Source organism: Actinomycetota bacterium (assembly GCA_018333515.1).
Lineage (GTDB): Bacteria > Actinomycetota > Aquicultoria > Aquicultorales > Aquicultoraceae > Aquicultor.
Genome location: JAGXSZ010000005.1, coordinates 1 through 57,671 on the forward strand (window position 1 = coordinate 1; position 57,671 = coordinate 57,671).

Sequence of the window (57,671 nt, forward strand, 5' to 3'; positions counted from 1 at the left end):
CATAAGCTCAATAACCAGCCGACCATAATCGAACTGGGAGACATCAAAATCGACCCGGCCAAACACTCGGTCGCCGTCGACGGCAACGAGATCTCGCTTCGCCTTAAAGAGTTCCAACTACTTCACGTGCTCGCCTCAAAGCCCGGTGTCCTGTTCACACGTCACGATTTGGCGGCGCGCGTGTGGGGCCATGAGTTTTACTCGTCGAGCCGCACCATCGACGTGCACATAAGGCGCATCCGCAACAAAATCGAAGAGCACTCGCGCTTTTCCTTTATACAGACCGTACACGGCCTCGGCTATAAGTTCCAAGCCGAGTAGAAAATTCCATGCGAATTGACCCTGGCCGACCTGCCCATAGGCCGAAATAGCCGGGTTGAGATCATGATTCGACCGGAAAACCTCGAACTCCATCCAAACAAAAAAGGAAAGGCCATAGTTGTGTCGTGTGAATACTTTGGGCACCATCAGCTAGTCGAACTGCGGCTGGAATCCGGAGCGCTTATTTTAAGCAGGTTGAGGTCAGACCAGATATTGAGACCGGGTTGTCGCGTGGAGACGAGGATAAAAGGCGCCCCGATGGTATATTTACCGGGTTAAGGCATATGGTGTCGTTCCCACAGGGCCGAGACCACCCGCTAACGGCCTAACTTTTCGCCCGGTAACGGAATCCCGGGCAAGCTCGAAGACGAGTTCCCGGGTGCGGCAGAGTTCCTCCTCTTGAAGCTCTATCACCCACCAGCCGCAGCCGGTGCTCTGTAGCCTCGCCAGTACCGGGCCGATGACCGACAAATCCTCCGGGGCGACGTGTCCTACCTCGTCGAGTTCGTACTCGTAGATATGGGTATTGACGACCCGGTCCGCTATCAGTTCGAGAAACTCCGTTGGCCCGAAACCGTCCGCGGCGGCCAGGCTCGATGTAGCGTGGCCGATATCGAAGGTAACATATGCGCCCGAATACTCTATAAGTTCCGCGAACAAATAGGGGTTTCCGGTAAAACCGCGCCTAAGGTTTTCAACGCAGAGGTTGACCTCTTTGTTTTGCGCAAATCTCACGAGGTCCGCCAAATTCTCTTTCGCGTCCTCGAAGCTGAGGTCATCGTCGCCGTAGTTGAGGCCTATATGAATCGTCAGGTATGCCCCGCCCCGCCCGGAGATGCCCGTGATGAGGTCTTTATACGCGGCGACGGCGGCCCGCGCTCTAACCTTATCGAAATGCCCTATATCGAGCTGTGAATAAAGGTGGTAGCGGTCCGGAACGGCGGCGGCGCCGTTCCCCGTATCGGCCAGCGCGGACTTTAGCTCGGAGATATAGCCGTCAAAGTCCGACATGCTCTCATCGTCCAAGATAACGTCGTATGCTTCGAACCGACGGAACTCCGGGCTTTGCCCGAAACCGGCTTTTCTAAAGTGCGATAGCCTTATGGGGCGTGCGATTGTGGGTATTATCATACTCTCATCAACCTTCTAGACTTTTGTTAATATATATAATATAGTGAGTTGCATGATAATGCAAGGATATTTTTGCGATAAGTGATACTTATTTACGGCGATAGCGGCTTTCGTGTGACTACTAGTAAGAGCTAGCGAAACGTTCAGCAATATCAGGGCTAAAGCCCTGAGCTACGAGAGTGCGGTGCAGCCGGTATCAGGGCTAAAACCCTCAGCTGTGAGAGCCGGGGCGGAAATCGGTACGACCATCGACCAGGAGCAAAGTATGTTGGACGACAGCGTAATGGCCAAGTACGAGCATGTTAAAGCGACCATAAAGATGCTTGAAAGCGTCGTCGTAGCGTTTTCGAGCGGAATAGACAGCACGCTCGTTCTAAAAGCCGCGCTCGAGGTCTTGCCGCGAGACAAGGTCCTCGCGGTCACGGCGGACTCGCCCATCTTCCCCCGAGAGGAGCTGGAAGCGGCCGCCGTCATCGCTGACGCGCTCGGAGCCGAGCATCTCTTCGTCGAGAGCGGCGAGACCCGGTTGCCGCAATTCGCCGAAAACACGTCGGAACGATGCTATCTCTGTAAGCGAAATTTCTACTCGATCTTCGCGTCCACGGCCGTCGAGCGAGGATTCAATGCGGTCGTCGACGGGACCAATCTCGACGACAAAACGGATGACCGACCATGGCTGAGAATCCTCGATGAACTCGGAATAGTCTCCCCCCTATTCGAAGCGCGACTTAGTAAACGAGAGGTCATCGAATTGAGCGACACATTCGGCCTGGAGATAAATAAGCCGCTCTATCTCTGTCTCGCCTCCCGCTTCTCGACCGGCATCCCCATCGATATAGATAAGATGGAGCAGCTATACGAGGTCGAACGATGGCTGCTGCGGCAGGGGGTCTCAGAGACCTTCATCCACCACCACCACGAGGATGTCGCGCGGGTCATCGTCTTTCCCGAGAACATCGCGCGCGTCGCCGAGCCCGTTGTCCGCGATGAACTGGTCGCCCGCTTGAAGTCATTGGGCTTTAAGCATGTCACACTCGACCTCGAGGGCAAATTTTAAGCGGCACCCCGCGTTAACCCCCTGAAACTCCCCGGCATGCCTTGACTTGGACGACCTTCCGTTATAACATGTTCATATGAGCACTCGTTCATATATAGGTAAGACCGGGGAGTCGACATTAAAAGGGGTGTGCGATTTGGCCGTCGACGAGTTAGGGCACGACATCTGCGGGGTAGTGCGAGCCGATAATGATAGAGTAGAGCGCATTCGCGCCGGGTTGGTCTGTGACGAGACGGCCGAGCGCCTTGCGGAGACCTTCAAGGTGCTCAGCGACCCGACTCGCGTCAAAATAGTCACCGCCCTGCTCCAGGGCGAGTTATGCGTCTGCGAAATCTCCGAGGTCGTCGGGATGAGCCAGTCCGCCGTCTCCCACCAGCTTCGCAAATTAAAAGACCTGCGGCTCGTCAAGCGCCGCAAACACTTTAAGATGGTCTACTATTCTCTCGACGACGGCCATATTTTAAGACTGATAACCGAGGGTATCGACCACGTCCGCGAGGAGTTCCCAGACACGGCCGTCGGCTCGACCATATTCGACATCGCGGGTGGCGCAGATGGCAACGGATAAAAAGGGCGGCGTCCATCTCGCCGAGGAATCGTATCCCCTATCCGGACTCGATTGTCCCGATTGCGCGCTCAAGGTCGAAAAAGCGATTAAAAAGATGCCCGGTGTCGATAGCGTGGTCGTCAATTTCTCGGCATCCAACATCCATCTCGAATACGACCCCGCTGTCAGTTCGCGCGATACCATCTTCTCCCAAATCGAGGCCTTCGGCTATAGTGTCGGCACTAAAGAAGCCCTTAGAACGTCCGCTTTTCGAATACAGGGTTTGGACTGTCCCGACTGCGCGATGAAGCTAGAGCGCAATATATCGGCTCTTAAGGGCGTCACATCGGCGAGCCTCGTCTATGAGACCGCTAAACTAACGGTCGGGCACGATGAGAGCCTCGTCTCGTCGTCTACTATCATCAGGGCCGTCAAAGCGGCCGGCTATGAAGCGACTATCGAGGGCGCCAAAGTCCCTGTCAAGACACGCGGACAGTTCTGGACGACCGACAAAAGGGCCCGCGCGGTCCTTGTGTCGGGGTTTGCGTTTGCGGCGGGCGGTGCCGTTCAACTAATTTCGGGGCTTACCCCTATCGCCGTCGCACTCTATGCCTCGACGATACTCGTCGCCGGCTACCGCCCGGCCAGAAGCTCGCTCGCGTCGCTTCGCTCGCTCGTCTTCGATATGAACGTCTTGATGACCTTTGCGGTTGTCGGCGCCGTCATCCTTGGCGAATGGGTCGAGGGCGCGGCGGTTATGTTTCTCTACGCGATAGGCACGCTTCTCGAAGCCTATACGATGGACAAGACGCGCCACGCCATACACGGACTTCTGGAGTTCGCGCCAAACCATGCCCTGGTGAAGACGGAAACCGCGACGAAACTCGTTCCCGTCGAGGACTTGAGCGTCGGCGATATAATAATCACCAAGCCCGGCGAGCGCATCCCCATAGACGGGCGGGTCGTCTATGGGCGCTCCTCCGTCGACCAGTCGACAATCACGGGTGAATCGGCCCTCGTCTCTAAAGACCCCGGAGACGACGTATACGCCGGCACACTCAACCAAGACGGCTATATCGAAATCGAGACCACGCGGCTCGCGGCGGACAGTACCATCGCCCGGATAATACACCTCGTCGAGGACGCGCAGTCGAAAAAGGCCCCGTCACAGCAGTTTATCGCGAGATTTTCGGCATACTACACCCCAATCGTTATAGGGGCGGCCTTCGGCGTAGCCGTTATCCCCCCGCTATTCGGCGGCTCGTTCGTGGAGTGGTTCTACCGGGCGCTCGTCCTGCTCGTCATATCATGCCCGTGCGCCCTGGTAATATCGACGCCGGTATCGATTGCGGCGGCCATCGGCGCGGCGACGAGAAACGGCGTCCTGATAAAAGGCGGATCGCACCTGGAGAGCATCGGACGGATAAAATCGGTCGTATTCGACAAGACCGGAACCCTTACATCGGGCCGTCTCTCGGTCACCGACGTCGTCCCCCTAAACGGATTTAGCGAGGCCGATATCGTGCGCATCACAGCGGCGCTCGAGGCCAAATCGTCCCATCCGCTCGCCGACGCCGTCGTCGATTTTGTCGACACGCTCGATGTCGAAGTGCCCGAGACCGACGGGTTCGTTTCGTTGCCGGGACGCGGCTTGCGAGCCGATATCGACGGCGTCACCTACTATGTCGGCAACCCCCGTCTCTTCGCGGAGATGAAGGTCCTCGATGCGGAGGTCGAGCCGCTGACCTTCGCCATGCAGCGCGAGGGCAAGACCGTCTTCATTCTTGGGACCGATGAGAAGCTGCTCGGCCTTGTCGCGGTCGCCGACAGCGTCCGCCAAGGCGCGAAAGACACGGTCTCGCGCCTCAGAGACCTCGGTATCTCGAATATAATCATGCTCACCGGCGACAACAAGGAAACCGCGAATGAGATATCGCGAAAGATCGGCATCGACGAATACCGCGCCGACCTTCTCCCCGAGGACAAGGTCGCCGAAGTAGAGAAACTTATACGGAAATACGGCCGAGTCGCTATGATTGGTGATGGGGTCAATGACGCTCCGGCGATATCCAGGGCCGACGTCGGTATCGCGATGGGCGCGGCCGGTTCCGACATTGCGCTCGAGACCTCCGATATCGCGCTTATGGGAGACGACTTGCGGAGCATACCGTATACGGTGGACTTGAGCCGCCGCACGCTCAAGATAATCAAACAGAATGTGGCCGTCTCGATTGTCACGAAAATCGCTTTTATAGCGCTGGCGGTCGGCGGGGTAGCTACCTTGTGGATGGCGGTCTTCGCCGACACGGGAATATCGATACTGGTCATCCTAAACGGGATGAGACTTTTTTCAAGAAATGTGGAGGACTAACTAAGATTTATGAAGCAGACGATCGTCGACTACGGCAGATGTAAACATTGCGCCAAATGCGTCGCCAGAAACGCATGTAAGACCAAAGCCTTGTTCCAAATCGACCCCGAAGAACCTCCCGCGGTCGACACCAAACTCTGCTACGGTTGCGGCAAATGCGTCCTCGAATGCCCGAGCGAAGCCCTGACCGTCAAAGACCTCTAGCCGGACTTGCCCTTAGTCACGATGTGTTTGGCGATATCGCCGTACATCTTCATACGAGCTTTCAATCCCCGGCGCATACCGAGCTTTTCTTCTTTTGTGACCTGGGTCGCTTCGGGTATGAGTACCTCCCGCACCTTAAACTTGTTCTGCTTGGCGTGTTGCGTGATGACGATTTCAACGCCATAGCCGGTCGCTTTCAAATCGGGCAAACCCTTCAAAAACTCGCGCCTAACGGCGCGCTGACCCGAGATAAACGGCACCATAGCTTGCGCCAGGTCCGTCGTTATGCGACCGCTCGTAAACCTTCCAACGGTCATATATAGTTCGTCTTCGTGAATGAGCGGCATTATCATGTTTTCGATATGCTCGCGCGTGATTCCGATAAGGTCGGCGTCGATGAATGCTATGATATCCGCATCGGTAGTCTCGATACCCTCCTGCATCGCCGCGCCCTTGCCTCCGTTGACGGCTCTTTCTATTACCCGGACGTCGAAGCCGCGCGCGACATCCGCCGTTCTGTCTTTAGAGCCGTCGCTGACGACGATTATCTCGTCGACTACATCGACGCTCTTTAAAATACTGAGCACATTGCCTATGTGGCGTTCCTCATTGAACGCGGGCACTATAACGGCAACCGATTTCCCATTGGTCGGCATCAGTTCCTCCGCGGTACTAGCCCGCTGTCAATTCCATTACCACATCCGCGATCGATTCAACCGCTTCTTCGAGCGGCACATCGCGCCGCTCTCCGGTCTCCCTGACCTTTACTTCGACATTTCCGCTCTTAAGAGTTCGCGCGCCGATGACCACTTGTACGGGTATCCCTATCAGGTCGGCATCGGCGAATTTTTTGCCGGCGGACTCCATCCTGTCATCGAGAAGTACCTCTGCGTTGCGCGCGACGAGGCCGTTATATAAGTTGTCGGCGCGCTCTCGCTGCTCTTCGCGGTCGTAATTGAGGACGACTATCTCCACATGATACGGGGCTATCGCCATCGGCCAGATAATCCCGCCGGCATCGTTGTGCTGCTCGATCGCCGCCGCCATCAAACGGCTTACGCCTATCCCGTAACATCCCATCACATACGGCTTAAGTTCGCCGTTTTCATCTACGTAGGTCGCGCCCATCGCCTCGCTGTACTCAAGGCCGAGCTGAAAGATTTGGCCCACCTCGATGCCCTTTGCCGACTTGAGCAACCCGTCGCACTCCGGACAGAGGTCGCCGTCGCCGACAGCGCGCGCGTCTGCGTGTTCGGCATCGACCGCCGGGGCATCCCCGGTACGCGCCTTTGCCACCTCCAGGTTGGCGGCGTATTCGCAGGTGTCGCAGTAGATAACCGTGTCTTCTCCGGCGTCGGCAAGTACCATGAACTCCTTGGAGACGCTTCCGCCGATGAGCCCGGTGTCGGCATCGACCGCCCTGAACTCCAGGCCGCACCGCGAAAAAACGCGGTTATACGCGTGGTACATGGTTTTGTACGATTTCTCAAGGTCGTCCTGGTCCAGGTTGAAACTGTACGCGTCCTTCATGATAAACTCGCGTCCGCGCAGTAAGCCGAATCTCGGCCTTATCTCATCCCTGAACTTGACCTGAATCTGGTATAGGGTCAACGGCAGCTGCCGGTACGACCTCGCCTCTTTCATGGCCAGGTCGGTGACGAGTTCTTCATGGGTCGGCCCGAGCGCGAAATCCCTGCCATGCCTGTCTTTCAGGCGCATCATCTCCGGCCCGTACCGGTCCCACCGCCCGCTCTTAATCCAAAGGTCGGAGGGCTGCAACGCCGACATCAATATCTCCTGGGCGCCAACCGCGTCCATCTCCTCGCGGACTATCCTCTCTATCTTCTTCAACGTCCGGTTGCCGAGCGGTAGAAATGTATATATGCCCGCCGCTACCTTGCGTATCATGGCGGCGCGCAGCAACAGCTTGTGACTTATAACCTCGGCCTCGGCCGGGCTCTCTTTGAGTGTCGGCGCGAACAGTCTCGAAAATCTCATCAAATTCCTCCTGCGCGGGCTTGTCTTCGGTGTGCGATGTTCGATGCGGGCGCGGTTAAACCCTACCGCGGTCAAACCCTACTATATATTTTACACGATAAGCGGCGATGGATATACAAGCGCGATGATTCTATTTGACGGCTCAAGCCCGCCGCTAGCTATGCTTTTGAGCGATAAGCCCTTCTATCTCGGACATCAGCTCTTCGACCATATCGCCGGCGGCGACCTTGCGTATCGCCTTACCGCCCCTGAAGAGGACGCCCTCGCGCTTGCCCCCGGCGACCCCGACGTCGGCCTCGCGCGCCTCACCGGGTCCGTTGACCGCGCAACCCATAATCGCGACCTTGAGCGGAGCGCGGACCTTCATCAACCGCCTCTCTATCTCCTCGACGACGGGTATGACGTCGATATCACACCGTCCGCAGGTGGGACAGGATATAATCTCCGGCCCGAACGAGCGCAACCCAAGCGACCGCAAAATCAGGAAACCGACCCTTATCTCGTGGACAGGGTCGGCCGAGAGTGAGACTCGCAGCGTATCGCCTATCCCCTCGGCGAGAAGGATGCCCAGCCCCACCGAAGACTTGACCGTGCCCGACAGCAGGCTGCCCGATTCGGTAATGCCCAGATGGAGCGGATAGTCGGTCTCGGCCGCCAGCGCTCGGTACGCCTTGATGGAATCGAGGACCGAAGACGATTTAACCGCGAGCACCAAGTTGTCGAAGCGCTTCTCTTCGAAAAATCTTACGTACTCCAGCGCGCTTTTGACCAGCGCGACCGCCCTGTCCTCTTCTTTCCGGTATTTGGGATGGAGCGAGCCCGAGTTGACTCCGATGCGAATCGCCGCGCCCTTTTCCTTCGCTTTTTCGATGATGGTCGCGACGTGCTCCGGCTTGCCGATGTTGCCGGGGTTGATGCGAATTTTGTCCGCGCCCGCGTCGAGCGCGCCTATCGCGTACTCCCAGTGGAAATGAATATCGGCGACGAGCGGGATATTGATGGCCTTCTTTATCCGCGACAACGCCTCGACGGCTTCGCGGCTCGGTACCGCCACGCGGATAATATCGCAGCCGACCTCCTCGAGTTCTTTAATTTGTTCGATGGTCTCGGCGATATTTTCGGTCTTGGTGTTCGTCATCGACTGGACGGCTATAGGGTTGCCGCCGCCGATTTTAACGTCGCCGACTGTCGCGACCCGGGTTTTATGCGACACGCTAGCCACCACCGTTGCCCACGGTTCGTGTGAATATCCTGCCGACATCCATGACGATGAGGTAGAACATCAGCGTCAGCAAGAGCGCCATACCCGCCGCGTTGATTCCAAAGACCAGCTTCTTGTTGATCGGCCTCCTTATGATGCCCTCGACCCCCAATATCGCGAGCCGCCCGCCGTCGAGCGGCGGAATGGGCAACAGGTTTAGAACGCCGAGATTTATGCTGAGAAACGCGAGCACCCCGACAAATTGCCAGAAATCCTGCTTTGCGATGCGCGCCGTCTCGTCTATGATGCCGACCGGACCCCGGCTCGACTCGGTGAGCTGTCCCGAGTCCTGCGTTATGACGTGGTAGACCGTCACCACCAGGAACTTCGTCATGTCGTAAGTGAGCAACGTCCCTTTGTAGAGCGCCAGATGGACGGGCTCGCGCTTGACGATAGGCTCTTCGTCTTCAGACGGCGAGACCCCGAGAAAACCCCGGCCGTCTTTTACGCCCAGCTTCGGCGTGAGCGTCAGCGTCTCATCCCCGCGCTCGATGGTCAGGCGCACTTGCTCGCCCGGACTCTCGCGCAGATGGTCCGTCAAATCGGTCCACGTCTCGATATCGTCCCCGTTGGCGGAGACAATCCTGTCACCAATTTTTATTCCGACCTCTTGCGCCGCGCTGCCTTTTACGACTTCGCCGATTACCGGTTGGAAAAACTGCTGTCCTTGAACGGCCAGGAGCAGCGCCACCAGCAATATCGGGAACAGCAGGTTCATAGCGGGTCCGGCAACCATTACCAGGGATTTCTTCCACTTCGGCAACGAGTCGTATTTGCGCTCCGGCGGGGTGTTTCGATCCTCTTCGTCTTCTTCCATCTGCAGCTCCGACTCGGTCCCCGCGAACCGGACATAGCCGCCAAACGGTATGTAGGTCGCCCCGTACTCGGTCTCGCCCCACTTAATCGAAAAGATACGCGGACCGGGAAGGCCGAACATGAACTCCCTGATTTTCAGTCCCATGAGCTTGCCCGCTACAAAATGGCCCAACTCATGGACGAATATGATGAGACCCAGACCTATAAACGCTACCAATATAAAAATTACTACTCACTCTCCTTCGATCAACTATATTAAGGATACCCGATAACGCCCGCGATTTCAGCTATTAGCGATGGCTTGTACTCGAAGCGGGCGCTAATAGCTGAATGTGCCTTGCCCTCTATCTCGCAAGGCTTTTAACGACCTCGCCCGCCGCGCGCCTCGCCCACTCCTCGACCTCTAGAATTATACCCAAATCGGCGTCATCGCCGCCTTCGTGACGGTCGAGGACGCCCCTTATAACGCGGGGGATGTCCAGATAGCCGATACGCTTGTCGAGAAACGCCTCGACGGCCTCTTCGTTTGCGGCGTTGAGCGCCGCCGGATAAGTCCCGCCGGCCTCGGCCGCCTCGAACGCGTACCGCAGGCACGGGAAGTTCTCGTAATCGGGCGCCTCGAAAGTGAGAGTCGCCACGTCGGTAAAGCTCAACGGCGGTACCGGTGACGGTAATCGCTCGGGATACGATAGGGTGTACTGGATGGGGATGCGCATATCGGTCCGCCCCAAGTGCGCCTTTATCGAGCCGTCTTTGAACTCGACCATCGAATGGATGATGCTCTGCGGGTGGACGACGACCTCGATTCTTTCATACGGGACACGAAAGAGCCAGTGCGCCTCGATGACCTCGAGCCCCTTGTTCATCAAAGTCGCCGAGTCGATGGTAATCTTCGGACCCATTACCCAACGCGGATGGGCGAGCGCCTCTTCGACCGTGACTTTGCCGAGCGCTTCGCGCGTTCTCCCGCGAAACGGCCCTCCCGAAGCGGTCAGCATGAGCTTCTCTATTTCATCTTCGCTCTCCCCGACGATACATTGGAAGAGCGCGTTGTGTTCGCTGTCGACCGGCAGTATGACCGCGTCCGTCTCCTCGCGGGTCCGGTTTACGATCGCGCCGCCTGCGACCATCGATTCCTTGTTCGCGAGCGCCAAGACTTTCCGGGCTTTGAGCGCCGCTATCGTGGGGCGCAAGCCGACCGAACCCACCAGCGCGTTAAGGACAATGTCCGCGCCCGGATAAGCGGCCAATTCCTCGAGGCCCGCGATGCCGGCCATGACTTCGATTCCACCCAGGTCTTTGTCCTTTAGCTTTTTGGCGCTCGCTTCGTCACCGACAACGACTACTTTCGGCTTAAGTTCGGCTATCTGTCGCTCTAAAATGTCGATGTTTCGATCGACGCTAAGGCCGACGATGTTGAATCTTTCGGGATAGCGCTTGACGATGTCTATTGTCTGCAGCCCAATCGAGCCGCTCGAACCCAAAATGACTATGTTTTTCAATCAATACCTCTCGGTTTAACGCCGATCGTTTTCGACACGGCGCGTGACTCTTTCCGATTCTCTAAACGATGAACAGCCAATAGTAATATGCGATGACGCCGGCGACGATGACGCTGTCGAACCTGTCCAGAAAGCCCCCATGGCCCGGTATCGTCGCGCCGCTGTCCTTGACGCGCAACTCCCGTTTGATTCGCGACTCTATAAGGTCTCCCACCGGCGCCACGACACCGACTATCAAACCGAGACCCAAACCCTTCAAAATCGCGACTACCGCGCCCTGCTCGACGACGAAGGGCATCCACGGCGTCATGAACGCCAAACCTATGAATACCGTCGGAGCTATTATGCCGGCTATCGTACCTTCGATAGTCTTCTTGGCGCTTATCGTCGGGGCCAGTTTGCGCTTTCCTATCGCCCCGCCAAAGGCATAGGCCGCGATATCGCTTACCCAAGTCGCAACTAAAACCAGGACGACCCCGATTACACCCCGCGGGAGACCGTATAGTAATATCAGGTGGCTTAACGGAAGCGTGATATAGACCAGGCCGGTTATGGTCAACCCGGCGTTTACGATACTGCCCTCGGTAAAGGTCTGCCATACCAAGACGACCATCGTCACGAAGACGAGGGCCAACAACAAGCCGCTGACTCCACCGGCAAGCGTCCCCAGGAATACGGCGATGCTTCCGCCTACGCCGGCGACGATATTGGGTTTGAACTCACGTAAAATAAGCATCGAATAGAACTCATCGGTCGCTATCACCGCGATGATGACAATCAATAAGGCGAAGACATACTTCCCCAGAAGTAAAGAGGCGATAATAAGCGGGGCCCCGACAAGCGCGCTGATCACTCGTTCTTTTAGCATTCTCGGCTCCTGTTTGCTCCGACTAGACTTCGACTAACCCACCGAATCTTCTTTTCCGCTGCTTATACTCGGCAACCGCTTGCGAAAAATCGTCTTTAGTAAAATCAGGCCATAATTTCTCGGTTATCCACAACTCTGAATACGCGATTTGCCAAAGGAGAAAGTTACTCACCCGTAATTCGCCGCTGGTGCGGATTAACAATTCGGGGTCGGGCATACCTGAAGTATACACGTAACGCGCGAACATTTCCTCAGTTATATCGGGCTTCTCTTTTCCCGTGCGGATTGCCTCGCAGAGGGCGTTTGCGGCATCTACTATCTCCGCTCTGCCGCTGTAGTTGAGCGCCAGGTTCAGGTTGAGCCGCGAGTTGCCTTTGGTCTTCTCAATCGCATCGGCAAACGCCTTTCTCGTGCTGTCGGGCAATTCCGCCATCCGTCCCAGCACCCTGATGCGCACGCCTTGTCGGTCCAACTCATCGGTCTCTTTGGCCATCTGTTCTTCGAACAACGACATCAAACCGGTTACTTCATCTTTTGGCCTCTTCCAGTTTTCCGTCGAAAACGTATAGAGCGTCAGGTATTCGACGCCTATCTCCGTCGCTATCTCGATGACGCGCCTGATAGCATTAGAGCCGGCTTTGTGCCCCGCCAACCTGGGCAGCTTCCGTTTTGACGCCCAGCGCCCGTTACCGTCCATAATCACGGCGACATGGCGCGGGACGTAATCTTTTTTAACCTCGTCCGCGGAAAGGTCTCCGCCCGGCGCCGTAGACCCCTTGCGAAGACCCGTTTTATGCCTCTTCAATCCCGGACTACCCTATCACTTTCCAGCACCTCTTGCGCGGGCTTTTCTTAAGCCCGGATTCCATATAATATATGAGAACCTAGACCTCCATTATCTCCTGCTCTTTTCGCTGGAACATGGCGTCTATCTCCTTGGTGTACTTCTCGGTCAACTCATCGATTTTCTTCTCGGCCCTCTTGCGGTCGTCCTCGGATATCTCCTTCTCTTCTTCGAGCACTTGCAAGTCGTCTCGACCGCTGTGGCGGACACCGCGAATCGATACTTTGCCCTCTTCGGCGACCTTTTTGGTCAGCTTTACAAAATCTCTCCGTCGCTCTTCGCTCAGCGGGGGGAAGGGCAAGCGGATGACCGTCCCGTCGTTAGAGGGGGTCACCCCGATATCCGAGGTCATAATCGCTTTTTCAATCGCGGTTATAGCCGATTTATCCCACGGTTGGATAACAGCCAACTGCGCTTCGGGAGTACTGATGCTCGCAACCTGTTTCAGGGGCGTGCGCGTGCCGTAATAGTCGACGACAATTCGGTCGAACAAAGCGGCTGTTACCCGCCCGGTCCTGATTCCCGCCATCTCATTGCGTATCGCTTCAACAGCCTTTTTCATCTTCGATTCCGACTCGTTTATGACTTCCTGGAACACGTTATCGCCCTCCTCGCACCGTCGTGCCTATATCTTCGCCCAACAACACCCTGCGAAGGTTGTCGGGCTGGGTCATGTCGAAGACGATTATGGGAATGTCGTTGTCCATACAGAGAGATATCGCCGTCGCATCCATCACGCGCAGCCCTTTATTTAGAACGTCGATATAGGTCAGTTCCGAATAACGCCGCGCATCCGGATTCTTCTCCGGGTCCGAATCGTAGACGCCGTCGACGCGCGTGGCTTTAAGAATCGCTTCCGCGCCGATTTCGAGCGCCCTGAGCGCCGCCGCCGTGTCCGTGCTGAAATACGGGTTGCCGGTGCCCGCCGCGAATATCACCGCCCGGCCTTTTTCAAGATGGCGTATCGCGCGCCGGCGAATATACGGCTCGGCGACCTCTTGCATCGTGATGGCCGATTGGACTCTGGTGTAAACGTCCTCTTTTTCCATGGCTTCCTGGAGCGCGAGCGCGTTCATCACCGTGGCAAGCATGCCGACATAGTCCGCGGTCGCCCTGTCCATACCCTTAGCGCTCGCCTCGAAGCCGCGGAAGATATTACCGCCGCCGACGACTACCGCGATTTCGATGTTGTCCTCGTAAAGCCGCTTCAGTTCTTGCGCTATCCCGAGCATCACAGCGGGGTCTATCCCGTAACCGCCGGTTCCGGCGAGAGACTGTCCGCTCAGTTTCAGAAGTACTCTCTTGTATTTATAGGTCGCCATATCACACTCTCTTTTTGGCAATTATTACGATTCCGTTGCCCGCAATATTCCTTTAGGTTAAGTGCGGTCTCCGACTAAACGCTCTCGCCCAGCTCGTAGCGGACAAACCTTCTGACTCCGATATTCTCTCCGAGCTTCGCGACGAGGCCGCCGAGATAATCCTTCATCGTCATATCCGGATTCTTGACGAATTCCTGCTCCATCAAAACGACCTGCTGATAATACTTTTCGATGCGACCCTGGGCTATCTTGTCGAGTACGTTTTCCGGCTTGCCCTCTTCGAGGCCTTGCGCGCGGTATATCTCCATCTCTTTGATGACGATCGATTCCGGCACTTCCTCACGGGTCACATAGGTCGGATTGCCCGCCGCTATCTGGAGCGCAACGTCGTGCGCGAACTGCTTGAAGTCATCGCTGCGCGCGACAAAATCAGTCTCGCTGTTTACTTCAACAAGGACACCGATTTTTCCTCCACTATGAATATAGGATTCTACGAGTCCCTCGTTCGCCTCGCGTCCCGCCCTTTTGGCCAGCGATGCCAGGCCTTTTTTACGAAGAATATCGGTGGCTGCGGCGACATCGCCGCCCGCCTCCGAAAGCGCCTTCTTGCAATCCATCATGCCGGCGCCGCTCAATTTCCGCAGTTCATTTACTGCAGCTGCCGTGATTTCCATTGGAACCCCCTGTATTTACCCTGTATTTACCCGATATTACCCCTGTATTACCCCTATGTTTATGTCCTTTACTCGTTTCAAGCCACGCCCCCGCGCGCTAAGTGCCGCTGCGGGGTCTCGATCGAGGTCGTCGACGTTAGCACGCTTCAAGCCATGGCCGCAACGCGAAGCGCTACACGGATTCGTAGCTCGGCCCTTTAGGGCTGACCGTCCCCGCCTCCGGCCTCCGTCCACGCGCCTCCGGCCTTACGTCCACGCGCCCCCGGCGCGAAGGGCGCGCGCGTAGCTGTAGTTAACCGTAGTAGCCGTAACAACGTCCCCTACGTTCAGTTACCCGTTTCCTTAAGTGTGAAAACGGGTAACTGTATTGGTTATAACGGCGTATCGCCGCTGTTCTTCCGCATTTAACGCAAACTACGCTTTCGAAGAAGCTTCCGCGCTTTCAGCTTTCTTCTCAGCAGTCTCTTCAACCGCCTTCACTTCAACTTTAGCTTCGACGTCCTCCTTAGCTTCAGCCGCTTTCTCCACGTCCTCAGCTTTGGCTTCTACTTTAACTTCGACCTTCGCTTCGGCTTTAGCTTCGCCCGCCTTGGCTTCTTCAGCCTTCGGTATTACAACGTCGGGCTTTCCGAGCGACGCCATCCAGGCCTCACGACCTTCGAGTGCCGCGTCGGCGATAACGCGCGTGATAAGCGTCACCGCGCGAATAGCATCATCGTTGCCGGGTATCACATAATCGATCTCGTCGGGGTCACAGTTCGTATCGACAATCGCTATAATAGGGATTTCGAGACGACGCGCCTCCTGCACCGCTATTCTCTCTTTTCTGGGGTCGATGATGAACACAGCCCCCGGAAGTTTCTTCATATCGGTGATTCCGCCGAGATTCCTCTGCAACTTGGTCTTTTCGGTGTTCAGCTTCAACAGCTCTTTCTTGGTGAGCATGCCCGGGTTCTCGGTATTTACTATCTCGAGATATTCAAGCCTTTTTACGCGACTGTAAATCGTCTTGAAGTTCGTGAGCATGCCTCCCAGCCAACGATAGTTGACATAAGGCATCTCGCACTTAGCCGATTCCTCTTGAATGGCCTCTTGAGCCTGTTTTTTAGTACCCACGAAGAGGATTTGCTCGCCATTTGCCGCGATGTCGCGCGCGAACGCATAAGCTCGTTCGATAAGGCCCAGGGTTTGCTGAAGGTCGATGATGTAGATACCGTTGCGCTCGGTAAATATGTAGGACTTCATCTTCGGGTTCCACCGGCGCGTCTGATGCCCGAAGTGGACTCCGGCCTCTAATAGGTGCTTCATGGAAACAACCGCCATTACCGCACCTCCTTTCTTGGTTTTTTCCTCCGCCGCTTTCAACTCCCGACCGACCTTTTCAGGCACCCGGCCGAAATCCAACGGCGTGTGTAATGGAGAATACTCTATCATAAGAGGTGTTATAGGGCAAGCTTTTTGCGGACCGCGTCTGCCCGGCTTAGTATCCGCACGGTTGCATGGATAGGCCTCCCATGCAACCGTGCGGCAAGACTCTTTACCCCGATGGTTTTTCCGCGCTAGCGCGTCTCGTCACCGCCGAGCTTCTCTCCCGTTGCGGCATCGATCCAAATCGAGCCGTGGCCTTCTTCGGTCTTCTTAAAATCGATTACCCAGGCAAGCCTCGCCTCGACCGTGTCCAGAACAAAGTTCTCTGCTGTCCAGCGATAGTTTGGGTTGACGATCATCAGCACGGCATTCTCCGGCCTTACATCGAAGCCGTTCTTCGCACTGATAGTCGAAGCGAGTTGTAACGCACGTTCCTTACTCACATTTATGGCAAACGTCGAAGGTTCGACCGATTCGTATCTTTTGTTGCTGCCTATTATCTCACCCTTGTATCCGTCTGCGATGATTAGGAACCAGTCGTTGTAATATTTATAGCCGCGGCTCTCCCTTGCCCACTTAAACATCCATTGAACTGTGCCCTCCTCCTCGCTGTCTATTTGTCTATACGATGTCGCCTCGGTCGGCTTGGAATCCGGAACAGCTATTCCGAAGCTTTTTCCTCGGGCTGTGGCGCGCTTTAGCACTTCTTCTTCGGGCAGCAGCGGGTGTTTGGCTTGTAAGGATGCCAATGCATTGTCCATAGCGGTCCCGCTTAATAAACCTATCAGCTTGCCGGTGGCTCCGTCTATCTCGACCTCATCTTTGTCGTAATCTTTCTTCCCAGAGCGCGCCACCCAGATAGGTGCTACGAGCGAACCCTTCTGCGTGAGTTCAATCTCTTCAACAACGGCGCCGGGGCGCATCTTTTGAAATACCTGCTTTGCGATGTTGGTCGCCGCTTCCTTATCGACTTTCGGCGTCTTCGTCGTCGGCTTGAAAAGAAAGTACGGCTCGTCGGCCTCTGCGATAAGTACGGATAGCGATACCGACGCTAAAACAAGAACTACCGCTAAAACCAGCAGCCGCTTTTTACCAAAAACTCTCTTAACGTTCATTTAGCTCTCTTCCTTTCGCTTACGCTTATTAGTAGCGCCAATTGAGGCTGCCGAACCCGCGCGCGTTCGTTACGCCGGATAATCTACTAGCTTCAGACATGGAGTAGCTTATCGTATTCTTGTTTGCGACCGAACTCCAAAACGTCATGGTGTAATCGCAGTACTGCTGATTATCAGACGAACAACCATTCCATCCCACATACGCATGGATAGAGCCGTCGCCGGTAAATATGCCCCAAGCCCGCGACATTTTGTCGTCATTGCTTGAGAAGCATGCGTCTATGAAGACCAGCTTCTTCCAATCACTTGCTCTTGCGGTATTGATATCCGCGGTCGTGATTTCCTTACCATTAGTAACTAACGTACCCGTACCATCAAATATCGACCGCGTGCTAAGGCTACCGTGCGCTAGAGCATACACGCCGTTGCCGTATTTCGCGTTGGCCAAGAATGTGCTTTTGGTAAAATTGTCGCCATAATAGCTGGAATACGTAAGTCCCAGTTTAGCCCACGCGTCATTTGCAGCCTTTAGAGTGTAAGGCGCAATAAAAAACTTAGCAGCGTAATCATACCCATACGATGCAAACGCGGTACTCGGCAAGAGCATTGATATGATTACAACCATGCAAACAAAAGCCGTTTTTCTCATTTTACCTCCTTTTGCGCTCAGTGAAACGATCTGATGTCAAGCAGTTTCTTCGACTTTATGCGTATGGTTACACAAGCAGTTGCCGGCACAGCAAAATAGCCGGACACTCCCAAGAATAGCATTCATGCGTAAGGGCGGTTAGGCATAATAGCACGCAGGATTTGCGATTTACACGATGAACGATAGCTTCAGGGATTTTGCAACTCAAAATAGCAACCTTGCAACCGGGGATTTTAATTGACGTAGCTCAGCCCTTTAGGGCTGATAACGGCCATGCATATGCGATTATCAGGGCTAAAGCCCTGAGCTACGGGATATAAAATATGAGTTGCAAAATCTCTGAGCTTAATATTGTACCATTATGTGCGCGAAGAAATGCTAATCCTTCTGGACAATCTGCGCGCTGCGCATCTTGGATTTGAGGCGAATGACCGCTTTGGTGTGGAGCTGCGAGATGCGCGACTCGGTGACCCCGAGGATCTCGCCTATCTCGCGCAAGGTGAGGTTGTCGTAGTAGTAAAGCGCTATTACGGTCCGTTCCCGGTCGGGAAGCTTCTTTATGGCGTCCGCTAAAATCGTCTTCATCTCTTCGAACTCGAAGCTGTCCGCCGGGTCTGGGCTGGAGGTATCTTCGATGCTGTCGATGAGGCTGACCTTGTCATCTTTTTCGCCGACATTCCAGAGTTCCTCAAGCGCGAGCATCGACGTATAGCTGAGCTGGCTTAGTAATTCGCCGTGCTCCTCTACCGTGATGCCCATCGCGTTGGCGACCTCGGCGTCACTTGGCGGCCGGCGAAGCTCGTTTTCAAGCTCATAGTAGACGCGCTCGAGAACACGCGCCCGGTGTCTGACCGAACGAGGAACCCAATCGAGCGCTCTGAGTTCGTCGATTATCGCTCCCTTTATCCTGGTTATCGCGTAAGTCTCAAACTTGATCTCACGCGCCATATCGTACTTTTCAATAGCGTCGATAAGACCGAAGAGGCCATAACTTACCAGGTCGGCCTGGTCGACATTTTGGGGAAGATTCGCGGCTACGCGGCCCGCGATATACTTTACGAGCGGCGCATAGTTGATTATGAGTTTATCGCGACAATCCTGGCATGCTTCGCCCTTGTATGTCTTCCATACCTCGATTATGTCGCCTTGGCTTCGGGTTTCCAAATTCGTCTCCGGTTATTGCGTCTAGTTGTAACTCTAAGCCCTCGGATGCGCCTTCAAGTATACTTCTTTAAGCCGTGCTTTATCTAAATGAGTATAAACCTGTGTCGATGATAAATCAACGTGCCCGAGCAGCTCTTGTATATACCTTAAATCCGCGCCGCGCTCCAAGAGATGCGTCGCGAAAGTATGCCTTACGGCATGCGGCGTTATCCCCCCGCTTAGGCCCACTTGCCTTACATACTTGCCGACAATACAGCGGACGCCGTGGGGGGTCAGCCGCGCGCCGCGAAAGTTCAAAAACAGCGCTGTGGTGGCGCCTTCTTCGGGTCTTCGGCCCTGGGCCAATGTTTTTCTGCCCGACCCTACATATGCTCGGACGGCGTCCGCGGCGGTTTTATGTATCGGCACAATTCGCTCTTTGCGCCCCTTTCCGACGACGCGCACTTCGAACTTCGCGTAATCTATGCTGTCGAGGTCGAGCGCGGTCAACTCGCTCACCCGCACACCGGTCGCATAGAAAAATTCGAGCATCGCTTTGTCGCGTAATCCCAGCGTGGTCGAGATGTCGGGCGCCGCCAGCAATTCTTCGAGCGCGTGCTCTTTTAAATACTTGGGTAGTTTCTTCTCTAATTTCGGGGCGGATACGATATCGGCGGGGTTCTTCTCGATACCGGCGCGCTCCCGAGCGAACCGATAGAAGGCGCGTATCGCGGAAAGTTTACGCGCTACGCTCTTTCGGTCATATCCTTTTCGCTGCAATAGCCCCAGGTAGTTCCGCAAGACGCGAAAATCGACATCTTCCATGTCCAACGCCTCTCGCTCGATAAAAGCGAAAAACTGGAGGATATCGGTATCGTATGCGCTAATGGTGTTGGCCGAGAGATTTCTTTCCGCCCCCAGGTGGGTTAAGAACCGCTCTCGGACCTCCGCCGCTGTTAGTCCCATACTTGCCGCCTCGATTGCGCTCTCTTGACCCCTGCTACTTCGCCACCGCAGCTTTCCCGGCCTCGTCCTTAGCCGTCCTTGCGCCTATCGCATCCTTGTCGACTTTGACGCGCACGTTCTCGTCTATTTGCAGGATGACGATATCTTCGCGGATATCCTTTATCTTTCCGTGAAGCCCGCCAAAGGTTATGACCTCGTCATTGACCTTGAGTTCGCTAAGGAGCACCCTGCGCTCTTTGGCCCGTTTTTGCTGCGGCCTAATCAAAAACATATAGTAGATCACGAAAAACGCGGCTATGTAGATTATCAGTAATGTCGATCCGTCCAAATCCTCTACCCCCCCCCTAAACTGCTTGCCGTCGTTACGCTGTCGCTCGCTATCTAATAATACAGGTCTTTCATAAAATACTATACCCCATTGACCCTATATTGTTCCGAATTCCATGTCGTGCCCGGCCAGATATTCATCCCGGAAGCGCGCGTAACGGTCCTCGAGAATCGCTTGGCGCGCGCCCCGCATAAGATCGAAGAGATAAGCGAGATTATGCCAAGTCAGCAGGCGCGCCCCGAGTATCTCGTCCGATTGGACCAAATGCCTCAAGTATGCCCGGCTGTAGTTGTCGCAGACATAACAGTCGTGGGTCGGGTCGAGCGGGGTAAAATCTTTCGCGAATCTCGCGTTGCGCAGGTTTAGCTTGCCCTCGCTCGTCAGCGCGGTGCCGTTGCGCGCAATCCGCGTAGGCAGCACACAATCGAACATATCGATACCTTGCGAGACCGCCTCGACGAGGCTTGTGGGATTGCCCAGACCCATCACATAGCGCGGCTTATTGCGCGGGAGCACCGGGACCGTGTAGTCGAGAATCTCGAACATCTTCGAATGCGGCTCCCCGACGCTCAGGCCCCCGATAGCGTAGCCCGGAAAATCGAGCCCGACCGTCAGCTCGGCGCTGCGCTTCCTTAAATCCTCGTAGGTCGCGCCCTGCACGATTCCAAAGAGCGCCTGGTCGGATGTGAGCGCCGCTCTGGAGCGCTTCGCCCATTCGTAGGTGCGCATAACGGCGCGCTCGGCGTCCGCTTTATCGGCGGGGTAGGCAACGCATTCATCGAGCACCATAATGATATCGGCGCCGATCGCCTCTTCTATCTCGATTACTTTTTCGGGAGTGAAGAAGTGGGATGAGCCGTCTATTACCGAGCGGAACTCGACGCCCTCGTCGGTTATCTTACGCATATCGCTCAAGCTGAACACCTGGAACCCGCCGCTGTCGGTAAGGATGGGCTTGTCCCAGCTCATGAACTTGTGCAGGCCCCCCGCTTGCTCGATGAGGTCGTGGCCGGGGCGCAGGTAAAGGTGGTAGGTATTGCCGAGGACGATTTGCGCTCCGATATCGGTCAGCTCGCCGGGCGTCATCGTCTTGACCGTCGCCTTGGTGCCGACCGGCATAAAGACCGGCGTCTCGATATCGCCGTGCGGGGTCTTTATCAAGCCCGCGCGCGCGCTCGTCCGCTTATCCTCGTGTATCAGCTCGAATTCTATCATCGCTGTCCTTAAAATATTAACATGGCGTCGCCGAAGCTGTAGAACCTGTAGCGCTCCGCGACCGCCTCCCGGTATGCCTCCGCCATCAAATCCTTGCCCGCGAACGCGGATACCAGCATCAGCAGTGTCGACTTCGGCAGGTGAAAGTTGGTTATCATCGCGTCTACCATATTGAAATTGTAGCCCGGATATATGAAGAGCCGGGTATCGCCCGAGCCCGCAACGAGCGCTCCGGTCGCCCCGGCGCTCTCCAAGACCCGAACGGAGGTCGTGCCTACGGCTATTACCCGCTTGCCCGCGGCTTTAGTCTCATTTACGACCTCGGCCGCCTCGGCCATCACACTGTAGAACTCGCTGTGCATCTCGTGCGCTTCGACCTCGTCCTCGCGAACCGGTCGGAAAGTATCGAGGCCTACCCTAAGGGTCACCGCCGCGACTTTGACGCCCTTCTCCGCGAGCGCCCCGAGCAGCTCCGGCGTAAAATGAAGTCCGGCTGTCGGCGCCGCCACCGAGCCCGGCCGGTTCGCGTATACCGTCTGGTAGCGCTCTATCGTCTCGATTGGTTTCTCTATATAGGGCGGCAGCGGAACCTCGCCCGCTTGCGCTAGAACGTCTTCGAAGTCGCCCTCGTATTCGAGTGACACGAGTCGCTCGCCTCCGGGCAAACGCTTGACTACGGTTGCTTCTATCAGCCCGCCGGCAACGGAGACCTTCGCGCCCGGCGCCAACCGCCGCCCCGGCTTGACCAGGGCTTCCCACAGACCGTCGCCGGTATCGTGGAGCAGAAATATCTCCGCTTTTCCGCCCGTGCCGGCCTTCTCTCCTTTGAGGCGCGCCGGTATCACTTTGGTGTCGTTGACGACGAGACAGTCGCCCGCCTCGACATAGTCGGCTATATCCCTGAAGGTCTTGTGCTCTAAGCGGCCGCCGACGCGGTCGATGACCAATAGCCGCGATGAGTCTCGGGGCTCTGCCGGTTCCTGGGCGATAAGCTCCGGCGGCAGGCCGTAATCGAAGTCAGATGTCCTCATCGCTTACTCCCGCGCCTCGCGCTCCGCTTTTGCCAACTTCTTCTCGTATCTCTCAATCTCGCTGTAGACGCAACCGCAGTAAGGCTGCCGGTACATCCCGAGCGCACGCGCCGTCCCTTGCCCTTCTCGATAGAGCGCCCGGAAATCCCGGTAAATAAACTCCGCCCCGTGTTCCTCGCCCGCCTGTTTGCCTATCGCCTCGATAAGGTCGTGCTTCTGGTAGGGGCTGACCGTAAGCGTCGTCGAAAAGGCAACGTAACCGTTTTGCGCCGCATATCTCGCCGCCTCCGCCAGGCGCAATCGATAACACGCCGCGCATCGCGCCTCCGCCAGGCCCGCGACTTCAATGAGGTGGTGTTGGGGTTCGTAATCTCCGACGACGAGCCTGTAACCCGTGTCGCGACAGTAAGCCGCCAACGTCTCCAGGCGCCCGATATACTCGGTGGTCGGATGGATGTTCGGATTATAGTAATAGCTCGTTACCTCATATTCGGCCTTCAATATCTCACCCGGACCGATAAGGCACGGGCCGCAGCATGTGTGGAGCAACAGTCTCTTCAAAATCTCACCTCGAAGCCTACATACTCTCTCTCAAACCGAACAATGTAGAGTGCTGTAGTAGGCTCTTCGAATCCTCATCCCCGCGCCTACTCCGCGAGCCATCTAAGAAGCGCCGCGACCTCCCCGACGCCGGCCAGCGAAAAATCGGCTTCTTCCGCTACCTCCGCGGCCGCCTCATCCGATGCCACCACTACCGAGACCGCCTTAACATTCTCCGTCTCTTCGAGCTTGCGCAGCGCCCTAAAAGCATCGATATCGGTGACATCGTCGCCGATGTAGAGCACGTTCGCCAGCCCTTCTCGCATGCATACCGCGATAATGGTGTCGCCTTTGTCGAGCGCGACATCGGGGTTGAGGTCGACTACAAAACGCCCTCGCACCACCTTCATCGGATACTTCACGAGCATCTTTTCGACGACCGGTTCGATTAACGCGAGGGCCGCGTCCTTGTCAGCGGCCAGCCGATAGTGGAGCGCCGCGCCTAAGTTTTTCTTCTCGACCCGGATATCGGTCTTGGCAAAGTAGTCGCTTAACTCATTGTAGAGGCTGGGCGCCATGCCGAAATACTTCTTAACCTGGGGCGCATAGTGACGCCGGCCCCCTTCTATCCATTCGAGCCCGTGGCTGCCGATATATAGTAAGTCGTCGAGCCCGACCATGCGCTTGGCGTCGTCCGAGGAGCGCCCGCTGACGATGCCGACGACTTTGTATTTCTCGTTGAGTATTGTAAGCGTCTCGCGTACATTCGGGGTAATCGACGCGCTCTCCGGCGTCCGGGCGATAGCGCTCAGCGTCCCATCTAGGTCGCTGAAGATGCCGGTCACGCCGGGGTGTGCTTTAAATTCTACGAGTGCGCTGTGTATATCCATACCTATTTCTTCAAGCCCTATTCGTTCAAGATAAATCTGTAGTTCGCCTCATACCCGTCGGTCATCTTTGCCGGGCTGAAATTCTTCTCGACATGCTCGCGGCACGCCCTCGGGTCTATCTCGCCGACGCGTTTGACCGCGCCGTTCATCTCGGCGACCGTGTCGACAACAAACCCGGTCTTGCCGTCCGCTACCACCTCGGGCGAGGAGCCGTTTCTGATAACGACGACCGGTGTGCCGCAGGCCATAGCCTCGGCCATGACCAACCCAAACGGCTCCGGCCACTGGAGAGGCAAGACAAAGCACGCGGCTTTCTTTAAGAACTCGCGCTTCTCGGCGTCGCCGACCTCCCCGGTGAAGATAATCTGCTCACCGTCGACTTCGGGCTCGACCTGCGTGGCGAAATACTCCATATCTATCGGGTCGATTTTGCCGACCAGAATCAATTTCTTATCCAGCTCTTTGGCGACCTTTATCGCCAGGTGGGTACCCTTGGCAAGGCAGACCCTGCTGACCAGGATAAGATAGTCGTCCTTTTCTTCGCAATACTCGAATTTCTCGACATCTACCGCGTTATAGACGGTGTTGACATAATTCAAGCCGTCGAGGCAGCTCTTCTGGTACTCACTGATGGCGTTGTAATAGGCCGCGTCTTTGAAGTGCTCGTAAAATCTCGAAGTATCCGCGGTAAACGGGCCATGGAGGGTGTGGAGCATCGGCGATTTCAGTCTGTGCGAAAACGCCACTCCCAGAAAACCGCTGTGGTCATGGACGATATCGAACTCATCCGCTATTTTGTACGCCTCGCTCACCTGCATCGCATCGTAGAGCGTCATGCCGAGTTTCGAGGTCTGACCCTCGTCAAAAAGGTACTCGAGGTGGGCTTTGGTGTCGGAATCTCCGGTCGCCATAAGCGTCACGTCGTGACCGCGGTCTGTAAGCTCGTCGGCGAGGAGCCCTACGACCAGCTCGATACCGCCATAGCCGAGAGGTGGAACCCGAATCCATGGCGGTGAGATTTGCAGAATTTTCATCGTTTTACTCCCTTTTGTTAGATTTTAGCCGCGCTATGAGGCTTGTCCCGCCACGCACGGCATCCTTAAATAGCTGGTGAGCCTTGGGCTCGCTAATCCGCTTCCCATTCGACGCCTTGCATCTCCTCGACCGCTCCGCGCGACATCAACTCGGAGACGCATTCGAGCGCGTTCTTGTCGAGATATAAAACGTTGCGCACGTTCTCCGTTATGGGCATGTCGATTTGGTATTCCTCGGCGAGCGCGGCCACCGCCGAAGCCGTCCGTATGCCCTCGGCGACCATGTTCATCTCATCGTATATCCGCGTAAGATTCATGCCCTTGCCGAGCATCTCGCCGACCCGCCTATTCCGGCTGTGTTGACTCATACAGGTAACGACCAGGTCGCCGATGCCCGCCAAGCCCGCGAAGGTCCGCGCTTCGGCTCCCATCGCGGTGCCGAGGCGTATCATCTCGGCTAGACCGCGCGTCAAGAGCGACGCTTTCGTATTGTCCCCAAAACCCAGCCCGTCCGAGATGCCGGCGGCAATCGCGATAACGTTCTTGACCGCCCCGCCCATCTCGACGCCGATCAAATCCGGGTTGGTGTATACCCGAAAGTACGGCGTCATAAAGATATCTTGAAGTTTGATAGCGACGCTCCGGCTGGGGCTGGAGATTACCGTCGCCGACGGAATGCTCCGGCTCACCTCTTCGGCGTGGTTCGGCCCGGACAGGACAGCAACGCGATTTCTCATCTCCGGACGGAGTGTTTCGCGCATGACTTGCGACATCCGCTTCAGGCTGTGCTCCTCGATTCCCTTGGCCAGGCTGACTACAGCCGTCTCGCCCCGGATGCCGTCGCTCAATTGTGAGAGCGTCTCTCGCGTCACATGGGACGGGGTCGCCATGACGACGACTTCGGCTCCAGCCGCCGCGTCCTCTAAATCATAGGTAGCCTTAACCGCCGGGTTTATCGCCACATCGGTGAGGTACTTCGGATGGCGCTTTGTGATATTGATCGCGTCGGCGACCGAGGCGTCGCGCGTCCAAAGCCTTACCGCGTATCCCTTATTGGCTAGCAAGTTCGCGATAGCCGTTCCCCAGCTACCCGCTCCTATTACCGCTATCTTTTTCAGTTTAACCTTCCTCCGCTTCGGTTTTTGTCCCAAACTTCAGCTCTTGGCCCGCGAGAAGCCTGGCGATGTTCGAGCGGTGCCGAAAGATTATTACCACCCCCGCCAAGAGCGCGAATATTATATACTCGGCCTTCGGGTACATCAAATAGACCAAGACCGGCAAGAGCATCGCCACAATTATCGAGCCGACGGAGACATATCGCGTCACCGCTATGACCACTATCCAAATACCGACCAGAATCGGCGCGACCAGCGGCCATAGAGCCAGTATGAGGCCGCCCGCGGTCGCCATCCCTTTGCCGCCGCCGAACCTTAGGAATATCGAATAGCTATGGCCGATGATGGCGGCCAAACCGACAGCGACGCCGGCAAGCGGCACCGCGTCCGGTGTACCCGCCAAGAAATATCTTACCGCGAAGACCGGTATCATCGCTTTAAGGATATCTGCCGTGAGCACGACCACTCCCGCGACCGGGCCGAGCGTTCGATACGCATTCGTCGCCCCTATATTCCCGCTCCCATGCTCCCTTATGTCTACATGAAAGAGGAGCTTACTTACGAGCAACCCGAACGGCACCGACCCCAGTAAGTATGCGAATACGACCAATGCTGCTGTCGGGTATGGCAATTAAGGCTCCTATGGCTAGCTCTCCAGGATTGCGGTCTCTTAAGGGTTTCGGCTATAAGCGACGACCGCACCCTACGTATATTTACTTCTAAACCGGATGTTCAAAGGGGTGCCGATAAAGGCGAAGACGTCTCTAATCTGGTTCTCAATATACCGCTTATAGGAGTCGGTAACAAGTTCCGGGTGGTTGACGAAGAATACGAATACCGGGGGCTTTATTCGTATCTGCGCGGCATAAGATATCTTGAGCGTCCTCCCGCCCTTCGCCGGCTGAAAGCCTTCCGCTTTTATCTTCATGACCAGACCGTTTAGCGCCGAGGTCGAAACTCTCTTTTCGTATTCGCCCATTACTATTTTGAGCTGGTCGAATACATTATGAATTCCCATCCCGGTCTCGGCCGACACTTTGAGGCGCGGCGCGTAATCGAGAAACCGCATCTTGTTTTCGAGAACGTCCTGAACCTTTGCCGCCCATTCCGGGTCGTCCATCAAATCCCACTTGTTCAGGACAAGAATACTCGCGCACCCCCGCTCTTCGGCCAGGTTCGCTATCTTCTGGTCCTGGGTCGATGGGCCTTCGACGGCGTCTATGACGATGACCGCGATATCGGCCCTATCGAGCGCCCGCAGCGACCTGACGAAGCTGTAATATTCGACATCCTCTTTGGCGCTCGACTGCCGCCTCAACCCCGCCGTGTCGATAAACCGGTAGATGATGCCGTCTTTTTCGAGGACGGTGTCGATAGTGTCACGCGTCGTGCCCGGGATATCGCTTACTATCGCCCGCTCTTCCCCTAAAATCTTATTTATTATCGAAGACTTGCCGACATTCGGCCTCCCGACTATTGCGACTTTTACCTCATTGATATCTTCTATCCGCTCGACCGAGGGGATAAGCGCCGCTATTACGTCGAGCAGGTCGCCGACGCCGCGGCCGTGGCTGCTCGAAACGGGATGAGGGTCGCCCAGGCCGAGGTTGTAGAAATCGTAAATCGCCGCTTCGTGCGCCATATCGTCGATCTTGTTTACCGCCAGCACAATCGGCTTCTTCGACGCCCGCAAAACTTTGGCGACCATCTCGTCCTCGCGCATTTGGCCGACGATACCATCGACGACGAGCACAATCACATCGGCTTCCTCTATGGCCAGCATCGCCTGGTCGGTGATGAGCCGGCCCATCGAGATGTCTTCCCCGAAATCTATGCCGCCGGTATCTATTATGGTGAAGGTCTTTCCGTTCCACTCGGCATCGACGTAGTTGCGGTCGCGGGTGACGCCCGCCGTCTCGTGGACGATGGCGAGCTGCTGTGAGACTATTCTATTTACGAGCGTCGACTTACCGACGTTTGGCCGGCCGACAATGGCGACTAATGGATATGTCATCTTTCGTGTTCTACCTCCAAGTTCCGCAAAAACAAATCAAGCATTAAAGCAATCGACTATTCGACTCTCTGAAAAACAACCGGTTCCTATCGACCGGTCTACTCTCCGGAAAACAACGTGCCTCTGGTTCAGCTCAACCAATCGACTGCTCCGCCAGACTGCCGACAAAGCCCGTGCCTGAGCTTTCAATGACCTTAACGCTCAGGCCGAGTTCTTCGGCGACCGTCTCCGGCGTCGAGTCATCGAGCATGAGGCCGTCGGCATTGAGCAGCACATCCGGCAAGTATAACATGTCGGGGCGCTCGTGTTCTTTGAGCCGTGCGCCGACCGCCGCGACTATATCGCTCCCGGCTAAAAGGCCGGTCACGTTGACATATCCCCCAAAGAAGAGATTGTCGACCGCTATGACTTCCATATTAAGCTTATGAGTTCGCCTTAACTCCTCGATAACCCTTCTTAAGACCGGCGCGAAGAGCGTCCCCGTCACGACGGCGAGCGCTTGCGTGGTTAATGTTTGGTCGAGCGCATCCATCGCGGAGCGCGCCTCGTCGATGAACAAACGCGACAAGCCTACGCCGTTCTCTATTTGCGGGAAATCATCGTAATGCCCGAGCGGCGGCAGGTCATCGCCGGCCGATATATAGAACTCATCCGCGAGATAGACCCAAGCGCGGCCCTTTTCGGATTCGAATTTACGCTGCCACGCCGATACCTCTTCGATGAGCGCGATAGCGTCTTGCTTAGAAAAGGCGCTCAACTCGTAGAGGCCCTCCCGGTGCCCCGTCAGCCCCACCGGCACAATCCCGACCGACTCGATGTTATCGTACCCGTAAGCCAGGTCGTCGACGGTCTTGGCGAGCACCTCACCGTCGTTCAAGCCGGGGCAGAGGACGATTTGGATATGGACCTCGATTCCCGCCTCGGTCATACGTTTGAGGTGCCCGAGCGAGTCATCGCCCTTCTTTCGCCCGAGCATATGCGTCCTGAGCGCGGGCTCCGTCGCATGGAGCGAGACATAGAGCGGGCTGATACGGTCGCCTATGATTCGCTCGACATCCTCGCTTCCCATATTGGTCAAGGTCACAAAATTACCATAAAGAAAAGAAAGACGATAATCGTCGTCTTTTACATAGACGTCGCGGCGCATACCCGGCGGCAGCTGGTCTATAAAACAGAAGACACACTTGTTCGCGCAGGTCTTTATGCCGTCGAAAAGCGAGGTATCGAAGAGTATTCCGAGGCTCTCATACGAGGGATTCTCGATTATTATCTTTAAAATACAGCAGCTCCGCAGCACCATGAGCGTTACCTCGCGCTCGGACGCCGCCATCTCGAAGTCGAGAATATCGCGGAGCGGCTTTCCGTTCATGGAGAGTATCGCGTCGCCTGCTCGCAAATCGTGCTTCTCGGCGAGGCTCCCCTTTTTTATCTTATAAATCTCAGGAGGGGCCATATTAACCCGATTCCAGGTAGTCGATGACTTCTTTCAAAATCCAGTCGGGGGTCGACGCGCCCGCCGTGATGCCTACGTTGCCGACACCCTCCAGCCAGGCGGCCTCTATCTCATCGGCGGTCTCGATATGGTGCGTCCGCCGGTTCCTTTCTTTACATATAATATTGAGCCTCGTAGTGTTCGCGCTGTTCTTGCCGCCCACCACCAGCATCATATCGACACTCCCGGCAAGCTCGGCCGCCGCGCTCTGGCGCTGGCTCGTCGCGCTGCATATCGTATTATAGACTATCAGCTCTTTTGTCTTATCAAGCAGGCCGTCGACGACGCTTCGCAGGTTTTCAATCGATTGCGTCGTCTGGACTACCACCCCGACCGCTTCCATGTCGCTGAGACCTTCGAGTTCCTCGGCGTTTTCGACGACGACCGCCCGGTTCGCCGCGCAAGCCAGCAGGCCCGCCACCTCGGGATGATTTCGCTCACCCACGATTATCACGTCGCGACCGTCGGCTATGAGCTTCGCCGCTTTGTCCTGCGCCTTGGCCACAAACGGGCAGGTAGCATCGACGACTTCAAGTCCTCGGTCCTTGGCGATGTCCATGATTTTGGGGTCGACGCCGTGCGTCCGAATGATTATCGTGCCTTCGGTGACTTCGTCGACCGAGCCGACCGCGTTGACGCCTTGTTGTTCGAGCGCTTCGACGACCTGGGGGTTGTGTATAATAGGCCCGAGTGTATGTATCGGTTTAGACGAGCGCTCGGTAGCCTCGCGCGCCATCTTCAGCGCGCGCTGCACCCCGTAACAATATCCCGCGTGTTTTGCCATCGTTATCTTCAAAGTTTAATCACCAGCGACTAGTCTACCAATTGCCGCCATCATTTTACCAGTCAATTCCGCCTCTTTCGCTTTTCGCTCCGTCGCAACGAGGCTCTCGACCCGAATCGGCTCCCCGACCCGCGCCTTGAGCGCACGCAAGCGCGGAAACTTCGCGCCAACGGGCAGCACATCTCCGGTCCCTATAATACCTAGCGGCACTATCGGCGCACCGGTCTTTACCGCCAGCATCGCCACGCCGGGCAACGCCTCGCCTAGCCGCCCGCCCTTTATCCTTGTCCCCTCGGGATACATCACTACCGGTTTGCCTTCGCCTAGAAGCCTTATTGTCGTGACTATCGCCGCCCGGTCTATTATTTCCCGATTTACCGGAAACGAATTCATCATCCGCAAAAACGTTCCGAATATAGGGAATCTGAAGAGGCTCGCTTTGGCCATAAAGTTTACCTCGCGCGGCGCTGCCGCGAGCGCGCTCAAAGCGGGGTCGAGGTAGCTCGCATGATTGGAGGCCAGAATGAAAGCTCCCGCTTTTGGGATATTTTCGCCGCCCTCTATCTTATAACGGAAGAGCACTTTGAATAACGGTACGAGAATTAGGTAAGCGATTCTATAGTACATCGCACTATCGACTCTTTTTGGCGAGGCAGATTATTTCCTGCACTACCTGGCCTATCGTCTTCTCGGTGGTGTCGACGACGCAAGCGTCGGCCGCTTTTGCCAAGGGTCCGGTCGCTCGCGTGCTGTCGGTCTTGTCCCTCTTGAGGATATCTCGCTCTACGGAGATTACTTCTATCTGGTAGCCTTTTTCTTTGAGTTCGCGCTGGCGGCGCTTAGCCCGTTCACCCGGCAAGGCCTGGAGGTAAATCTTGATATCCGCGTCGGGAAAGACCGCCGTGCCGATGTCGCGCCCCTCGACTACCATGTCGGGAAAGAGACCCGCATAACTCTGCTGTTTCTTAACGAGCGTCGCGCGCACGCCCGGCAGTTTCGCGACCGACGAGACCGCCGCGCTCACCTTCGGCTCCCTGATGGCCTCGGTGACGTCTTCGCCGTCGATGATGACCGCGTACCGCGTATCCTCGAGTTCGCTAATGGTAATCCGCGCATGTCTTGCCAAGGCCGTCAGCGCGTCCTCGCTCGATATGTCGACTTTGTCGCGGAGTGCTTTCCAGGTAACCGCCCTGTACATCGCTCCCGTATCGATATATTTAAAACCGAGGCGTTTCGCCACTTCCCGCGCTACTGTGCTTTTTCCAGAGGCCGCCGGCCCATCAATCGCTATAATCATGCTTAATATCATAGCAAATCGGGATTTCTATGGCTATGCGAGATATGGCGAGCGGGGCAAGCCGTTTCTAGATTTCTTTCTCATAAACGTCTTTCCTGTGCCCTATTCGAAGTACGAGGACGTCATCCCCGAGAATAGCATAGATAACTCCGTAGTCACCGACGCGATATTTTCGAAGACCCGCAAATTGGCCTTTGAGAAGCGGATATGTGTCACCGTCCTCTGAAAGGTCTTCCTCAATCTGATTTAGAATGCGCTGAGCTTCCGCTTTGCTGAGCTTTTTCAAATCACGCCGGACTGACTTCTTGTAAACGACATTATAAGCCAAGGGATTTTCTCAACTCTTTGCCCGAAACAACCGGTTCTGTTTTATCATGGAGTCGGTCCAAGGCTACCTGGAGATCCGCGTAGTCTTCTATGTAGGACTCCAGGGCTTTCTGGATGATATAAGAGCGAGGTCTCTCCGTTTCTTTGGCTATGCTGTCCAATTGGTCGGCAAGGGCCTTGGGAAGCCTGACTGATATTGCTGTACTCATAACACACCTCCTGATGCTTGTGTCTTACATTGTATGGCGTGTAATACGATTAGTCAAGGGATGCTCAGGGGCATACTCGGGAGCGGGGCGTCCGCCGTTACTTGGCTCGTTTAAGGATAAGGATCGCGACATCATCACTGAGATTGCCGCCCGTAAAGCGAAGCGCTTCGTCTCGAAGATGTTCCGCTATAGCGCCGGCCTGTGCATCCCGCACCTCTTTAGCCGCCGCGGTAACGCGCGCCTCGCCGAAGAAGTCATGCTCGTTGCGCGCCTCGGTCAGGCCATCCGTATACATAACGAGAAAGTCATCTGACTTTAGTTCGACCTCGATCGTCCTGTAGGCCGCATCTTTATCTACCGCTAGAGCCAGGTCGTATGATTCTAACGCCCGGCATATATCGCCACAAAGCAGGGCGGATGGATGTCCGGCGCATACCAGTTCCAACCGGCCGGCTTTGTCATAGATGCCGGCAATCGCTGTGGCAAACCGATCGGCCGGCAACTCGGCGGCAAGCACGCGGTTGAGCCTCGCGACAGCATCGCCCAAATCGGGATTATCTCGGATAAACCCCCTGAACAGAGCGCGGATCATAGTCGCACTCGTAGCCGCCTCTAGGCCGTGTCCTGAAAAGTCCCCGACTATAAACGCAACCCGGTAGCTACTGAGTTCGAATAGATCGATGAAATCACCCCCAACCTTGGCTCGCTCTCCCGCGGGAAGATATATTTGAGCTACTTCAAGCCCCAGGGCTTTTTTCGGTATATTTGGAAGCAATCCCTCCTGGACTATACGACCCACCTCAGCCTCTTCCAAAAGTTCTTTACGCTGCGCCTGGAAGTATGACGTGGCAATGGCCGCCAGCGCGGCATGAAGAAACTCATCCATCCCCAGCAGCCATGCCAGGGTTCTATCCGATGGAGGGTCAAAGAGAAACTCGGTGTAGCTCTCTTCAAGAAAGTGCAGACTAAATATGAGCGCCTCGTAAGGGAAGTTGCCGCGCGCCAATTCCGCGCCCGCTAATTCGAGGTTGCCGATGCAGCGTTCAAGCTTACTGTCCCTCATGCATACCAGCATATCATGAAAAATCTCGCCAAATACCTTTTTGAGGTTTTCGCGGCTAAAACCGGGCGGCTGCCATACGCTAAACTGGTGATTTATCCAAGCCTCAACTATCGTGTCCTCATGTGAAACCAGGCGTTCCGCGACTTCCCTTAGGGCTTCTCTGTGGGCATACGAGAATTCTACAAGCCGGTAGCCGACAAAACTGCCCGCTTCACCTAAATCTTCGTTATTATCTCTCGCTTCGCCCAAGAATGCCATCAACACACCCGCATTTACGTAGCCTTAATTTGTATGTCGTGCTTTACAGCGTCACTAACGACCCCGCGCGTTTTCGCTAGTTTTTCGAATTCCGCACGCGTGTATGGGAGCGCTTCGAGGAGATAAGCGAGTCCACTGCTCGCTTACTCACAAAATACCTCAATCGCTTCGCCTTTAAGACATTATAGCGCTTAAGACATCATGGCACGACCTAAATTATCAACACAGAAGATAGAAGAGCGGTTTTCACAAGTGCGCACATTTAGTCGTTTCATGTCTTGTGTTTGCAGGCAGCACGAGCGAGCGGTGTCCGGCACCATTTCCAGACTCTATGCGAGGTGAGGCCGGACGCTAAAATCGGCTAAATCCGATGACCGTCCCCTCATATGGCGTCCCGTTATACGAGAGCAGATGAAAGGCCCGCCGTTCGCCGGATTTAAAACCGTACGATAAGCGGGCCTCTCGTTAGTGTTCAAACGCGGAACGCGACGTACCTATGCGACCTTGTCGCCGGATTCTTCGATTAAGAATGCGGCCATCTCCTTGTCGACTTTCATGATGTGATTGACAAGCCACTTCACAACCGACTGCTGGAAGTTGATGGCCAGGAACGAGGAGCTGCCGGTCGTGTTATACTCGCTTACCAGCCCGGTGAAGTCGTTAAGAAATGCTTCATGTTGGCGTACATGGTCGGTGCGCGCGGGATAGCCGTACTTGGCCATCAATTCTTCCTCGCCTTTGAAATGCTCAATGACATAGCTTGAAAGAAATCCGATGGCTTTTTCAACATACTCACGTCCTTTTCCCTGGGACAGAGCCTCATGGGACTCGTTTATCATCCTTATGATCTCTTTGTGCTGCGTGTCCACCGTATTAACGCCGGTTGCCAAACTGTCGTTCCATTGTGCGATTGCCATATCTGTTCCTCCTGTATATCGTGGCCTTAGCCCTTGACTTCGACTAAACAAGACGAGCAAGGGAGGTTCCTTCGATTTAATATCGGCTAATTCCGGCTTGCCTAAAGATTTTGTCTTTGAAGGCAAATTGCCCGACATTGTCGAGTGAGCCGGCGCCTCTTGGCAAAATACGCTCAGTGGTTACCCCTATTTCATCTAGCCATCATACCGGGGTACCCGGATTGACGCGCGTGGCGAAATACTGCTACAATTTAACTCGAAACAATCTGCGAAAAGGGAGAAATAGATGGGGAAAAAAGCGAACAACGGCCAAGCCGGCGGTAAATCGAGCGGAGGACAAAATCGTAAGTCAAATAGCAGCAGCCCCATGTCCGCCGGAAAGATTGGCGTCATCGTCATCGCCATATTGGCCGTAGTGGCTATCGCCGTTGGTTTGAGCGAGATTGACACCGAAGGTACAAGAGTGCCCTCGGGCAGTGTCTGCGCGGACAACGTCGCATATCTGCAGGGCGGTGTCGACAGTTACCGAGAAGCTTTTGGCGAATTCCCAACCACCCTTGAACAGCTGCTGGAAACAAAGGACGGCAAAGGGCCCTTTGTGGAAAGAATCGATCTACGTTGTCCATCCACCGGAAAGCCGTATAGAATCCAAGACGGTGTTGTGAGCGACTAGTAAGCGCTCACGAAAGCGGCGAATATTGTTCTCAAACGCAATGACTTCGGTATCGAGTCGTTAAGGGAGAATTTCTTCGATTATCTCCGATTCTTTACATAACGCGTGTTTTGCGACTCGCCCATCTCGATGTGACCACATTAGACGCGGCTACAGACCGGACGGGTCAAATCCTATACCGGCGCATAAAGAAGCGCGCCTAGGCGTAGGCTACCATAGCGTTATGGACGATTGGGGGTAGATTCCTATGCGGCATAGCGATACGGCCGATTATTTGGCATTGATGGCGCGCGTCATCGAAATCTCCGGTTTGGAGGGGCGTGGCGATGAGTACATCGACCTTGTGAACTTGCTGCTGTCGAACAGGGCATTCGAGAATGGCGAGACCGAACGGCTCGCCCATGTCGTCGCATTCGCCTGCCTCGGCGAGAACCACCTGTGGCAAGATATGTGCCTGCAAAGCAGGCTGCAACTATCCGACCTGCTCCATACGCACTTCACACCCCTGGCCCGCAAGAACACCTATGACATGAAATGGAAGAAATTCTTCTATAAACAACTCTGCGAACTCGAAGGTCTCAATCTCTGCACAGCGCCGAGCTGCGGTGTCTGCGTCGATTACGGCAACTGCTTCGGACCGGAGGATTAAAGAGAAGCACGCTCGCAAATATCGAGCGACGCAAATGAAACCACGTATGCTTGCTCGCCTTCCTTGCGCGTCCCAATTAGTAGTGATACTCTTCTATTAAGCTTTGCGCTCCCGCTTTGAGGTCTGTCCTTTGACTCGGGCGCGAAGCGCGATCTCCCTGTTGTCGGATATTTCTATGCGGTCGCGGTCTTTCTGACATCGCCTGTGATTGAACGGACGGCGGCTCGGCTTCATACTTACCGGAAACACTCGACATCACTTAGAACTTGATGCCAACAACCATAATATTTAATCTTACTATTTATGAAGAGGTGGTATTTGTGGAAAAACCCTGGTCTGTCAAGCTATGTGGATTGTTTATGAGACGCGCTGTGGCGATGGCACTGATTGCGCTGCTCGCAAGTTCGAGCTTGCTTGTCGGCAGCTGCGGGCTCCTTGGCAAAAAGCCGCAAGGCCCGTTTACCACCGAGTTTGAAATTAGCGAGGGCAACATCGACTTTTTCCTCGCCAACGACACATTAGAGACAGCGATAACCGGCGGGCCGTTCTACAATGGGGCGCAACCGCTACCGTCCCAGAATACGACCGGGTTCGACACGGCGCGCGCGGCCAAGGTCGAGGAGATAAAAGCCGAAGCGGCGGCGCTCGTCAAAGCGTGCGATGCGGCAAAACCTGCGCTCGCCGCTCTAAGGAGTGAGTACACCACGTTCTTAGATAGCGTTTACAAAGATGAAGAAGGCCTCGAAGACATCGCTCTTGAGACGCTCAACACCGTCGTACTCCACGGCACCATGGAGGTCATCCTCGAAGAGGAATTCCACTCGCTCGTCGCCGAAGAGACTACCCAGACCTACGCAATCGCTATTCGAGACTACTTAGCCGTCTCAAAGGCTGTTGAACTCGCCGGCCTCTATCTTAAGGATGCCGATACGCTGGCAAGCTACTCCGCGCTCATGGTCAACAACCTGTCCGCTTCCAAGAACGATAAGGTCAAGCAGGCAGTTGCCGCTTACGACGGCAAGATGGAAACTCTCATGGGCGAGGCGATAAAAGCGCTCGAACCGGTGGCGCAGCACGTAGCCAATGTCGACCTCGGGCTCAAGCAGCTCGCGAGCGCCGACTACTACTTCTCACTAGAGGCCATCGCGTGGATGAAGGCCGAGCAGGCTAAGCTCGACCCCGTGGTCGCCGGCCTAACCCCACGCGAAGGCCTCACCCAGAAGGACGTCGACGACATCAAAGTATTCTACGGGGCGTTCAAAGAACTCAACTCGTCCATGGAGCAGCATGCCGCCTCTATAGACACCGGTAAACTAATCGAGGTGGCCGAAGCACCGTTCCCCACGTTAGGCATTGCAACGGCTTACGCGGCGCAAGACTACGAAGCCGGTAAGAACTACGCGGCCGGAACCCAAGTCATGCAGCGACAAGCTCAGGCCGAGACGCCCAAGCAAGGCTGGTTATCCTCCGGTTGGAGCGCTGTTAAAACCGGCTTTGGTAAGGTTAAGACCGGGGTCGGCGTCGGCGTGGACGCGCTTGGGCTCGGCGTGCGCAACATCACTTCGGTGGGTGCGGGCATCTACTACGGCAACAGCGGCAAGGATATTATCGAAAACATCATGGATAACACCAAAGAGGCCATAGACAACTACAATAAAGGCGTCTCCGGGGCAAGCACCTTCACGACGGCGGATAAGTACATCAAGGGGGTCGAGACCGGAGCCGGCGACGCGGCGGGCGGCGCGACGGAGTGGACGCTGGCTAAGATATTCGGAAAGGGCAAAATCTCCGGAGGCGCAGGTTGGGCGGTCAACGGTATCACTAAAATCTCGGTCGGCATGTTCACCGGCATGGCCAAGGGCATCTATAAGGTCGCAAATAAAGAGTCGTCCACCGCGGACGTCGCTGTCGGCTTCATCGAAATCGGTCTCGGCGCTATCGGCGGCAGCAAGGTGCTCATCAAGGCAAGCCAGCTCCCGGGGCTTCTTAAAGGCGGCACCGAGGGCGTCAAAGCGTTCTCTAAAATCGTAACCGGGATGGTAGGCAACGCCGCCAACGCTTCGGAGCGCGCCAATATCGCCAAATCCCTCGCCGAGCTGCTCATTAAGAAAGGGATGACCCCCGACAAAGCAAAACTCCTTATCTCGAACACCATCAAGCTCGAAATCAACCAGGCGGTGGGCCGGCTAATCAAAAACAGCCGCGAAGCGATGATAAAGAAGATACGGGACCTTATCGCCAAGGGTGGGACCGGATTCCTTACTAATTTCCAGGATACGGCAAAAGGCGCCTTGACCAACCTAGTCAGCAAGAGTTTCCCGAAAACTTTGCGGGGGCTCTTAGATGCCTTGACCACAAAGATGGGCTCGACCCCGACGAAATATATCGATAATCTGGTCGCCGGCGGGCTCACGAACAAGTTGCTAAAAGACCTCATCAAGGCGGCACTCGCTATCCCGCCCGACCCAGCCCAGGTCAACGGCACCTGGAAGGGCTCTATCATTATCGTAAAGGTCGATATCCCCGAAAGCGAGGCGAAGAGGGCCGAAGAAGCGGGCTGCGAACGGCGGTTCAAGGAACTCGAAGGCAAGAAGAACGCCATGACACTCGTTCTGAACCTGAACGAGTCGGGATCGGGGACGGCCGAACTCTCCGGCGGAACAGGCGACGGCTCCGGCTCCGCCACATACTCGGACGGAGCGATTTCTATGAGCATCACCAGCGCGGGCAGCGTCTTCGCGCTCAAAGGCGCCGTTGCCTTCAAAAAAGAGGGCGGCATGACGATGGCCGGCTCGTGGAGAGCGCCGTTCCGAGGCTCGAAGATAATCATGTCCGGTACCTTCTCGGCGGCTAAGTAGGCGCGGGGTGCACCCGATACTCTTTGAGCTATCGCTGCCCGACGGCACCTCGCTCGAAGTAACGTCATATCGGGTCGCTTATATGAGCGCGGTCTTCGTCGCGCTGGCGATTGCCTGGCTGTTGGCGCGACGAGACGGCTTGCCGGCACGGCGCTCGCTTGCCGTATTGCTAGTGAGCGCTGTCACGCTGCCGGTTGGAGCGCGGCTGTGGCACGCGATAACAAACCCCGAGGTTTATGCGAGCGAACCATGGCGCCTCTGGACCCTTCAGGCGAGCGGGCACGCGCTCTTTGGCGGAGTGTTCTTGGCCTCTGTGGCGGGGGTGCTCGCGGCGCGGTTGATGCGAGTCGATCTCTGGCGGCTGGCCGATGCCGCCGCGCCGGCGCTCGGCGCGGGTATAGTCATAATGCGTCTCGGGTGCTTCGCGAACGGCTGCTGTTTCGGCAGGCTCACCGACGGGCCTACCGGCGTCACCTTCCCTCCCGGCAGCTACGCCCACTTCTGGCAGCTCGCCCACGGATACATCAAGCTCTTCGAGGCACCCCTACCCGTTCATCCCACGCAGTTATATGAGGCCGCGGGGGCGCTGGCGTGCGTGGCGGTGTGGGCGGTTGTGCGGAGATTTAGTGTGCCACATGACGTAGTTAGTGACATGCCAAGCTACACATCCAACATCACGCCACTTCGTGTTCCAAGCGGCGTGCCGTTTCTCTCGTTTGTCGCCGCGTTTGCGGTCGTGCGCTCGCTCAACTGGACGTTTCGTGTCCCACCGGACACGCTCACCGAACCCGGCATCTATTGGCCGATTTACGCCGCAACCGTGGCAGTGTGCGGGGCGCTGGTGTTTGCGCGCTTTGTCGTCACGCGCCGCGACCCTCGCTCAGCCCCTTCCGACTCAACCTCTGCCAACGTTGAACCTTTGGAACCGCGGTCACGTAAATCCGCCAAATTTGCGGAATAATCACCGTTTGTTTTTTCCCCGCTCATAAGAACAGTATGCGATGTCCCCGTCTCTTCAGGCCCGTTCCATCGGGTCTGCTCGATCGCTATAGGGGCTTAATCTGTCGTTCGGCCATCATGTAAATGGGTACAAAATAGACATGGACACGTCTACTCACGACATGCGCAAACTTAATAGCGGTCGGGTGGTCTTAATAACCGGCTCGACGCGCGGCATTGGCCTCGCCTCCGCAGCAGCGTTCTTGCGAAACGACGACAAAGTGGCTATCTTCTGCCGCCATCTGAATCATGTCGATGAGGCGGTGAATAAGCTCGCAGCCGACCAAGGCGCAGACTATCTTGTCGAACGCATCCTGGGGCTTGTCGGGGATGTTCGCGAGCCCGATTCGGTTGAGAACATCGTCGCAACCGTGCTGGAGAAGTTCGGGAGCATCGATGTAATGATTAACAACGCCGGGATTGCGGCTTGGAAGCCGATTGAAGAAACCAAGGAGGAAGAGTGGGACGAGGTCATAGAGACGAATCTCAAAGGAAGCTTTCTCTTCATGCGCGCCGTTGTCCCTATAATGAGGCGACAAGGCCACGGCGTGATCATAAACATCTCCTCCGGTCTTGGCGTGCAAGGTCAGGCCAACTACTCGGCGTACAGCGCGTCAAAATTCGGCCTGGTCGGTCTGGTGCAAGTCGTAGCGGATGAGACGAGCGGGACCGGAATCAAGGTCTACGCCATCCTCCCCGGCGGCGTGTCCACGAAACTCCACCTCGATATCCACCCCTGGGAAGACCCGTCGAAGATGATGACGCCCGAGCACGTCGCAAAAACAATCTTTGAGGTCGCCGAGGGAGTTGGGCATTCGGGGTCGTCGGTTGAGGTTTATTTTTAGAGGTGGTGGATGCAGGGAGTCTAGGTATCCTGATTGCGCTTGCCGCACCTGGCGATGAGAACAATGCCAAACCACTCCATCATGCTGTCGTAGTCAACATGTTTCACATCTATAATAACCTCTAACAATTCCGCATAGCCGCCCACCCCGCCGCAGTCTTCGGGAGGACCCGCTCTCTCCCCACCGGTACAAACCGGATATTCGACACCTTTCTCTCTCGGTAAAATCCGCTCCAGCACCACCTCGTGCTCCCAGCCATCGCCAAAGTCATAAAGATAGCGCGCCTCGTTGTTTTGCGGCGAGAACCAATCGGCGATTTTACACTCGTTCTCGGAAAGTACTTCCCTGTCGTCTAGCAATTCTATATCGTCATCAAGCATCCCGATTCTTGTTTTCTTGCCGCTGAGGGGGTCATTTAGCTCAAACTCATGTAGATGGTAGTCCCACCAGCCTAGCGCATCCTCAATCGCCACATGCAAGTCCCAGAAACCGTATGTTCCTGGAACGTGGATACGACGCCAGATAGGCGGCGCTATCTCTTTGAGTGTTATTTTGAATTGGAAAACGCTATCGAATTCGCTTTTCATGGGCCTACCTTCTACAGGTTCATGCGTGATCATCAGATGTTGCCTGCGATTATCTGAGGCTCTGGGATAGATTTTGAATAAGCGAGGCTAACTGGTCTTTAGTATACCTTTAATGTGCTCTATATCCTTGCGGCTTTGCTCTACCTTTGTCTCAATCTTCTCAACCTCTCCCTCAACTCTTTTTACGTACTCAAATGTAAATAAGCGTTCCTGGTCAAACCGCATTACCATCGTAATGATTTTATCGAGGCGCGAGAGCACCTCGCTATGAGACTGTCTAAATTCATCCCTTAGCACTATCCCTAATTCCTCTAAATCATGCTTCGTCGCAATGTATTTCAGGATATCTTCGTTCACGGGTTTCTCCTATGGTTGTTGCCAAAAACAATATACCCGATTCGGCGACACGATAATAGATGGCAACTCAGCACAATAATAACTAAGTTAGCAGTTGAGTATGGGGCTGTCAACTGCTTGTGCTATAGCACATTTGCATCATTCCATAGAAGAGTAACCTTTCCTGCATGCGGCATGCCAATGATGATGAGGGGTGGTGCTATATGTGATATAGATTCGCCACACTCCCTGGTTGTTTAAGTGCTTTTTGCGAGGATTTATAGAATTGCCAGCTAAGTCCTACTGGCCCTCATGGAGAATGACGTGGACAACCTCTTTCTCCATAATGATGTCCTTACTATTTCGCGGCATCGGCGTCTCGCCGACCCCCCACCGCTGTAGCCATCGTTCGCCGATGCTTGAAGCGGCATCATGAATAGAAGCAGGGCAATCGCTGTGATAAGATTTCGCTTCATGTCCTCGTCCTTTGGTCCTCTAAACAGCAAGGTATTTAGCGAAGGAATGTGGTTCTGGTACCGGCAAATCATTTTCTTTTAGCCTTGTGCATAAAGCTTGATGGCAACGTGCGTTACTGAGCAATTTTGGCCCTCTAGGAATCGTTGGATCGAGCGTGGACTCCTGCATCAAGCAAGAATTTATTCATGACGTTTTCTTTAGGGGTATTACTTTTTCATCTGCCGCAAGCTCGGCCGCATAGCGCAATGCGGCCCGGATATCTTCGTCGGTAACGTCGTATTCCTTTTTAATCTCATCAAACGTCATCCCGCCGGCGAGCGCACCCAGGATAACAGCTACCGGAATTCTTGTGCCTTCTATAACCGGCTGACCATGCTGTATGTTTTGATCAATAATCACGTTTTTCATGAAGATACCTCTTGAATGCAGAATATCATACTAACCCCTAAAGTTTGAAGTTAGCGCCTTAATCTATAATGATTGGGGGCAGGGTCGTTCTAGCACTCATTCCGCAAAAACCTTACCCTCCAAACAGCTCGCTCAACGTTCATTGGGATCGTCAAACGCTACCTCAGCCGGATTGAAGCGCTCAGGGTCAAATTTGCCGCCAAGCCACTCCATCAGCCGGTCGTGTTCTTCATGTTTCACATTGCGAATAGCCTCTGATAATTCCATATTACTATGGCGGTGTCTGGCACTTGCCCATTATCCAAACCAATGGATTTTCTTCTCACGAAGGGCTTTATTGAGGCGTGGATAGCGAATAAGGTTCGCCACCATATCAACTTGCTCCTTGTCCAAATGTGTGCGACGCAAACGCTTTAAGTATTTGACAAGTTCTGCAGGCTTGGCGCACACGTGCATCGAGCAATCGGTCGTTTTGACCCATGGTGACTGGGTAAAAACGATGACTGGGATTATCCACTCGCTAGTCGGACTTGGCATTCTATTTAGCCCTGTATCGCTAAGCCACTTGATGATGAGTTCGGTGTGATATGCGTTCTGCTTCGTCGGGTTGTTATCACATTTGACCCAATCTTTGCCTTGTTGCCTCTTCCACTTGTCCTTGTAACCCGAACATGGCGCTTTCCATGCTTTTGTCTCGATAACGAAGAGCCCGGGCGGACCAATCGCAATGTGGTCGATTTGTGTGAGCATGTCGGGCTTTGGCTCTATAATCACATCGTTGAACAGCACCCATGAATCCGCTAAGTCCCGCTCAAGCAATCCCGCGACCTCAGTCTCGCCTTGTGCGCCTTTATCTACGCAAGCTTGCTGCGTTTTGTCACATTGATATACAGCGAAATCTCCAGCAAGTTTCGGATATAGAAATGCCATATCCGCATCGACAGAAGCCCTGGCTTCGTCCCGTGCTCTCTGTTTCTTTCGCTCAAGCCATTCTTCAAACTGCTCGCGCAAAGCATTGTCCTGCGTTAAAACCCGCGCCATGGTTCACCCTTTCGCCTGCTGTTGACATACCAAATAATCGTGGGGTTTGGTGTGTTGATTATCGGTATTCTTATTGTCATACGTTAGGCAATATTCGAAGAGTGATTCATCTGAGGTTGGCGACATCGATGCTTAGTGGATTCTGGCGAGTATTTTGTAAAAACCTCTATTTCTGTGTTGTCCTGAAAACGGGGCACGGTCAAGGTGGATAAAAGACACCCGCCGTAAACACGAAGCTTATGGTGTATAGTCGCAAGGGTCAAGGCGTCTGTCGGTGCATTCAACAACCACGCCGACTGTGGGTTTATGCAGAACCATAATGCGCAAGGCTGTCGCCAGGCAGTTCCCTCTCCTGGCCTTCAGAACAGTTTGACTTTACGTCATGTAATGTACGGATGCTCGAGGCCTCCCGCACCAAGCACCGGATGTCATAGCTCTACGGTTTACGCCATCCTTTCTAAACCCCCTTTAGCTTGCCACTAAAAGGGTATGCCTTGATCGGGGTGCCGCCAATCTTTTTTCCAGCTAACCGCTAGAATTATTAAGTTCCGTTTGCACTATTTTTATTGTTCCAAAAACACTCAAGCGTGCAATACACGTTCATCGCATTCAGCCGATTTTCGTTTTCCAACTCATAACTTAAATTCGAAATCTCTGATGCACTTCCCCCCTCAGTCCTAAAGATTGTTGCCATTCATCGACTCGTCTATACTTAAAGCATGAACCAGCGCGAAGCAGTTATAAAGACAATGGAAACGAACGGTGGTTTTGCAACCCTTGGATATCTCAACCAGAATGTGCTTAAGGTTGAAGATTGTAAGTGGATGACAAAAACTCCTTTTGCCAGCATTCGCCGAATTGTTCAGAACGACAAATACTTTTTCAAGATCAAGCCTGGTCTTTGGGCTCTCAAATCTTACAGAGATAAGCTTCCACGAGAAATTCTCGAGAGCTTAGAGTCGCCACAGGACCAGATACTGCAGCAGGAATTCAATCATAGCTACTATCAGGGATTACTCGTTGAGGTGGGTAATTTAAAGAAATATGAAACATTCATACCGAGCCAAGACAAGAACAAATCATTTCTTAATGGAAAATTAGGCGACATAGCAGCAATTGACACCATTTATAGATTTAGCTTTGACGAAACTATCAACAGGGCTCGAACGATAGACGTTATATGGTTCAACATACGAAAAATGCCGGCCAAACTATTCGAAGTCGAACATTCAACCGATATCTATAATTCTCTCTTGAAATTCGTCGAGCTTCAAGATTTCTATTCGGACTACTATATAGTCGCCGATATACACAGGCATCAGGAATACAATAAGAAACTAACCCTGGATGCTTTCCGCCCTATAGAAAAGAGGGTTAAATTCTTAAGCTATGATGATTTATCAGCGCTGCACACGAAAACTTTTGAAGCAATCGCTATTGAAGAGAGGGTTTTCTAAAATATGAGGCAGTTTATTTTTATGACTCTTGAAGGACACACATATCAACCCAATAGCGAAAGTATCGAGCCAGATATCGAAAACTTACAGATTGTCGCTTTTGGCCAAGGTCGCACCGCTCAGGAAGCACTGGAAAACACGCTTAAGGAGCGTCCTTATTTACTAAGTACGAGTTTTAATGAACTCATAGCTGCCGAGGTAGCAGATAGCAATCGCGAATACTTCTGCCTTGATGAATTTAGACAGTAGCCAACCCTTACTTTGTTACTCAACCCTTCGTCTTGCTAACCATCATATTGAGCGAGCTGCTTAACTTGCTGTACCGTTGCGAGTATTCACCCTCTTCAGCTTCACGTATTGTAATCGTATACATCACGAGGCTATCTCGCCGGTAATTCTAGAAACTGACCATCTGTAAAGCCTGCTTTCTTTATCACTACCCTGCACATCCCGTCTTTAGCGTCTTCAATCTGGCATGGCAATGAACGGCCCGTTTAATGTTCGTGTGATCACTTTTCACCGTCGTTGCGTCCCGCCTGCTCGCACAAATGCCGCACTTGCATGGTACCTTTTACGTTTCTTAGTTCAGGCATTGGTTTAAACAGATAAGATGTCTAAGCGATCGTTCCTTATATGTTATATTAAGCAAGTAACGTCTGATGCGAATTAAAACACCAGGTCACTCTAACTGGGCATTTTCGAGAGAGAAAATGTGCGCCTTGAAGATGCTCACAACTTTGACCTATATATTCGAAAACTAATTCGCATCAGACGTAAGTAGGGTTTTCTAGTGCTAAACCGGGAGAGACGATGTCGCTAAACGTCATAATCGGCCCCGCGCAGAGCGGCAAGAAAGAGGCGCTGCTCGGGCTATTCATCGATAATATCGGGCGCAACCCGCTGCTGGTCGTGCCGAGCACCCCCGAGGCCCACTATATCCGGCGCGAGTTACTCCGGCTTTCGGGTGCGATTATCGGCGCGGAGGTCGTGACTTATTCAAGGTTCATAGATGACCTGGCTGCGCGCGCTGCCTTAACACAGAGGCGCATCGATAGCACCCAGCAGAAATACATCGTCCAGCGCGTGACGGCCGCGACAGAGCTGACGGCGCTGGCTAAATCCTCCCGGTATCCGGGCTTCTATGAAACGATGGCGGGCTTCTTCAATGAGCTGACCGAGGGCATGAATAGCCCCGAAGCCACGACTAGGGCTTTTGCCGAGTGGGGTAAAACGCGCTCACGAGGCGCGCATTATCTCGATGATATCGGCAACCTCTACCGCGCGTATATGGACAAGCTAGAGCAGCTCGATCTCCTGACCGAGCAGCTTCTTAGGTGGGAGATTGCGCGCGCCCTGGAAAGCGGCGAGATATCGGAAACACACCCCATCTTTATGTATGGTTTCGACGATTTTACGACAAGCCAGCGGAGAATTATAGAGCTTCTAAGCGTCGACACAGATATCACCTTCACCTTGACCTACGAGGATACGGCGGCGTTCGAGTCGCGCAAGGACGCGGTCGAGACACTCCTTGAGAGCGCGAGTTCGGTTATGGACGCGCAATCATCGAGTGCAAACAATATGCAACAGCCTGAGCAACCCCCAAGACCCACGCAACCGGTATCCCGGCAAGAGATAACATATCTCGCGGCGGCGGGAGAGCGCGGCGAGGTCGAGCTGGCCGGTGTTAAAATACTCGAACTTCTGGAAAGCGGCCGGTACAGGCCCGATGAGATAGTGGTCATCTTGCGCGACCCCGTCTTCTACTCAAGGGCGCTCGTCCGGGTATTCGAGAATTTCGATATCCCCTACTCCTTGAACGAGCCGATCCCGTTGAGATATAGCGCGCTCGGGCGCGCCGTCCACGCCTTGGTGCGATTCGCCTACGAGGACGGGGCCGACGCGGATTTGGTCACCTACCTTCGCATCCGCTATCCCGATATGCGGGAGGCCGTCGACGACTTCGAGCGCTCCATTCGTCTGGTAAAAACCGCCGACCCACAGGCAATGCTTGCCGAATGGTCGAGAATATCGAATACCCCGGATAGTAAGGTCGAAGCGCTACTCTCGGCGACCGGTTTGTCCGCGGCAATACCGCTCATTCTCGATATCTCAACCGAAGCGCTGAGCGTCATACTAGAGCGGGGGGCGCAACTCGGCCTTAGTCGTGGCGAGAGACGCGGCAACCTTTTCACCTTCGAAGAACGCGCTTCGATCGAGGCGCTCACAATAATCAAACGCCTGCTGACCAGCCTCAAGCAGCTTAAAGACATAGACGGTTCCTTCGAACCGCAACTGCCGGAGTTACCGCTTAAGCTCGCGCAAACAAATATTCGTTTAGGCCGCGAAGCCGAAGCCGGAAAGGTACACGTCTTTAGGGTTCACCGTTCGCGGGGTCGCCTCTATAAGGCGGCGTTTGTGCTCGGCCTCAACGAAGGCAGATTCCCCAGAGCGGTGCGCGAAGACCCCTTCTTCAACCGCGAAGAGCGCCGGGGGCTTGCCGCTCTTGGGTTAGAGATTATGACGCGCGACGACAACGTGGCCGAAGAGCGCTACCTCTTCTATGTGGCGACGACGCGCGCCACAGAGAAGCTCTACCTCAGCTACCAGCGGGTCGACAACGACGGCAATAAGCTCCTCAAGTCATCGTTTATCGGCGATTTTGAAGCGGCCCTTAGCGATACGGGCCGCGCGGGCGTAACCGTCAAGCGTTCTCTCTCAAGCATACTCTTCGACGGGGTATCTCTGCCGATACCCAACGCTAAAGAGGCGTTGAGATATGCCGCCAGTCAATACCGCGCCCGGCCCGAGTTCGCCCGAGAGATATCGAATAGCGTCGAACGACGCGCCGACCTGGAGGACGCCGCATCGCGCGCGCCGACTCGCGCGGCGGCGTTTCACGGCTCTGAGGCTCTGGATGAGCTGGCGGGCAAAGATACTTTTAGCGCCTCAGAGCTGGAATCGTTCTTGCGCTGCCCTTTCAAATGGTTTGTGGAGAAAAAACTCAAACCCCAGGACTTCGAAGCGGAACTCGACGCGCTCAACAAAGGCTCGATGTACCATGAGACCCTGGAGCGATTCTACCGCGCGCTGCCCGCGAAATTCGGTGAGAGCAAGCCGGTTAAAGCGAAGCTCCCGGAGATGGAGGCGTCCATAGTCGGGCTTTTCGAAGATATTTTTACCGCCGAATCACCCGACACGACGAGCGTCAACGCGCGTTTCGCCAAACATGAAATGTCCGAGAACCTCAAGCGGTTGATACGGGCGGAAGCCGCGCGGCCCTCCCCGTTCACGCCCCGCTATTTCGAGGCGAAGTTCGGCACACCAAATGAGACCGGCAACCCCGGTCACCGCGAAGACCGGCTCTCGCTCGGCGACGGCGTCTACATGCGAGGCGTCATCGACCGCATCGACACCGACGACCGCGACCGGGCGGCCGTCATCGATTATAAAAGCAACACCATATCGGGCGCGAACGACATGGCCAAGTGTAAGAGCCTGCAGTTGCAGGTCTACGCGATGGCCGCGAGCGAGCTTTTCGGGTTGACACCGGTAATGTGCGCCTTCGTCTCCATCGCGAAAACAAGGATGGACGGCATCTACAACAGCGACATTCTCGAGCGGGCGCCGCTACCGAAAAAAGCGGCCCGCAATAGTGAAGATTTCGAGACGATTCTCGGCGACGCCCGCGAAACACTCATCGCGCTCGCCGCCGAGCTGAAGAAGGGTGAGTTCGAGCCGAACAAAGACGCCGACTGCCGCAACTGCCCCCTCCCCCATATCTGCGGAAAGGGGCGTGTGTAAAATGACCGAGAAAGCCACGTTCAAGCCGACAAACGAGCAAGCGCGGGCCATTGCGATGCGAAAAGGCAATATCTTCGTGAGCGCCGCGGCCGGCAGCGGGAAGACCAGGGCGATGACCGAGCGTTTCGCGGAGGCGATTATAAAGGATCACACCCCGATAGACCGCATCTTAACGATAACCTTTACCAACGAGGCGGCGTCGCAACTCCAGCAGAAGATACGAAACCGCCTCGCCGAAGCAGGCATGGTCGAAGAGAGCCGCATGGTGCCCGACGCCTACATAAGCACGATTCACAGTTTCTGCGCGCGGATTCTGCGGGCCTATCCCTTCGCGGCCGGACTCGACCCCCGCTTCACCGTTTTGGAAGAAGTGGCGGCAAAGACCTTGGGGCGGGAAGCGATTGACGAGGCTATTGATGAGTTCGCCAACGCCGACGAGGAGCGCCTGGGGTTTGTCTATCAAGCCGGTAAAACCGCCCTTGCCGAGCAGGTGATTAAGCTTCACGAAACGCTCCGCTCCGCCGGATACTTAAACCCGGCGGAGGGAATGCCCGCCAACACCACCCACCCCCATGGCAAGACGGGTATAAATGCCCTTATAGACGAGTTCAAGGGTGAAATCGCGCATATACTCGCGAACGCGAGCAGGGATTCGAATCTGACGACCTATCCGGCCAACTTCGATATTGTCGAGGATTTGCTCGACTACCTCGATGTACACGGATATGACCCGCGGCCGGGTCTCGGGGTGAGTTTCAAGCTAAACCTCAGAGCGGGCATCTCGAAAAAGGTCTTCGGGTCCATTAAACAGCTTATCGACACAATCGACGAGCAACTCGCCGAAGACCTCGCCTACCATTACCAGCTCTACTACACCGAACTCCTAAGCCTCTACGCCCAAGGGTTCAAAGATAAGAAGGAGCGGCTATCCGGGCTCGATTTCGAAGACCTCCAACTCCACGTCAAGAACCTCTTCGAGCGCCACCCCGATATCAAGGAGAACTACCGGTCGAGATTCGACCTGATTATGGTCGACGAGTTCCAAGACACCAACCGCCTGCAATGCGCGATAGTCGACCTTATCGCAAATGACAACCGTTTTACCGTCGGCGACGAATTCCAATCTATCTACCTCTTCAGAAACGCCGATGTCTCGGTATTTCGCGGCCTCCGCGATAACACGATTGGTGAAAACGCCGAAGTAATCAGCTTCCCTACCAATTTTCGAAGCCGCGAGAACATATTGCGCTTCATCAATCGCATAGGAACGAGCGAGCGCTTTTTCGGCCCAGACCATCTGGCGCTCAAGCCGGGCAGGGAGACCGCAAGCTTCAACCGCGACCAGGAGAATATAGTCGAACTCGCGATAGTCGACGAGACCTGGAAGAATGATGGAGCGAAAAACGCGATTTCGCCCGCACAAGCCGAAGCCCGTTTCATAGCCCGGCGCATCGAGGAGATTTTAGCGGAGGGTGTGTACAAGCACAACGATATCGCCATCCTTATCCTTAAGCGCACGAACCTGCGGCATATCGAGGACGCGCTCAAGCTCTATGGAGTCGATTACTACACCGTCGGCGGCGTCGGCTATTACGAGGCCGACGAGACCTCCGAAATCAAAGATATCCTCTCGGTCTTAGTCAACCCATACGGCGATCTCTCCCTCATCGGCGCGTTGCGCGGGCCGTGCGTGCGGCTCAGTGACGACGCGCTCTACGTACTGCGCAAAGCGGCGGGCCAAATCAACGGCTGCGACGCACCCTTGTGGCACGGAGTCAGGAACGGCGTTGCGTTGCCGGCGCCCGATATGACGAAGCTCGATGCTTTCAGGGAGACCTTGCGCGAACTTCGCCGGCGCGCCACACACATGAGGCTCTCCTCCCTGATTGAGCTGACCGTGGAATCACTCGGCTATGACCTCTGCGCGCTCATGCGCGACCACAATGCCGGTCGCCGGTATTCGAACATCAGAAAATTCATGCGCCTCGCCGATTCTTACGAGGATGTCCACGGCCCCGACCTGGCCGGCTTCGTCGATTACCTGAAGCTTCAAAAAACGCTTTCAGGCAAAGAGGGCGAAGCCGCTTTCGCCGATGAGGATATCGGCGCGGTCCGCATAATGACGGTGCACGCCGCCAAAGGCCTCCAATTCCCGGTGGTCTTTCTCGCCTTATCCAAAAGCGGAACGTCGAGCGCCGGCGGATCGATTCTCTTTCAGGGCGAAAGAGGTTCGCACGGTTATTCCGGGGCAAGCGCAAGCGCTATCGCGTTCAAGGTGGCGGGTATATCCGAGGACTTTCTTGGACCGGGATATGACGGATTGAAAGAGCTGAAAAAGCATGATTCGGACGAAGAGAGCCGGCGCCTGCTCCATGTCGGGATGACGAGGGCCGAAGAAATGCTGGTAATCACAGGCATCTGCCATATTGATAAAAAGAGGTCCGAGACGAGTTCAAACAGCTTGTATATCGAATGGCTTATGAATGTGCTCGGCCATGAGCACGTAGCGCTTAAGACCGCTAGGGACCGGGGTGAGTACGCTCTCGCTGACGAAAGCGGCTTGTTTCAATGTAGAATCGTTACCCCTAACGCAAACCCAGAGCTGAGAGATGATGTCACACCTAAAGATTTCGCTGAGCGCAAGCAGGCTGCCGCGGACGCCGGGGGAATTCGTTTCATCAATATGGACGCGCTCGGCACAGCCATGCATAGAAATGTGGACAGCCTGAGCTATAGCGCCATAAAAAATTTCATCGAATGCCCTTATCGCTTCTACCTTCAGCGCATCGTCGGAGTCGAGCGCGATGAACGAACCGATGACGCGACCTTTGGGGCAATCGCGGCAACCGAATTCGGAACCCTCGTTCACAAGGCACTCGAAACGCTCGATTTTAAGGGATTGTCAGAGAATACGTCGGCTACAATCGAGCAGGCCCTCGAGGCATGCGCGCTGCGATACCCAAGCCTATCGCCGGAGGATACCGCGCGCGTCAAGGCCATCCTCAACGCGTACGCCGCTTCGCCCATCGCGCAACGATTGGCAAATGCTCAAGTTCTCCAGCGAGAAGCGCCGTTTTCGTTCCTTTTAGGCGATACCGTCATCTCCGGAAAACTCGATGTACTTGCTGAGGTTAACGGCCGGGCTCTTATCGTCGACTACAAGACCGGCGGCAAGGGGATGAGCGGCGCTGAACTCGCCGGCAAATACGGCCTACAGATGGAGCTGTACGCGTTAGCGCTCTTAAGAAGCGGTGCGCCTGAGGTCGAAGTCATCGTAGCCGCGCTCGAAAATGACGGCGTGGCGGGGACTAAAACATACGCGACACAAGATATAGCGACCCTTGAGGACAAGCTGCTGGAGATAATTACAGCCCTAAACGACCCCGCTCAGACATGGCCTAAGACCGATGTCGAGAAAGACTGCGACTTCTGTGATGTTAGTGGATTTTGCGGTAACTGATAAGCTTGCGCTCTGCGGATGGGGTGGTTGGGGATATTCATCCGGGTCAGCCGATTTTACTTTTTCAGCTCATAACTCGAGTCCCAGATATCCTGTGAGCGTCCACCAAGTCTTCCACATCAACCAAGAATTTGAGCCACCTCAAGTGTATGCTAAAATATTGCTAATTGAAAGCGGGGTAAAACCATGAAATTTAAGGTAATCATCGAGAAAACCGAGGGTGAAGGCTACTCCGTCTATTGCCCTACGCTAAAGGGCTGCTGGTCCCAGGGTAAGACAGAAGCAGAAGCGCTTGAAAACATCAAAGACGCAATCAAAACATACTTAGAAACGCTTGAAGAAGTGACCAAGACAAAGCATACTCACGACGTCGAAGTAGCTGTTTAGTGGGCATAATTCCGCAAATATCGCACAAGCGTGCGATTCGGGCTTTTGAAAAGCTCGGCTTTAAGGTCATCCGTCAAGGCAAGCATGTTTCGATGTATGACGGGCGAAACATTATCATCATTCCCCGCGCCAATCCAATTAATACTTATACCCTTAAAGGAATTATCGATGATGCGGGTGTTGGGCTCGAAGATTTCTTAAGCGCCCTTTGAGTAATTGCAGGCACCAGAATGACATTATTACCCTTCCACCAGCTCGCTCAGCGTCCGCTCAAACCCCGGATAAGAAATCGCAATCGCCTCGCTATCCTCGACTATCGTCTCGCCGTCGGCTACCAGGCCGGCTACCGCGAGAGACATGGCTATGCGGTGGTCGCCGTGGCTGTTGACTCGGGCTCCCTTGAGTGGGGTGGGGCCGTTTATTACCATGCCGTCTTCGTATTCTTCGATATCGGCGCCCATCTTGCGCAGCTCCTGCGTTAAGGCCGCTATCCGGTCGCTCTCTTTGACGCGCAGCTCACCCGCATCCCTGATGGTGGTCGTGCCGTGTGCTTGGGTCGCGGCGACGGCGATGATCGGTATCTCGTCGATGAGGCGCGGGATGAGGTCGCCTTCGATGGTGGTGGCCTTAAGTTGCCGTCCAGAGACTAGCAAGTTTCCTCGGGGTTCGTTGCTCAGGTTCGACCCGTTGGCAAGCTCTATCCCGGCACCCATGGCGTTGAGCGCGTCCAATATCCCGGTGCGCGTCTCGTTTACGCCAACGTTCTCTATCGTTACCGTCGAATCGCCCGCAATCAACGCCGCAACGATGAAAAACGCCGCGCTCGATATATCGCCGGGTATGTCAACCGTAGCCGCCTTAAGCTGCTGGCCTCCGGTTATTGTGTAGCGGTTTCCATCTATAGACAAGCGCGCGCCGAAGAGTTCGAGCATACGCTCGGTGTGGTCTCTCGATTTGGACGGCTCGGTCAGGATCGTCTCGCCGTCCGCGAGCAAACCCGCCATCAGCAAACAGGTCTTGACCTGGGCGCTCGCGACCGGCACATCGTATGCGATGCCCTTGAGTGCGGCGCCGTTTATGGCGAGCGGCACGTAGGTGCCTCCGCCCCTGCCCCAAATCTCGGCGCCCATGAGGCGAAGCGGCTCCACGACCCGCGCCATGGGGCGCTTGCGTATCGAGGCGTCTCCGGTCATGACCGCGAACAAATTCTGGCCCGCGAGAATCCCGGTCAGGATTCGGGCCGTCGTCCCGGAGTTGCCAGTATCTAGTATAACGCTCGGCTCCGTCAATCCCTTCAGACCTACGCCGTGTATCTTAAGCTCCGTCTCGGAGAGCCGCTCTATCTCGACTCCGAGCGCCTCAAAGCAGTCCATGGTGCTTATGCAATCATCGGCCGCGAGGAACCCGGTCACGTGCGTTACGCCCTCGGCGAGCGCGCCGAACATTATCGACCGGTGCGATATCGATTTATCACCCGGCACCCGGATGGTGCCTTTTAAGTTGTTCGCCGCTCTTACTTTGAGTTCCATCTTAGCCGCCTGTCGTGCGCATATCGACCTCATAGCCGCGTTCGATTAAGGCTTTCGCTACTTTATCGGCGTTATCCTTCTCGGGAATCATCAATCTAAGCGTGCCGGAGTGCTCGGTCGCGTGGAGGATTTCGATATCTTCGATGTTGACGCCGAGTTCGCCTACGGTGAGCGTAATATCGCTGATGACGCCGGGTTTGTCGCTGACGGGTATGTATATCTCATAAAGTTGCCCGATTTCTTTTCCGAGCGCCGCCGGCAGGTTCAACCTGCCCTTTTGCGCCCGCTCCAGCATGTCCGCTATAGCGTCCCGGTCGGCCGAGTCTATCTCGCTTCTCAAAGTACTGAGCATCTCGCCCATCTTGTCTATCGAATATAGAATGGCGTCGCGGTTGTCGAGGCAGATATCTATCCACATCCGGGGGCTGCCCGCCGCGATTCTCGTCGTATCCTTAAACCCGCCCGCGGCCAACATCAACACGTTCTCCGTGTTGTTCGTCTCGCTGCTCGCGAGGTTCATAAGGACTGCGGCGAGCATGTGCGGGAGATGGCTGATAATGGCTACCGCCCGGTCGTGCTTTTGCGGCTCTATCGCCAGAACATTGGCGCCAATCGACGTCAACATGGAGTGCAATTTTTTATAGGCCACCATGTCGGTCTTGAGCGTGGGCGTCAGAAGGTAGTGGGCGTTTTTGAAGAGCGCCGGGTTCGAGGCCGCGACGCCCGTCTTCTCCGAACCGGCCATCGGGTGCCCGCCTATAAAGTGGACTCCGTCCGGCACCCGCGGCTCGACCTCGGCCACGATAGTAGTCTTGGTGCTCCCGACATCGGTGATTATCGTCCCCGGTTTCGCTGCTTTCGCCGCGCGAATCGAAAACTCCGGTATATAGCCGACCGGCACACAGATGAATACCACGTCGGCGTCGGCGGCCGCTTCTTCTATACTTGCGGCGGCCGTATCGATTATCCCTCGCGCTATGCCTTCGGCGACCGCGCCGGGGTTGTGATTGTACCCGATTACCTCATAGTCATCGGATTGCCGCTTGAATGCCGCCGCCAGCGACCCTCCCAGCAAGCCGACACCGACTATCGCAATCGTCGTCTTCATTAGCCGACCCGACCCATCTTTTTATCAAACGCCGACGTGGCCTTGGTCACTTTGCCCATCAACGACGCAAAATGCTCGAAGGTGAGCGATTGCGGCCCGTCGCACATCGCGTTCTCGGGGTCGGGGTGGACCTCGACGATGGCGCCGTCGGCACCGGCCGCCAGCCCGGCCAGAGTAAGCGGCTCGACGAGGCTTCGCTTGCCCGCGGCATGGCTCGGGTCGAGGATGACCGGAAGGTGGCTAAGTTGCTTTATCAGCGGTATCGCGCTGATGTCGAGCGTATTTCGCGTGTAGGTCTCAAAGGTCCTGATACCTCGCTCGCAGATGATTATCTGGGTGTTCCCGCCTTTTACAATATACTCGGCGGCCATGAGCGTCTCTTCGATGGTGTTCCCAAGACCCCTCTTTAAGAGGACCGGCTTGTCTATCATGCCGACCTCTTTTAAAAGGTGAAAATTCTGCGCGTTTCGGGCGCCTATCTGGACTATGTCCGCGTACTCGACGACTACATCCAGGTCGCGCACGTCCATAAGCTCGGTGATGATGGGCAACCCGTATTCTTTGCGCGCTTCGGCGAGTATCCGCAAGCCCTCGACACCCATCCCCTGAAAGCTGTATGGCGAGGTCCTCGGCTTAAAGGCTCCGCCGCGCAGGACGGTCCCGCCCGCGGCTTTGACCGCTTTGGCCGTCGCCATCATCTGCTCGGCCGATTCCACCGAGCACGGCCCGGCCATCACGTTGAAGAAGCCTTCGCCGATAGTAACGCCCCCGACCTTTATCATCGTCGGCTCATGGCGGAACTCTTTGCTGACGAACTTGTACGGCTTGAGGATGCGGATGACATCTTCGACGCCGTCGAATGCCCCGAGTTGGAGTTCGGCAATTTCTTCTTCATCACCGATAATCCCTACGACCGTGCGATATTGGCCCCTCGAGACATGGACATCCGACCCGGCCTCTTCTATCCGCTTTATAACATGTTCTATCTGCGCATCGGTCGCGCCTTCACGCATTACGACCATCATAATAACATCACTCCTCTATAGGACATTCTCCAGCTCGCTGATGAACCTGGCGTTCTCGCCGGGTGTGCCGACGCTGACGCGTATATGCCGCGGGTAGCCAAAAATCTCTCCCGACCTTATTATTACGCCCCTCTTCATAAGTTCGTTCGAGAGCGCGCGCCCGTCAACACCGACATCCACAAGGACGAAATTGGCGTGCGACGAAACATAGCCGAGGCTTAGCCTTTCGAATTCTTTATAGAGATAACGGAGTCCTTCATCGTTCAGGAGGCTGCGCTCCTCGACCTCGGCGGCGCAATCGAGGCTCACAAATGCCCCGACCTGAGCGATGGTGCCGACATTAAAAGGCTCGCGCACCTTGTTTATCGCCTGGATTATGAATTCGGGGGCGATACCGTACCCGACCCGGCAACCGGCCAAGCCGTAGACCTTCGAAAACGTGCGAAATACGACCACCGGACGCTCGCCCGCTATATAATCCATGCCGTTCGGATAATCATTATCCCGGACCAGCTCGAAGTATGCCTCATCGAGGACGACTACGACATCCGTCGGTATCTTTTCCATGAACGCTTCGACTTCGCCCCGCGTCATCATCGTGCCGGTCGGGTTGTTCGGATTGCAGATAAAAACCATCTTAGTGCGCTCGTTTATCGCGTCCGCCATCGCATCCAGGTCGTGGTGGTAACCCTTGAGCGGAACTTCGACCGCCTTTGCGTTCATCAACTTGACGACGGTCGGGTAGACGATAAACGACGGGTTGGCCATGACCGCTTCGTCTTCGGGGTTGAGCAGCACGTTCGCGAGCAACCTGAGCAATTCGTTCGAACCGTTGCCGACCATTATCATCGACGGGGTGACGCCCAGCCTCTCGGCCAGCTTCTCTCTGAGAAAGGTGCAGCCGCCATCGGGGTACCTGTTGACATCGAAGACCGCTTGCCGCATCGCCTCTATGACCTTGGGAAACGGTCGATATGGGCTTTCGTTCGAGGCGAGTTTGATGGCTTCCTCGATACCCAGCTCCCTCTCGACCACACCGATAGGCCGGCCCGGCTCATACGGTATCAGACCTTCAAGCCCTCTGCGCAATAAATCCTTCACTCGCCCCTCCACTAACACAATTAACTAACACAATTAAATTTACTTCATCGATTACCAAACGATAATCCTGGATTTAAGGGATTTTACCATAGTTTAGCAGGTGTTCTCAACTGCGCGGAGATTGTGCGCCGATTCTGTAGTCCGCGGTTAACGCCCTTCATGGCTTACTTTATACCGCTCAACTCGATTACATTAACCGTTTTGTCGTCGATTTCGACTATGTTCACGCCGCCCGGCTGCGGCCAGAACGATTTGA

The 57,671-nt window shown here is 55.1% G+C and carries 59 protein-coding genes (1 of these 59 running past the window's edge); 17 read left to right on the forward strand and 42 right to left on the reverse strand.

Features of this window, described 5'->3' with window-relative positions; translation table 11 throughout:
- A partial coding sequence (locus tag KGZ93_00795; protein MBS3908162.1) for a winged helix-turn-helix transcriptional regulator occupies positions 1–321 on the forward strand: 321 nt, incomplete at its 5' end.
- Between the two features lie 63 nt (positions 322–384).
- A complete protein-coding gene (locus tag KGZ93_00800; protein ID MBS3908163.1) occupies positions 385–600 on the forward strand; it encodes a TOBE domain-containing protein in 216 nt (71 codons plus the stop codon).
- On the opposite strand, the gene KGZ93_00805 is transcribed toward KGZ93_00800, so the two are convergent.
- A complete protein-coding gene (locus KGZ93_00805; GenBank protein MBS3908164.1) occupies positions 589–1,452 on the reverse strand; it encodes a sugar phosphate isomerase/epimerase in 864 nt (287 codons plus the stop codon). The genes KGZ93_00800 and KGZ93_00805 overlap by 12 nt on opposite strands.
- A 184-nt stretch (positions 1,453–1,636) precedes the next feature.
- Between KGZ93_00805 and larE the strand changes: the two genes are divergently transcribed.
- The 4 genes from larE to KGZ93_00825 all read left to right on the forward strand — a co-directional run bounded on the left by larE (position 1,637) and on the right by KGZ93_00825 (position 5,631).
- Positions 1,637–2,509, forward strand: coding sequence for an ATP-dependent sacrificial sulfur transferase LarE (larE, locus tag KGZ93_00810; GenBank protein MBS3908165.1), 873 nt, complete (start codon positions 1,637–1,639; stop codon positions 2,507–2,509).
- Positions 2,510–2,585: 76 nt separating this feature from the next.
- Positions 2,586–3,077: a winged helix-turn-helix transcriptional regulator gene (locus KGZ93_00815; GenBank protein ID MBS3908166.1), complete on the forward strand. Its 492-nt coding sequence runs from the start codon at positions 2,586–2,588 to the stop codon at positions 3,075–3,077.
- Entirely contained in the window at positions 3,064–5,427 is a 2,364-nt protein-coding gene (cadA, locus tag KGZ93_00820) for a cadmium-translocating P-type ATPase (protein ID MBS3908167.1), read from the forward strand. The genes KGZ93_00815 and cadA overlap by 14 nt, the downstream gene beginning before the upstream one ends.
- Positions 5,428–5,436: 9 nt before the next feature.
- Positions 5,437–5,631: a 4Fe-4S binding protein gene (locus tag KGZ93_00825; protein MBS3908168.1), complete on the forward strand. Its 195-nt coding sequence runs from the start codon at positions 5,437–5,439 to the stop codon at positions 5,629–5,631.
- On the opposite strand, the gene KGZ93_00830 is transcribed toward KGZ93_00825, so the two are convergent.
- The 32 genes from KGZ93_00830 to KGZ93_00985 form a co-directional block, all read right to left on the reverse strand.
- Complete coding sequence (locus KGZ93_00830; GenBank protein ID MBS3908169.1) at positions 5,628–6,287, reverse strand: glycosyltransferase; 660 nt, start codon at positions 6,285–6,287, stop codon at positions 5,628–5,630. The genes KGZ93_00825 and KGZ93_00830 overlap by 4 nt on opposite strands.
- Positions 6,288–6,303: 16 nt before the next feature.
- Positions 6,304–7,629, reverse strand: a complete 1,326-nt coding sequence (gene proS / locus KGZ93_00835; GenBank protein MBS3908170.1) for a proline--tRNA ligase — start codon at positions 7,627–7,629, stop codon at positions 6,304–6,306.
- 154 nt (positions 7,630–7,783) lie between these two features.
- Positions 7,784–8,842 (reverse strand): flavodoxin-dependent (E)-4-hydroxy-3-methylbut-2-enyl-diphosphate synthase, encoded by a 1,059-nt coding sequence (gene ispG / locus KGZ93_00840; protein MBS3908171.1) that lies wholly within the window; start codon positions 8,840–8,842, stop codon positions 7,784–7,786.
- 1 nt (position 8,843) lies between these two features.
- A complete protein-coding gene (gene rseP, locus KGZ93_00845) occupies positions 8,844–9,923 on the reverse strand; it encodes an RIP metalloprotease RseP (GenBank protein ID MBS3908172.1) in 1,080 nt (359 codons plus the stop codon).
- 127 nt (positions 9,924–10,050) lie between these two features.
- A complete protein-coding gene (locus KGZ93_00850; protein ID MBS3908173.1) occupies positions 10,051–11,208 on the reverse strand; it encodes a 1-deoxy-D-xylulose-5-phosphate reductoisomerase in 1,158 nt (385 codons plus the stop codon).
- A gap of 61 nt (positions 11,209–11,269) precedes the next feature.
- Positions 11,270–12,076: a phosphatidate cytidylyltransferase gene (locus tag KGZ93_00855; GenBank protein ID MBS3908174.1), complete on the reverse strand. Its 807-nt coding sequence runs from the start codon at positions 12,074–12,076 to the stop codon at positions 11,270–11,272.
- A 22-nt stretch (positions 12,077–12,098) separates the two neighbouring features.
- On the reverse strand, positions 12,099–12,881 hold the full coding sequence (locus tag KGZ93_00860) for an isoprenyl transferase (protein ID MBS3908175.1): 783 nt from the start codon (positions 12,879–12,881) through the stop codon (positions 12,099–12,101).
- 79 nt (positions 12,882–12,960) lie between these two features.
- On the reverse strand, positions 12,961–13,518 hold the full coding sequence (gene frr, locus KGZ93_00865) for a ribosome recycling factor (GenBank protein ID MBS3908176.1): 558 nt from the start codon (positions 13,516–13,518) through the stop codon (positions 12,961–12,963).
- Between the two features lies 1 nt (position 13,519).
- Entirely contained in the window at positions 13,520–14,242 is a 723-nt protein-coding gene (locus KGZ93_00870) for a UMP kinase (protein ID MBS3908177.1), read from the reverse strand.
- A 74-nt stretch (positions 14,243–14,316) separates the two neighbouring features.
- Positions 14,317–14,916, reverse strand: a complete 600-nt coding sequence (gene tsf / locus KGZ93_00875; protein MBS3908178.1) for a translation elongation factor Ts — start codon at positions 14,914–14,916, stop codon at positions 14,317–14,319.
- Positions 14,917–15,330: 414 nt separating this feature from the next.
- Positions 15,331–16,239: a 30S ribosomal protein S2 gene (rpsB, locus tag KGZ93_00880; protein ID MBS3908179.1), complete on the reverse strand. Its 909-nt coding sequence runs from the start codon at positions 16,237–16,239 to the stop codon at positions 15,331–15,333.
- A gap of 236 nt (positions 16,240–16,475) precedes the next feature.
- Positions 16,476–17,399 carry a hypothetical protein gene (locus KGZ93_00885; GenBank protein ID MBS3908180.1) on the reverse strand — a complete coding sequence of 308 codons (924 nt, stop codon included), beginning with the start codon at positions 17,397–17,399 and terminating at the stop codon, positions 16,476–16,478.
- A gap of 28 nt (positions 17,400–17,427) precedes the next feature.
- Positions 17,428–18,048, reverse strand: a complete 621-nt coding sequence (locus KGZ93_00890) for a hypothetical protein (GenBank protein ID MBS3908181.1) — start codon at positions 18,046–18,048, stop codon at positions 17,428–17,430.
- Between the two features lie 378 nt (positions 18,049–18,426).
- Positions 18,427–19,212, reverse strand: a complete 786-nt coding sequence (gene whiG / locus KGZ93_00895) for an RNA polymerase sigma factor WhiG (GenBank protein MBS3908182.1) — start codon at positions 19,210–19,212, stop codon at positions 18,427–18,429.
- Positions 19,213–19,245: 33 nt separating this feature from the next.
- Positions 19,246–20,157 (reverse strand): tyrosine recombinase XerC, encoded by a 912-nt coding sequence (locus tag KGZ93_00900; protein MBS3908183.1) that lies wholly within the window; start codon positions 20,155–20,157, stop codon positions 19,246–19,248.
- A gap of 34 nt (positions 20,158–20,191) precedes the next feature.
- A complete protein-coding gene (gene yajC / locus KGZ93_00905) occupies positions 20,192–20,485 on the reverse strand; it encodes a preprotein translocase subunit YajC (GenBank protein ID MBS3908184.1) in 294 nt (97 codons plus the stop codon).
- A 96-nt stretch (positions 20,486–20,581) separates the two neighbouring features.
- The gene (tgt, locus tag KGZ93_00910) at positions 20,582–21,700 is read right to left on the reverse strand and encodes a tRNA guanosine(34) transglycosylase Tgt (protein ID MBS3908185.1); all 1,119 of its coding nucleotides are present in this window, start codon (positions 21,698–21,700) and stop codon (positions 20,582–20,584) included.
- 8 nt (positions 21,701–21,708) lie between these two features.
- Positions 21,709–22,731, reverse strand: coding sequence for a tRNA preQ1(34) S-adenosylmethionine ribosyltransferase-isomerase QueA (gene queA, locus KGZ93_00915; protein ID MBS3908186.1), 1,023 nt, complete (start codon positions 22,729–22,731; stop codon positions 21,709–21,711).
- 3 nt (positions 22,732–22,734) lie between these two features.
- Positions 22,735–23,292, reverse strand: a complete 558-nt coding sequence (locus KGZ93_00920; GenBank protein MBS3908187.1) for an epoxyqueuosine reductase QueH — start codon at positions 23,290–23,292, stop codon at positions 22,735–22,737.
- An 86-nt stretch (positions 23,293–23,378) separates the two neighbouring features.
- Positions 23,379–24,161, reverse strand: coding sequence for a trehalose-phosphatase (gene otsB, locus KGZ93_00925; GenBank protein ID MBS3908188.1), 783 nt, complete (start codon positions 24,159–24,161; stop codon positions 23,379–23,381).
- A gap of 17 nt (positions 24,162–24,178) precedes the next feature.
- A complete protein-coding gene (locus KGZ93_00930; protein ID MBS3908189.1) occupies positions 24,179–25,195 on the reverse strand; it encodes a glycosyltransferase family 4 protein in 1,017 nt (338 codons plus the stop codon).
- 92 nt (positions 25,196–25,287) lie between these two features.
- On the reverse strand, positions 25,288–26,313 hold the full coding sequence (locus tag KGZ93_00935; GenBank protein MBS3908190.1) for an NAD(P)H-dependent glycerol-3-phosphate dehydrogenase: 1,026 nt from the start codon (positions 26,311–26,313) through the stop codon (positions 25,288–25,290).
- A 1-nt stretch (position 26,314) separates the two neighbouring features.
- A complete protein-coding gene (plsY, locus tag KGZ93_00940) occupies positions 26,315–26,941 on the reverse strand; it encodes a glycerol-3-phosphate 1-O-acyltransferase PlsY (protein MBS3908191.1) in 627 nt (208 codons plus the stop codon).
- Positions 26,942–27,013: 72 nt separating this feature from the next.
- Positions 27,014–28,324 (reverse strand): ribosome biogenesis GTPase Der, encoded by a 1,311-nt coding sequence (der, locus tag KGZ93_00945; protein ID MBS3908192.1) that lies wholly within the window; start codon positions 28,322–28,324, stop codon positions 27,014–27,016.
- Positions 28,325–28,457: 133 nt separating this feature from the next.
- Positions 28,458–29,777, reverse strand: a complete 1,320-nt coding sequence (locus KGZ93_00950) for a DUF512 domain-containing protein (GenBank protein ID MBS3908193.1) — start codon at positions 29,775–29,777, stop codon at positions 28,458–28,460.
- Position 29,778: 1 nt separating this feature from the next.
- Positions 29,779–30,612, reverse strand: coding sequence for a 4-hydroxy-3-methylbut-2-enyl diphosphate reductase (locus KGZ93_00955; protein ID MBS3908194.1), 834 nt, complete (start codon positions 30,610–30,612; stop codon positions 29,779–29,781).
- 3 nt (positions 30,613–30,615) lie between these two features.
- Positions 30,616–31,227: a 1-acyl-sn-glycerol-3-phosphate acyltransferase gene (locus KGZ93_00960; protein ID MBS3908195.1), complete on the reverse strand. Its 612-nt coding sequence runs from the start codon at positions 31,225–31,227 to the stop codon at positions 30,616–30,618.
- A 4-nt stretch (positions 31,228–31,231) separates the two neighbouring features.
- Positions 31,232–31,909: a (d)CMP kinase gene (locus KGZ93_00965; GenBank protein ID MBS3908196.1), complete on the reverse strand. Its 678-nt coding sequence runs from the start codon at positions 31,907–31,909 to the stop codon at positions 31,232–31,234.
- Positions 31,910–31,964: 55 nt separating this feature from the next.
- Positions 31,965–32,225 carry a type II toxin-antitoxin system RelE/ParE family toxin gene (locus KGZ93_00970; GenBank protein MBS3908197.1) on the reverse strand — a complete coding sequence of 87 codons (261 nt, stop codon included), beginning with the start codon at positions 32,223–32,225 and terminating at the stop codon, positions 31,965–31,967.
- Positions 32,215–32,433: a ribbon-helix-helix protein, CopG family gene (locus KGZ93_00975; protein MBS3908198.1), complete on the reverse strand. Its 219-nt coding sequence runs from the start codon at positions 32,431–32,433 to the stop codon at positions 32,215–32,217. Before KGZ93_00975 ends, KGZ93_00970 begins: the two co-directional genes overlap by 11 nt.
- 97 nt (positions 32,434–32,530) lie before the next feature.
- Positions 32,531–33,754, reverse strand: coding sequence for a serine/threonine-protein phosphatase (locus KGZ93_00980; GenBank protein ID MBS3908199.1), 1,224 nt, complete (start codon positions 33,752–33,754; stop codon positions 32,531–32,533).
- 494 nt (positions 33,755–34,248) lie between these two features.
- Positions 34,249–34,671, reverse strand: a complete 423-nt coding sequence (locus tag KGZ93_00985) for a hemerythrin family protein (protein ID MBS3908200.1) — start codon at positions 34,669–34,671, stop codon at positions 34,249–34,251.
- Positions 34,672–34,957: 286 nt separating this feature from the next.
- Between KGZ93_00985 and KGZ93_00990 the strand changes: the two genes are divergently transcribed.
- From KGZ93_00990 to KGZ93_01010, 5 genes are all read left to right on the forward strand, one after another.
- Positions 34,958–35,344 (forward strand): hypothetical protein, encoded by a 387-nt coding sequence (locus KGZ93_00990; GenBank protein MBS3908201.1) that lies wholly within the window; start codon positions 34,958–34,960, stop codon positions 35,342–35,344.
- A 247-nt stretch (positions 35,345–35,591) separates the two neighbouring features.
- Positions 35,592–35,993, forward strand: coding sequence for a nitrogen fixation protein NifQ (locus KGZ93_00995; GenBank protein ID MBS3908202.1), 402 nt, complete (start codon positions 35,592–35,594; stop codon positions 35,991–35,993).
- Between the two features lie 320 nt (positions 35,994–36,313).
- Positions 36,314–38,851, forward strand: a complete 2,538-nt coding sequence (locus KGZ93_01000) for a hypothetical protein (GenBank protein MBS3908203.1) — start codon at positions 36,314–36,316, stop codon at positions 38,849–38,851.
- A gap of 7 nt (positions 38,852–38,858) precedes the next feature.
- Positions 38,859–39,812: a prolipoprotein diacylglyceryl transferase gene (locus KGZ93_01005; protein ID MBS3908204.1), complete on the forward strand. Its 954-nt coding sequence runs from the start codon at positions 38,859–38,861 to the stop codon at positions 39,810–39,812.
- 139 nt (positions 39,813–39,951) lie between these two features.
- Positions 39,952–40,695, forward strand: coding sequence for an SDR family oxidoreductase (locus KGZ93_01010; protein ID MBS3908205.1), 744 nt, complete (start codon positions 39,952–39,954; stop codon positions 40,693–40,695).
- Positions 40,696–40,715: 20 nt separating this feature from the next.
- On the opposite strand, the gene KGZ93_01015 is transcribed toward KGZ93_01010, so the two are convergent.
- The 4 genes from KGZ93_01015 to KGZ93_01030 form a co-directional block, all read right to left on the reverse strand.
- Positions 40,716–41,282: a plasmid pRiA4b ORF-3 family protein gene (locus KGZ93_01015; GenBank protein MBS3908206.1), complete on the reverse strand. Its 567-nt coding sequence runs from the start codon at positions 41,280–41,282 to the stop codon at positions 40,716–40,718.
- An 87-nt stretch (positions 41,283–41,369) separates the two neighbouring features.
- On the reverse strand, positions 41,370–41,639 hold the full coding sequence (locus KGZ93_01020; GenBank protein MBS3908207.1) for a hypothetical protein: 270 nt from the start codon (positions 41,637–41,639) through the stop codon (positions 41,370–41,372).
- A gap of 639 nt (positions 41,640–42,278) precedes the next feature.
- Positions 42,279–42,503, reverse strand: coding sequence for a DUF433 domain-containing protein (locus KGZ93_01025; protein MBS3908208.1), 225 nt, complete (start codon positions 42,501–42,503; stop codon positions 42,279–42,281).
- Positions 42,504–42,800: 297 nt separating this feature from the next.
- Positions 42,801–43,544, reverse strand: coding sequence for an NERD domain-containing protein (locus KGZ93_01030; GenBank protein MBS3908209.1), 744 nt, complete (start codon positions 43,542–43,544; stop codon positions 42,801–42,803).
- 719 nt (positions 43,545–44,263) lie between these two features.
- Here KGZ93_01030 and KGZ93_01035 point away from each other — a divergent pair.
- From KGZ93_01035 to KGZ93_01060, 6 genes are all read left to right on the forward strand, one after another.
- Positions 44,264–45,001, forward strand: a complete 738-nt coding sequence (locus tag KGZ93_01035) for a hypothetical protein (protein ID MBS3908210.1) — start codon at positions 44,264–44,266, stop codon at positions 44,999–45,001.
- A 3-nt stretch (positions 45,002–45,004) separates the two neighbouring features.
- Positions 45,005–45,250 (forward strand): hypothetical protein, encoded by a 246-nt coding sequence (locus KGZ93_01040; GenBank protein ID MBS3908211.1) that lies wholly within the window; start codon positions 45,005–45,007, stop codon positions 45,248–45,250.
- Positions 45,251–45,811: 561 nt separating this feature from the next.
- The gene (locus KGZ93_01045) at positions 45,812–48,805 is read left to right on the forward strand and encodes an exodeoxyribonuclease V subunit gamma (protein MBS3908212.1); all 2,994 of its coding nucleotides are present in this window, start codon (positions 45,812–45,814) and stop codon (positions 48,803–48,805) included.
- Position 48,806: 1 nt separating this feature from the next.
- Complete coding sequence (locus KGZ93_01050) at positions 48,807–52,265, forward strand: UvrD-helicase domain-containing protein (protein MBS3908213.1); 3,459 nt, start codon at positions 48,807–48,809, stop codon at positions 52,263–52,265.
- 186 nt (positions 52,266–52,451) lie between these two features.
- Positions 52,452–52,652 carry a type II toxin-antitoxin system HicB family antitoxin gene (locus tag KGZ93_01055; protein ID MBS3908214.1) on the forward strand — a complete coding sequence of 67 codons (201 nt, stop codon included), beginning with the start codon at positions 52,452–52,454 and terminating at the stop codon, positions 52,650–52,652.
- Entirely contained in the window at positions 52,652–52,864 is a 213-nt protein-coding gene (locus KGZ93_01060) for a type II toxin-antitoxin system HicA family toxin (GenBank protein ID MBS3908215.1), read from the forward strand. Before KGZ93_01055 ends, KGZ93_01060 begins: the two co-directional genes overlap by 1 nt.
- Positions 52,865–52,891: 27 nt before the next feature.
- On the opposite strand, the gene aroA is transcribed toward KGZ93_01060, so the two are convergent.
- The 5 genes from aroA to cobC all read right to left on the reverse strand — a co-directional run.
- On the reverse strand, positions 52,892–54,181 hold the full coding sequence (gene aroA / locus KGZ93_01065; protein ID MBS3908216.1) for a 3-phosphoshikimate 1-carboxyvinyltransferase: 1,290 nt from the start codon (positions 54,179–54,181) through the stop codon (positions 52,892–52,894).
- Between the two features lies 1 nt (position 54,182).
- Entirely contained in the window at positions 54,183–55,289 is a 1,107-nt protein-coding gene (locus KGZ93_01070) for a prephenate dehydrogenase (GenBank protein MBS3908217.1), read from the reverse strand.
- Positions 55,289–56,314: a 3-deoxy-7-phosphoheptulonate synthase gene (gene aroF / locus KGZ93_01075; GenBank protein MBS3908218.1), complete on the reverse strand. Its 1,026-nt coding sequence runs from the start codon at positions 56,312–56,314 to the stop codon at positions 55,289–55,291. The genes KGZ93_01070 and aroF overlap by 1 nt, the downstream gene beginning before the upstream one ends.
- A 15-nt stretch (positions 56,315–56,329) precedes the next feature.
- On the reverse strand, positions 56,330–57,415 hold the full coding sequence (locus KGZ93_01080; GenBank protein MBS3908219.1) for a histidinol-phosphate transaminase: 1,086 nt from the start codon (positions 57,413–57,415) through the stop codon (positions 56,330–56,332).
- A 164-nt stretch (positions 57,416–57,579) separates the two neighbouring features.
- A protein-coding gene (cobC, locus tag KGZ93_01085; protein ID MBS3908220.1) for an alpha-ribazole phosphatase crosses the window boundary here: on the reverse strand, positions 57,580–57,671 show its 3' portion. Its footprint extends 502 nt past the window's final position; 92 of the gene's 594 nt are visible here — the last part of the coding sequence; the start codon falls outside the window, past its right edge; its stop codon occupies positions 57,580–57,582.

Coding starts and splice junctions, on each gene's coding strand:
- KGZ93_00800 (MBS3908163.1), top strand. CDS start 385: ATGATTCGACCGGAAAACCTCGAACTCCATCCAAACAAAAAAGGAAAG.
- tgt (MBS3908185.1), bottom strand. CDS start 21,700: ATGATAGAATTCGAGCTGATACACGAGGATAAGCGGACGAGCGCGCGC.
- KGZ93_00870 (MBS3908177.1), bottom strand. CDS start 14,242: ATGGCGACCTATAAATACAAGAGAGTACTTCTGAAACTGAGCGGACAG.
- aroF (MBS3908218.1), bottom strand. CDS start 56,314: ATGATGGTCGTAATGCGTGAAGGCGCGACCGATGCGCAGATAGAACAT.
- queA (MBS3908186.1), bottom strand. CDS start 22,731: ATGAGGACATCTGACTTCGATTACGGCCTGCCGCCGGAGCTTATCGCC.
- KGZ93_01050 (MBS3908213.1), top strand. CDS start 48,807: ATGACCGAGAAAGCCACGTTCAAGCCGACAAACGAGCAAGCGCGGGCC.
- aroA (MBS3908216.1), bottom strand. CDS start 54,181: ATGGAACTCAAAGTAAGAGCGGCGAACAACTTAAAAGGCACCATCCGG.
- KGZ93_00825 (MBS3908168.1), top strand. CDS start 5,437: ATGAAGCAGACGATCGTCGACTACGGCAGATGTAAACATTGCGCCAAA.
- KGZ93_00830 (MBS3908169.1), bottom strand. CDS start 6,287: ATGCCGACCAATGGGAAATCGGTTGCCGTTATAGTGCCCGCGTTCAAT.
- KGZ93_01040 (MBS3908211.1), top strand. CDS start 45,005: ATGAGGCAGTTTATTTTTATGACTCTTGAAGGACACACATATCAACCC.
- tsf (MBS3908178.1), bottom strand. CDS start 14,916: ATGGAAATCACGGCAGCTGCAGTAAATGAACTGCGGAAATTGAGCGGC.
- KGZ93_01055 (MBS3908214.1), top strand. CDS start 52,452: ATGAAATTTAAGGTAATCATCGAGAAAACCGAGGGTGAAGGCTACTCC.
- KGZ93_00995 (MBS3908202.1), top strand. CDS start 35,592: ATGCGGCATAGCGATACGGCCGATTATTTGGCATTGATGGCGCGCGTC.
- KGZ93_00985 (MBS3908200.1), bottom strand. CDS start 34,671: ATGGCAATCGCACAATGGAACGACAGTTTGGCAACCGGCGTTAATACG.
- KGZ93_01045 (MBS3908212.1), top strand. CDS start 45,812: ATGTCGCTAAACGTCATAATCGGCCCCGCGCAGAGCGGCAAGAAAGAG.
- KGZ93_00950 (MBS3908193.1), bottom strand. CDS start 29,777: ATGGCCCCTCCTGAGATTTATAAGATAAAAAAGGGGAGCCTCGCCGAG.
- KGZ93_01035 (MBS3908210.1), top strand. CDS start 44,264: ATGAACCAGCGCGAAGCAGTTATAAAGACAATGGAAACGAACGGTGGT.
- der (MBS3908192.1), bottom strand. CDS start 28,324: ATGACATATCCATTAGTCGCCATTGTCGGCCGGCCAAACGTCGGTAAG.
- KGZ93_01070 (MBS3908217.1), bottom strand. CDS start 55,289: ATGAAGACGACGATTGCGATAGTCGGTGTCGGCTTGCTGGGAGGGTCG.
- KGZ93_00815 (MBS3908166.1), top strand. CDS start 2,586: ATGAGCACTCGTTCATATATAGGTAAGACCGGGGAGTCGACATTAAAA.
- KGZ93_00975 (MBS3908198.1), bottom strand. CDS start 32,433: ATGAGTACAGCAATATCAGTCAGGCTTCCCAAGGCCCTTGCCGACCAA.
- KGZ93_00890 (MBS3908181.1), bottom strand. CDS start 18,048: ATGAGAAAAACGGCTTTTGTTTGCATGGTTGTAATCATATCAATGCTC.
- rpsB (MBS3908179.1), bottom strand. CDS start 16,239: ATGGCGGTTGTTTCCATGAAGCACCTATTAGAGGCCGGAGTCCACTTC.
- KGZ93_00885 (MBS3908180.1), bottom strand. CDS start 17,399: ATGAACGTTAAGAGAGTTTTTGGTAAAAAGCGGCTGCTGGTTTTAGCG.
- cadA (MBS3908167.1), top strand. CDS start 3,064: ATGGCAACGGATAAAAAGGGCGGCGTCCATCTCGCCGAGGAATCGTAT.
- KGZ93_00855 (MBS3908174.1), bottom strand. CDS start 12,076: ATGCTAAAAGAACGAGTGATCAGCGCGCTTGTCGGGGCCCCGCTTATT.
- KGZ93_01030 (MBS3908209.1), bottom strand. CDS start 43,544: ATGGCGCGGGTTTTAACGCAGGACAATGCTTTGCGCGAGCAGTTTGAA.
- KGZ93_00900 (MBS3908183.1), bottom strand. CDS start 20,157: ATGGGACTAACAGCGGCGGAGGTCCGAGAGCGGTTCTTAACCCACCTG.
- KGZ93_00805 (MBS3908164.1), bottom strand. CDS start 1,452: ATGATAATACCCACAATCGCACGCCCCATAAGGCTATCGCACTTTAGA.
- KGZ93_00960 (MBS3908195.1), bottom strand. CDS start 31,227: ATGTACTATAGAATCGCTTACCTAATTCTCGTACCGTTATTCAAAGTG.
- KGZ93_01015 (MBS3908206.1), bottom strand. CDS start 41,282: ATGAAAAGCGAATTCGATAGCGTTTTCCAATTCAAAATAACACTCAAA.
- proS (MBS3908170.1), bottom strand. CDS start 7,629: ATGAGATTTTCGAGACTGTTCGCGCCGACACTCAAAGAGAGCCCGGCC.
- KGZ93_00965 (MBS3908196.1), bottom strand. CDS start 31,909: ATGATATTAAGCATGATTATAGCGATTGATGGGCCGGCGGCCTCTGGA.
- KGZ93_01010 (MBS3908205.1), top strand. CDS start 39,952: ATGGACACGTCTACTCACGACATGCGCAAACTTAATAGCGGTCGGGTG.
- KGZ93_01025 (MBS3908208.1), bottom strand. CDS start 42,503: ATGAAAAACGTGATTATTGATCAAAACATACAGCATGGTCAGCCGGTT.
- otsB (MBS3908188.1), bottom strand. CDS start 24,161: ATGGATATACACAGCGCACTCGTAGAATTTAAAGCACACCCCGGCGTG.
- KGZ93_00930 (MBS3908189.1), bottom strand. CDS start 25,195: ATGAAAATTCTGCAAATCTCACCGCCATGGATTCGGGTTCCACCTCTC.
- KGZ93_00980 (MBS3908199.1), bottom strand. CDS start 33,754: ATGGCATTCTTGGGCGAAGCGAGAGATAATAACGAAGATTTAGGTGAA.
- KGZ93_00990 (MBS3908201.1), top strand. CDS start 34,958: ATGGGGAAAAAAGCGAACAACGGCCAAGCCGGCGGTAAATCGAGCGGA.